Below are 55,072 nucleotides of genomic sequence, written 5' to 3'. Positions count from 1 at the left end.
CGGCGGGTCCCGCCGCGGGCGCGGCCGTCCCGGTTGCGGTCACCCCGCAGCGGTGTTGACCTCGGGGTGGGACCGTCGTTCAACCACAGCGGCCGGTCCCACCGGACACGATCGGTGGACGACGATGAACGACTCCCAGGACGTCGGCCCCCGGGCCCCCGAGCGGACCCCGGACGCACCCCCGGCGCCGGCAGCCCGCCGGTTCACCAGCTCCTACACGGCGCTGGCGCAGCACGTGCGCGAGGCGGGGCTGCTGGGCCGGCGACGCGGCTACTACTGGCGGCGCATCGCCGCGACCGTGCTGACGCTCGCCGCGCTCGCCGCGCTCGTCCAGGTCCTCGGGGACACGTGGTGGCAGTTGCTGCTCGCACCCCTGGTCGCGCTGACGCTGAGCCAGGTGGCCTTCCTGGGCCACGACGCCGCGCACCAGCAGATCTTCTCCTCCCCCCGCTGGAACGCCGTCGCCTCGCGCTGCCTGGCGAGCCTGCTGGCCGGGCTCAGCCACGGCTGGTGGAACGGCAAGCACAACGTCCACCACGCCGCGCCCAACCAGGTCGGTCGTGACACCGACATCGACTCCAAGCTCCTGGCCTTCCACCCCGGGGCGCTGGAGGGCAAGGGGCGGGTCCACCGCTGGTTCCTGACCCACCAGGGGTACTGGCTCCTGCCGCTGCTGCTGCTGGAGGGTTTCAACCTGCACTACGACAGCGCCTCGGCGGTGCTGCGCCGCGGCGCGCTCAAGCGCCGCCGCCTGGAGGTCCTGCTGCTGGCCGCCCGCTGGACGGCGTACGCCGCGGTGCTGCTGCTGGCGATGTCGCCGGGCAAGGCGGTGGCCTTCGCGGGTGTCGAGCTGGCGGTGTTCGGGGTCCTGCTGGGCGGGGCCTTCGTCCCCAACCACACGGGCATGCCGGTCCTGGCGCGCGGGGTGAAGCAGGACTTCCTGCGCCGGCAGGTGTCGTCCTCGCGCAACGTCGGCGGTGGGTGGCCGGTGGACTTCTTCATGGGCGGGCTGAACCGGCAGGTCGAGCACCACCTGTTCCCGAGCATGCCGCGCCCGAACCTGCGGCTGGTGCAGCCGCTGGTCCGCCGGCACTGCGCCGACCTGGGGCTGCCGTACACGGAGACGACCTTCACCGGCGCCTACGCCGCGGTCGTCACGCACCTGAACGGCGTGGGGCTGGCCGGGCGGCGGCAGCGGTCCTGCCCGCTGGCGCAGCAGTTCCGGGCCTGAACCTCCCCGCACCCCCGGAGGGGGCGGCGAGGTCGCAGCGGCTCCACCCAGGGCCCTCGATCGGGACGCACAGCCATCACTGATGACTGTGCGTCGACGGGAAGCGGCCGAACGGGGAAGAACGGGCGCGCGCGGGTGCGGGTGGTGCCGGGTCGGGGCACGGTGGAGCCACAGCAAGCGCAGGCGCCGCCTCCGTGGCCGTGCTCCGGTCGGTGTCCCTGCGAGGTCGTCGACAGGACGTGGAGTCCCCCTCTTGATCACCGTCGTCTGTTGCGTCCTCCTGGTCACCGCGGCGGTCCTCGCCGCGATCCACCTGGAGGCGCGCTGGCTCGTCCCCGGTCCCGCGGGCCGGATCGAGGACGCCGCTCCCCCGGTCCCCGTCCCCGTCGCCGGCACCGCCGACCGTGGCTGACCCTGCGGACCCTGCTGACCCTGCGGATCCCGACCCGGCGGCGCCCGGGACCGGCCCCGCCCAACCCCTGCGCCAGGTCCCCGCGTCCCGGGCCGCACGCCGGGCGGCGCTGCTCGCCGAGCGCGCGGTGGCCCGGCAGCGCCGGTCGCTGCGCGGCGTGACGGTCCGCCAGCTCCCCGTGGCCTCGCTCCCGGTGCTGCGCCGCGGACGGCGGGCCGACCCGCCCCGGGCCGACCCCGGCCGGTGACCCCGGGCGGTCAGGCCGGTGCGCGGGTGGTGCGACCGGCCGCCGCGGTGGCGCGCAGGACGGGACCCCACCGCTCGGCGTGGGCGGCCAGCGCCGGGGTGCGCTCCCCCTGCTCCTCGGCCTGCCGGTCGTTCAGGTACAGGCCCGGGGCCGGGCACGCGGCGCCCAGCTCGGCCAGCACGGGTTTGAGCAGGAGGTCGGGAGCCATCGCGTGCGCGGGCCCGGCGCCGAGCATCAGGGGCACGGCGGTGACCCCGCGCAGCCCCTCACCGCCGGCGAACTGGTCGAGGAACAGCTTCAGGACGCCGGTGTAGGTGGCCTTGTAGGTGGGGCTGGCCACCACGAGCAGGTCGGCGGCCGCGACGTCGGCCACGGCCCGCGCGACCGCGGCGTCACCCCAGCCCAGCAGCCCGGGACCGAGGGTGATCACGTCGACCACCACGTCGGGTTCGGCGCCGCCCAGCAGGCGGGCGCAGGCGCGGGCCGCGGCCAGGGTCCGCGAGGCGGGCCGGGGGTTGCCGACCACGACGGCGGTGCGCAGCCCCCCACCGCCGGTGACCGCGCTCACGCGCTCACCCGCGCCCGCAGCGCGCGGAAACCGGAACCGTGCCAGACCAGCGGTTCCCGGTGCGGTTCGGTGCCCAGGGCGTGCACCTGCAGCAGGGCGACGTCGTGGTCACCCGCGGGGAACTGCGAGTGCAGGCTGCACTCCAGCCAGGCGGGGGCGCCGTGCACGAAGTGCGCCCCCGACGCGGTGGTCGTGGTCTCGATGCCGGCGAAGCGGTCACCGGCCCGGGAGGCCATCTGCCGGGCCGCGACGTCGTGGGCCTCGCCGAGCACCGAGACGCCGATCCTGCCGCCGGCCCGGGCGGCGGCAGCCAGCCGGGGCCAGCTGGTGGAGGTGTGCTGCACGGCGACCAGCACGAGCGGCGGGGCGGCGGAGATGCCGACCTGGAAGGAGGAGGCGACCAGCACGACCGGCTCCCCCTCCACGACAGCGGACAGGGCGGCGACGCCGGAGGGGAAGAGCGCGAAGGTGGCGAACAGGGCCTTGGGGTCGTCGTCGTAGTCGATCAGCTCGGGCACGGGGACCGTCCTGCGGTGGGAGGGATGACTGCGATTGCACGACCAGCGTCGGGCACCCGTGTTGCGTCGTCGTTTCGCCGGTGTGACCAGTGCGCTGCACCGGGGACGGGAGGCGACCTATCCTCACCGGCATGGGCGACTCCACGGTCAACACCGCCGACGGCGGGCCCGTCACCGGCTACCACGTCGCCCGCGCGGCGGGGGTGTCGCAGTCGACGGTGTCCCGGGCGCTGCGCGGCGACGCCCGGGTCGTCCCCGAGACCCGGGAACTGGTGCTGCGGGTGGCCCGCGAGATGGGTTACGTCGTCAACGCCTCGGCCCGCAGCCTCATCACCCGGCGCACCTCCTCCGTCGCCATCGTCTCCGGGGACCTGCGCAACCCCTCCTACCCGGTGATCATCAGCACCCTGCAGCGGAGTTTCCACGCCCACGGGTACCGGGTGGTGCTGATGAGCGACCACGAGGAGCAGTCCGGGGAGTTCGAGCAGAACCTCGACGGCCTGCGCGGCGGGATCGTCGACGGCATCGTCTACGTCTCCGCGCGCACCAGTTCCCCCGTCGTGGCGGACCTGCTGGACGCCCGCATGCCGGTCGTGGTGCTCAACCGGGACGTCGACACCGCCCTGGGCGGACGGGTGGACCGGATGACCTCCGACAACGCCGAGGGCGGGCGGCTGGTGGCCCGGCACCTGCACGCCATCGGCGCGCGCCGGCCCGCGATGGTGGCCGGCCCCCGGGACAACCCGAGCCTGGCGCGCCGCGAACGGGGTTTCCGCGCGGAACTGTCGGCGCTGGGCCTGACGCTGCCGCGCGAGCGGGTGCGCCGGGGGCAGGTCGACCCGCGGACCGGGCTGGAGGGCGCGCTGAGCCTGCTGGGGGACGTGCCCGCCGGGCAGCGTCCCGACGCGGTGTTCTGCCAGACCGACTACATCGCCCTGGGGGTCCTGGACGCCGCCGGCCGGCTGGGGTTGTCGGTGCCCGGCGACGTCGCGGTGATCGGTTACAACGACCTGGACTGGGCGGGCTGGTCGATGATCGACCTCACCACCGTCCGGCAGCCGCTGGTGGAGATGGCGGAGGCGGCGGCCGCGGCGATGCTGGAGCGGATCGCCGATCCGGACCGGCCGCGCGTGCACCGGGTGTTCGGCGTGGAACTGGTGGAGCGGGGTTCCACCCGCCGCCGCGGGGCGTAACGCACTCTTAACCGCCGGAGAGCGGGGGCGTAACGGGCCCGGCCTAGGTTTTCCATGACTTCGAAGGCACGACCGTTCCCGGCGTTCCGCAGCCGGTGCCCCGCGGCCCCCGCCCGCCGTCGCACCCCGCTCCGCGCCGCCCCCACCGTCCTGGAGGCCCTTCCGTGCCCAGTGCCACCCCGACCCGTGAAACCCGGCGCAGCACCGCCCTGGCCGCCGCCCTGACCCTGGCCCTGGGCCTGGCGGCCTGCAGCGGCGGGTCCAGCGCCTCCACCGCCGGCGGGGAGGTCGACGCCGCCGGCGTCAGCGCCGCCGCCGCGGCCGTCGAGGCGGCCAGCGCCGACCCGACGTTCGAGCTCCAGGCCCCGGCCTTCCCGATGCGCGACATCGCCGGGAAGACGATCTTCAACATCCCGAACTCCTCGGCCGTGCCCTACGTGCAGGCCGTCGACGAGGAGAGCGCGGCCATCGCCGAGCGCTACGGGGCGACGTGGGTGGAGTACGCCAACCAGGGGACCCCGACCGAGCACAGCGCGGGGATCGACCAGGCCGTCAGCCAGGGCGCGGACGTCGTCGTCCTGGCGCAGGGCGTGAACGTCGACCTCATCGTCCCTGCGCTGCAACGGGCGAAGGCGGCCGGGATCCCCGTCGTCGTCACCCACACCCTGCAGACCGGCGACACCTTCAGCCCGCAGGCCGCCGACCTGGTGACCGCCCAGGTGACCGCGCCGTTCGACGAGGCCGCCGCGCTCATCGCGAACTGGGCGATCGCCGACTCCGAGGGCGAGGCGAACGCCGTCCTGCTCACCGCCGACGAGGTCCCGCCGTCGAAGGGGATGGTGGAGTCGATGCGCGCGACGTTCGAGCAGAACTGCCCCGCGTGCACCGTGAAGGTCGTCAACGTCCCCGTCACGGACTGGGCGACGAAGATCTCCGGCGAGGTGCAGACCGCGCTGCAGTCCGACCCCGGCGTCGGGTACGTCCTGCCGATCTACGACTCCATGGCCCTCTACGCGCAGCAGGGCGTCACCGCCGCCGGGAAGACGGGGCAGGTGCAGATGGCCTCCTTCAACGGGACCCCCGACGTGCTGAAGCTCATGCAGGACGGCGACGTCATGGCGATGGACGTCGGGGAGGACATCCGCTGGCTCGCGTGGTCCACGCTGGACCAGGTCGGGCGGGTCCTCACCGGCGCACCGCTGGTCGCCGACGGGGACCAGAAGACGCCGCTGAAGGTGTTCACCGACGAGAACGTCGACGCCACCGGGACCCCGCCCGTGGCCGGACAGGGTTACGGCGACGCCCACGTCGCGGGGTACGAGGCGCTCTGGGGCGCACCGTGAACTCCCCCGCCCTGCGGGTCGAGGCGCTGAGCAAGACGTTCGGCGCGCACCGCGCGCTGGACGGCGTCGCCCTGGAGGTCGGGGCCGGGGAGGTCCACGGCCTGCTGGGCGAGAACGGCTCGGGCAAGTCCACGCTCATCAAGGTCCTCACCGGCGTGCACCCGCCCGACCCCGGCGCCCGGCTGGAGGTGCACGGGCGCCCGGTCCCGCTGCCGCTGGCGCCCGGGGAGTTCCGCCGCCTGGGGATCAGCGTGGTCCACCAGGACCTGGGCCTGCTGCCGGAACTGTCCGTGGCGGAGAACATGCGCGTCGCCCAGGCGATCGCCGCCCGCCGCGCGGTGGTGTCGTGGCGGGCCGAGCGCCGCCGCGCCGCGCAGACGCTGGCCCGCTACGGCGTGGACCTCGACCCCGCCGCCCCGGTGGCGGGCTTGGGCGACACCGAGCGCGCCCTGGTGGCGATCCTGCGGGCCGTGGACGAGCTCGGCGACTCCCGGGCGCTGCTCATCCTCGACGAACCCACGGTGTTCCTGCCCCGCGAGGGCACCGACCTGCTCTTCCGCGTCGTGCACGAGCTCGTCGCCGACGGCCGGACCGGGGTCCTGCTGGTCTCCCACGACCTGCACGAGGTCCTGCAGCACACCGGCCGCGTCAGCGTCCTGCGCGACGGCCGGCTGGAGGCGACGGTGGACTCCGCCACCACGACACCGGCGCAGCTGGCCGAGCTGATCGTCGGTCCCGCCCTCGCCGCCGCGGCCGCGGCGCAGGCGGGGGCGGCCCGGCCGCCGTCGCCGGCGGGAGCGGTCGCGCGGGCCCGGGTCCGCGACCTGGGAGGCCCTCGCGTGCACGGCCTCTCCTTCGACGTCGGGCGCGGGGAGGTGCTCGGCCTGACCGGGCTGGCCGGTTCGGGCCACGAGGACGTCCTGCCGCTGCTGTACGGGGCCCGCCGGGCCGGCGGCGGCTCCCTCGACCTCGACGGCACGGCGCTGCCGGTGGCGTCGGCCACCCCGGCGTCCTCGCTGCGGCGCGGCGTCGTCTACGTGCCGGCCGACCGCCGCCGGGACGGCGGGGTGCTGGAGGAGAGCGTCGAGCGCAACGTGACGATGCCCGTCCTGACCGAGCTGGGTTCGCGCTGGCGGGTGCGCCCGCGCGCCCTGCGGGCCCGGGCCGCCGAGCTCGCCGAGCGGTTCGACGTCCGCCCCCGGGACCCGGGCGCGGTGTTCGGGACGCTCAGCGGCGGGAACCAGCAGAAGGCCGTGCTGGCCAAGTGGCTGCAGACCGGGCCGCGCCTGGTGCTGCTGGCCGAACCCACCCAGGGCGTCGACGTCGGCGCCCGCGCGCACATCTTCGGGGTGCTGCGCGAGGCCGCGCGGGAGGGGGCGGCGACGGTGCTGTGCAGCTCCGACTACGAGCAGCTGGCCACCGTCTGCGACCGGGTGCTCGTCCTGGCCCGCGGGCGGGTCGTCGCCGAGCTGACCGGCCCCGACCTCGACCCGGCGACGATCTCCGACCGCGTGCTGTCCAGCACCGCGCTGGTCCCCCGACAGCAGGTCCGCACCCCTCAGCCCCAGGAGAGCAGGTCATGACCCAGGAGACGACGCAGCACAGCACGCGGGACGCCGCGCAGGGCGGCCGGCGCGGCCGGACCGCCTCGACCCCGGGGTCCCCGGGCGCGGCGGGGCCGGCACCGCGCGCCAGGGCCCGCGGCCACGGCGAGCGGTTCGCGCTCATCGCCGCCTGGGCCCTGGTCGTCGTGGTGTTCTCGCTGCTGCGCCCGGACACGTACCCCACCGCGGGGAACCTGCAGAGCGTCCTGGGTTCGCAGGCGGTGCTGCTGATCCTGGCCCTGGGCGTGCTGCTGCCGCTGACGACCGGGGAGTTCGACCTGTCGATCGCCTCCACGCTCTCGCTGTCGGCGATGGTGACCGCCGTGCTGAACGTCCAGCAGGGCTGGGGCATCGCCGCGGCCGTGGCGGGCGGGATCGGCGCGGCCCTGCTCGTGGGGGTCGCGAACGCCGTCGGGGTCGTCCGCTTCGGCATCCCGTCGTTCATCGTGACCCTGGGCTCGGGCACGTTCGCGCTCGGCGTCGTGCAGTGGATCAGCGGCCAGTCGAGCGTGACGGGCATCGACCCCGCGCTGGTGTCGGCGACCGTGGGCAGCCGGTTCCTGGGGGTCCCGCTGCAGTTCTACGCCGCGCTGGCCGCCGCGGTGGTCCTGGCGCTGGTGCTGGAGTTCACCCCGCTGGGGCGCCGGCTGCTGTTCGTGGGCCGCAGCCCCCAGGTCGCGGCGCTGTCGGGTTTCGCGGTGGACCGGTTGCGGGCCGGGGCGTTCCTGGGGGCCTCGCTGATCGCGGGGCTGGCCGGGGTGGTGTACGCGGGGGCGCTGGGCGGGGCCGACCCCTCCTCGGGCCAGTCGTTCCTGCTGCCCGCGTTCGCCGCCGCCTACCTGGGCGCCACCGCGATCGTCCCGGGGCGTTTCAACCCGCTGGGCACGGTGGTGGCGGTGTACTTCCTGTCCTCCGGGGTCGTCGGCCTGCAGATGATGGGGGCCCAGAGCTTCGTGCAGCAGTTGTTCTACGGCGGCGCGCTCGTGGTGGCCGTGGGGCTGAGCCGCTACGTGCGGCACCGCTCCGGCGCCGCCGGCTGACCCCGCCCGCGCCGCAACGCGGTGTTCACACGATGGAGACAGCACCGCAACGGCACCTGAATACATTCGAAGTCACGCACCGCCGGACCCACCCCGACCGAGCACAGACCCAGGAGGAACCCGTGGACATCGGAGTGTTCATCCCGATCGCGAACAACGGCTGGCTCATCTCCAAGAGCTCCCCGCAGTACATGCCCACGTTCGAGCTGAACAAGCAGATCGTGCAGAAGGCCGAGGGCCACGGCCTCGACTTCGCGCTGTCGATGGTGAAGTTCCGCGGTTTCGGCGGCGACACCGAGTTCTGGGACCACGCCATGGAGTCCTTCACCCTCATGGCGGGCCTGGCCGCGGTCACCGAGAAGATCAAGCTCTACGCCTCCACCGCGATCCTCACCCTCCCGCCGGCCCTCGTGGCGCGCATGGCCTCCACGGTCGACTCGATCGCCCCCGGCCGGTTCGGCGTCAACATCGTGACCGGGTGGGCGCCCGGTGAGTACACCCAGATGGGGTTGTGGCCCGGCGACGAGCACTTCAAGAACCGCTACGCCCGCGCCGCCGAGTACGTCCAGGTCATGCGCGAGCTGTGGGCGGACGGCCGCAGCGACTTCAAGGGCGAGTTCTACTCCATGGACGACTGCGTCCTGTCCCCGCGGCCGACCGGCGGGCACATCGACATCGTCGCCGCCGGGCAGAGCGCGTCGGGCATGGCGTTCGCCGCCGAGCACGCCGACCACAACTTCCTCATGGGCACCGGGGTGAACACCCCCACCGCCCTGGCCGGCACCGGCGAGCGCCTCGTGGAGGCCGTGGACCGGACCGGCCGCGACGTAGGGGCGTTCGCGCTGTTCATGGTCATCGCCGACGAGACCGACGAACTGGCCCTGGCGAAGTGGCACGACTACCACGACAACGCCGACACCAGCGCCCTTGACTACCAGGCCGGCGAGGCCTCGGCGGACACCGCCGCCGACGACAGCTCCACCGCCCGGACGATCTCGCTGCCCGAGGGGGCGGTGAACTTCAACATGGGCACCCTCGTCGGGTCCTACGAGAGCGTCGCGCGGATGCTGGACGAACTGGCCGGGTTGCCGGGCGTCGAGGGCGTCATGCTCACCTTCGACGACTTCCTCCAGGGCCTGGACGACTTCGGCACCCGCATCCAGCCGCTCATGCGGTCGCGCAACCGCATCCCCGTGCAGGCCGGCGCCCCCGCCTGACCCCGGCGCACCGCGGCGACGCCGGGACCGGACCCGTCCCGGCGTCGCGGCCCGCGCACCGACGACCGAACAGCACCAGGAGGAGCAGAACGTGAGCGGTACGGACCCGGGCCCGCAGCGGCCCCTGCGGATCGGCGTCGTGCAGGCCGGGGAGTGCACCGAGGATCTCGCCGGGAACCTCGACGTCCTCGCCGGCCTGGTCCGCGAGGCCGCCGCCCCCGACGCCGACGGCCTGGCCCCGCAGCTGGTGCTGCTGCCCGAGCTCATCACCACCCCGTACTTCTGCACCTCCCGGGCCAGCGACCGCACCGGGTGGGCCCAGACCCTGCCCGGCCCGGCCACGGAGTTCTTCGGCGCGCTCGCCCGCGAGCTCGGCGTCGCGATCGTGTGGGGGATGTACGAGCGCACCGCCGCCGGTGTCCTGCACAACTCCGCGGTGGCGGTCGACGCGGCGGGGCGGTTGCTGCCCTGGCGCGACGCCGAGGGGCGCACCTACCCCGCGTACCGCAAGCTCGCCCTGCCCGCGAACCACGTCGGTGGCGTCGACGTGGACGAGAAGTACTTCTTCGCCCCGGGCCCGGCGCCCGTCGTGCTCGACCTGCTGGGCACCCGCTTCGCCTGCGTCATCTGCTACGACCGGTCCTTCCCCGAGCACTGGGCGCTGGCGCGGGCCCTGGGCGCCGAGGTCGTCCTGGCCGTCGTCAGCTCGCTGGGCGACCGGGAGACGCTGTTCACGACCGAGCTGTCGGTGCGGGCGATGGAGTCGCAGGTGCTCGTGGTCGCGGCGAACCGCGCCGGGACCGAGCACCTGAACGGGACGTCGGTGGACTACTTCGGCCGCTCCTGCGTGGTGGGCCCCACCGGCGCCGTGCTGGCCGAGGCGCCCCCGCACGCGGCCGGGCACGTGCTGCGCGTGGACGTCGACCTCGCCGACGTGGACCGCGCGCGGGCCGCGTTCCCCCTGGCCCGCGACCGGCGGGCCGACGTGGTGGACCTGCTGGCCCGCCTGACCCGCGGCGGGGTCCCCGCGTGAACGTCCCCGTGGCGACCGCCCACCGCGCGGCCCCCGCCGAGGCCCCCGCCGAGGCCCCCGCCGAGGTGGTCGCCGACCTGGCCCGCGCCGCGCTCGCCGACGCCGAGTACCAGGACCTGCTGGCCGGCGCCCGCACCCGGCTCCACCCCGCCTCACCCAGCGCCACCGGGCCCGAACCGGCCGCCGGCCAGGAGTTCCTGCGCCGCGCCGCGCGCGCGGCCGCCCGGGCCGGCACCCCGGGCCCCGCGGCGGCTGATCTGCTCCCCCGCAGCGGGTCCGGCGGCGTCCTGGACCTGCTCGCCGCCTACGCCGACGGGACGCTGGACCCGCTCGCGGTGCACGACGCCGCCGTCGCGGCCACCGGGCCCACCGGCCCGGCGCCCGCGGCGTTCACCGCCGCCGTCGCGGGCAGCCGCGCGGCCGCCGCCGAGAGCGCGCGCCGCTGGGCCACCGGGACCGCCCGCCCGCTGGAGGGGGTCCCGTTCGCGGTCAAGGAGATCGTCGACGTCGCCGGCACCCCCGTCACCTGCGGTTCCCTGCACACCGGCGACCGCGTCGCCACCGCCGACGCCACCGCCGTGGCCCGGCTGCGCGCCGCGGGGGCGGTGCCCGTCGCGATGACCGCGACCACCGAGTTCGCCTGCGGCCTGCCCACCGGCCGGCGCCACCCCGCGGTGCCGAACCCCTGGGGGCCCGGGCGCTGGACGGGCGGGTCCTCCACCGGTTCGGCCGCGGCCGTCGCGGCGCGCGCGGTGCCGCTGGCGCTGGGCACCGACACCGGCGGCTCGGTGCGGGTCCCGGCCTCGATCTGCGGGCTGACGGGACTGAAACCCACCCACGGCCTCGTGCCGCGCACCGGGGTGGCGACCCTGTCCTGGACGCTGGACCACGTGGGACCGCTGGCGCGCAGCGCGGCCGACCTCGCGGCGGTGCTGCACGTCCTGGCCGGTCCCGACGGCGCCGACCCCACGGCCGCCGAGCACGTGCCCGCGTGCGCCCCCGCGGACGTGGCGGCGCACGCCCGGCTGGGGGGCCGGCGCCTGGGCCGGGTGCGCGGCTGGTTCGAGCAGCGTTGCGACCCGGCCGTGGTCGCGGCCGTGGACGACGCGGCCGCCGTCCTGCGCGCCGCCGGCGCCGAGGTCGTCGACGTGGACCTGCCCGGCGCGGGCGAGGCGTACGCCGACGCCCTCGTCGTGCTGTCCAGCGAACTGCTCGCCACCCAGGAGGCCGCGCTGGCCCGGGTCGACCTGTTCGACGCCGGGACCCGCAAGCGGCTGGCCCGCGGGGCGGGGGCGAGCGCCGCGGACTACCTGCGCGCCCTGCGGTCGCGGGCCGCGGCGCAGCGCGCGGTACAGGCGGCGATGGACGCCGCCGGGGTGGACGCGCTGCTGACCCCCGGGGTCGGCGCCACCGCCCCCCGGCTGGACGACCTGACCGTCGACGTGGGCGGGCAGCGCGTCCCGCTGCAGGAGGTGCTGCCGCGCAACACGTCCCCGTTCAACCTGACCGGGTCGCCGGCGCTGGTGCTGCCCGCCGGGCGGGGCCGTGACGGGTTCCCGGTGGCGGTGCAGCTGGTGGGGCGCCCCTTCGACGACGCCCTGCTGCTGGGGCTGGGGGTGGCGTTCCAGCGCCTGACCGACCACCACCTCGCCGCGCCCCCCGCCGCGCCCCCCGCCGCGCCGGCCGACCGCTGACGTGGCCGGTGGTGCACCGTCGCGCTCGCCGTGGACGGTCTTCTCCGCGACCGGCTGCGGCGTGGTCGTGGTGTTCCTCAACGTCTCCGGGGTGAACGTCGCGCTGCCGACGATCACCCGGGAACTCGGCGCGAGCGCCGGGCAGGCGAGCTGGGTCCTGCTGTCGTACATGCTCGTCACGACCGCGCTGATCCTCGCGCTGGGCCGCCTCGCGGACATCCTGGGCCGCCGCCCGCTGTACCTGGCGGGTTTCGCGGTGTTCACCGCCGCGACGGTGGCGTGCGCGCTGAGCCCCTCGGCGGAGGTGCTCATCGCCGCCCGCACCGTGCAGGCCGTCGGGGCGGCCGCCCTCGTCACCAACACGACCCCGCTGCTCACCGACGTGTTCCCGGCGTCCTCGCTGGGACGCGCGCTGGGCCTGAACGCCACCGTCGCCGCGGTCAGCCAGGCGGCGGGCCCCCTGCTGGGCGGTGCCGCGACGGAACTGCTGGGCTGGCGCGGCACGTTCCTGCTGACGCTGCCGCTGTGCGCGGTGGGCCTGGTGTGGTCGCTGCTGGTGCTGCCCGCCGCGCGCCGGCCCCCCGGGCCCCGCCAGCCCTTCGACCTGGCCGGGGCGGGGCTGTCCGCGCTGGCGCTGACGGCGACCCTGCTGGCCCTGTCCCCCGACGCGCTGAGCGCGGTCGGCCTGCCCGGCGCCGGGGGCACCGTCGCGGTCGCCGCGCTCGCGGCGGTGGCGTGGGCCGCGTTCGCGGTGCTGCAGGCCCGCCGGCGGCACCCGCTGGTCGACCTGCGCCTGGTAGTCCACCGGGTGCGGGCGCCGCTGTACGCGGCGGTGCTGCTCAACGCCGCCGCGCAGTACTCCGTCGTCGTGCTCGCCTCGCTGGTGCTGCAGGCCGCCGGGCACCGCGACGCTCTGGCCGCCGGGCTGCTGGTCAGCCCGGTGGCGGTCGGCACGACGCTGGCCGCCGTCGCGGCCGGGCACCTCGTGGGCCGGGTCAGCGCCCGGCTGCTCACCACCGTCGGCAGCGCGCTCGTGCTGGGCGGGGTCGTCACCCTCGCCGTGGTGCTGCGCCCGGGCGGCCCCTACGGGCCGGTCGGGCCGGCGCTGGCCGCGGTCGGCATCGGCACCGGGCTGTTCATGACCCCCAGCACCAGCACCCTGATGCTCACCGTCGCCGCGGGTTCGCGGGGCGCGGCCAACGGGGTCCGCTCCGCCCTGCAGAACGTCGGGTACCTGCTCAGCACCGCGCTGGCGCTGGGGGTCGCCACGAGCGGGCTCGGCGCCGCGGACCGCGCCGCCGCGTACGCCGGCACCCTGACCGCCTCCGGGGCCGGCGGGACGGCCGCGTTCGCCAGCGGGGTGCGCACCGCGCTGGCCGTCCTCGCGGTGCTGGCCGCGCTCGCGCTGGTGGCCTGCTGGAGCCTGCCGCCGACCCGCGGCCGTCCCCCGGCCCCGCCCGCCGCTCCCCCGCCCCCGCGCCCCCGGTCCCCGCAGCGCGGGCCCGTCCCACCCCCTCCCGCCGAAGGAGCGACCGTGACCACCCACCCGACCAGCACGCAGCAGCGCGACTACGAAACCGCCGGGTACGGCCACCACCTGCGCCCGGGCGAGCGCCCGGCGCTGCTGCTCGTCGACCCGGCGCGCGCCTACACCGATCCCCGCTGCTCCCTGTACGCCGGGGTGGAGGAACCGGTGGCCGCGATGCGGGTCCTGCTCGGCGCGGCGCGCTCGGCGGGGATCCCGGTCGTCGTGACCCGCGTCGACATCCGGCCCGACGGGTCCGACGCCGGGGTGTTCTTCCGCAAGGTCCCCGCCCTGGCCGCGTTCACCACCGGCAGCCCCTTCGCCGCCTACGTGGACGGTCTCGAACCCCGGCCCGGCGAGCACGAGGTCGTCAAGCAGTACCCCAGCGCGTTCTTCGGCACCGGCCTCGCGGCGCACCTGGACGCCCTGGGGGTGGACACCCTGCTCATCGCCGGGCTGAGCACCTCCGGCTGCGTGCGCGCCAGCACCCTGGACGCCATGCAGCACGGTTTCGTCCCGGTCGTGGTCGCCGACGCCGTGGGCGACCGCGACGAGGCGATCCACCGGGCCAACCTGTTCGACATCGGTCACAAGATGGGCGAGGTGTGGTCGCTGGCGGCCGCCCTGGAGCACCTGGACGCGGTGGCGCGCCCCCGCGCGGGGACGGGCGAGGTGACGACGCGGTGACCACGACGCGGACGACGACGAGCACCGGGCCGGGTGCGCCCGGGACGCGGGGTTTCCCGGGCTCCCCGGGTTCCCCGCGACCGGCGGTCCCGCGACCGCGCGACACCGCCGCGGGCGTCGCGCTGGTCGTCTCCGGGGTCGTCGAGCACGGCGACGAGCGGGGCCGGCTGCTGGGTTTCCCCACCGCCAACGTCGCCGTCCCCGGGCACGGGCTGCGCGACGGGGTGTGGGCCGGCACCGTGCAGGTCGACCCCGGCGGCGGTGGCGCGCTGCACGTCGCCGCCGTCTCCGTGGGGCACCGCCCGACGTTCTACGGCAGGGACGGCCACCGGCTCCTGGAAGCCCACCTGCTGGACTTCACCGGCGACCTGTACGACCGCACCGTCGAGGTCCGGCTCCACGTCCGGCTGCGGCCGCAGCGCCGGTTCGACGGGACGGACGGGCTCGTCGCGCAGGTGCACCGCGACGTGGCCGGCACGCGCGCGTGGGCCGCCGGGGCCGGTCTCGGTCACCTGGTGGTCGGGTGTCGGCAGTAGGCGCGCGGACGTCCGGCCCTCCTGTCCGATCGCACGACGTCCAGCCGGGCCCCGGCGCGCTGTCGGGGGTCAGGTGAACCGGGCTCAGCACTCGGGTTCCGGTACCCGGCGAGATCGGCGGTTCCGCCGACCTGGCCGGGCGCGCTCACCGGGTCCAGTCCACCCCGAGCTCGGTGAACGTGCGGTGCGTCTCCAGGACCGCGGCCACGGCCTCCTCGACCCCGGGCAGCTCCAGGCGCCGGTCGCCGCCGGGCAGGTCGACGGCGCGCACCCGGACCGGGTCGACCGGGCGGGGTGCCGGGCCCCCGACGATGGCGTCCAGGACCCGGGTGAACGCCCCGGAACCCGCCAGCGGGGACAGCAGCGGGCGGCCGCTGGCGCGGTGCTCCAGCAGGTCGTCGAGCAGATCGGTGCGGTCGTGCCGGCTGACCAGCGGGGGCCGTCCGGGAACCTCCTCCACGACGACATCGAGGGTGTAGTAGAGGGTGATGCGGCCGCCGGTCCCCCGCGCGACGACGAAGGGCTCCCCGGCTTCGGACGCCGCGAGGGTGCCCGCCAGGACGAGACCGGGTGAGTCCCGCAGCCCGACCCGGACGGCCGTCGTGTCGTCGGTCTCGATGTCGTTGACGCGGTGCGGGTCCACCAGCACCGAGACGACGTCGTCGGCCCCGCGGCGGTCGGCGACCGCCAGCGCCGTCGCGACCGCGTGGGCCAGCGGGTTCGTCAGGACGCCGTCGGCGACGACGCGGTCCCCCAGCCGCCGCCGGCCCGCCCAGTCGGCGCGGGTGAAGTAGGACCGCGGTCGCTGCCAGCACCCGCCGGCCGCGTACCCGGTGACGCTGCCGATGCGGCCGGCCGCGATCCGGGCGCGGACGTGGGCGGGGGCGTCGGACCCCAGGCTCTGGAAACCCACCTGCACCTGACGGCCGCACTCCTCGGCGATCCGCTGGAGGGTCGTGAACTCCTCCAGCCCGGTGGTCGCGGGTTTCTCCAGCAGCACGTCGGACCCCGCGCGCAGCGCGGCGGCGGCCAGGTCGGCGTGGGTGTGCAGCGGGGTGGCCAGCGCGACCACGTCGGGGCGGTGGTGGGCCAGGAGGTCGGCGAGGTCCCGGTGCGCCGCGACGTCGCCGGGCATCCCGGGCGGCACCTCCCCGGCGGCGAGCCGGGGGTCGGCGGCGGCGGTCCAGCGCAGCCGCCCGGCGCGGTGGCGGGCGGTGAGGCGCTCGACGTACGTGCGGCCGAACCCGTGGACGCCGGCGAGCGCCACGGTGGGCACCGCGGTGGGCACGGCGCTCACGGGGTGTCCTGCCCGAGCAGGCGGGCGGCGGTGTCCCGGTGCTGGGGACCGCTGCGGTGGCCGTCGCCGACGAGGACGTCGAGGTGGACGTGCAGGGGTTCGCCGGGGCGCAGTTCCCGGCGCCGGTCGACGGCCCAGGCCGGGCCGAAACCCACCCACCCCTCGGTGCGGACGAACCAGGGCAGGGGTTCGGCGCGCTGGACGGCGAGGAGCCACACCCCTTCGGCGCTGAGGCTCAGCCAGGGCGAGGTGGAGCCGTGCGCGGTGGCGGTCCCCTCCCCCTCGGCGACGTGGACCTGCGCGGTGGCGAACGGGGTGCGCCACAGCCACCCGCCGTAGAACGCGCCGTCGCGGCCGTTGGTGGCGGGGCTGCCGACGCTCAGGGGCGCGAGCGCCTCGACGGTGGAGCGCCACCGCAGGAGCCAGCCCTCGGGGTCGGGTGTGGCGGTGGTGCGGCGCTGCTCGCGGATCTGGAGCCTCCCGTGCCGGTCGGTCCAGTCGACGGTGCCGCCGGGTGCGGCCAGGCGCTGCACGCCGTGGTTGCCGAGTTCCCGGGAGCCCTCGCCGCGGACGTACGTGCGCCCGCCCCAGTAGCTGGTGCCGTCGACGTCGGGGACGGCGATGCCGACGCCGTGGTGGTGCAGGTGGTCGTCGGGGCGGACGTCGGTGACGAGGCGGCCGCCGAGGGTGCGCACGGGGTGCAGGTGGGGGCGCGGGGAGAGCCGGCGTTCCATGCCGGTGCCGTCGTCGAGGACGGCGACGGTGCGGCCCTCGACCTCCAGGGTCCCGGCGATCACCGGTGGACCTCGGCGCCGACCCGGCGGAGCGCCCCGTCGCCGGTGGACGGGGGCGCGGTACCGGTCGTCATCGTCGGCTCCTGGCGGTGGGAAAGCGATTACCCAGACGGTAACGACGCACTTGCGCCGAGGCAAGAGCGGCTCGCCACCCACCCCGCGAGACCGCCACCGGTCTCAAGGAGCCGGGGCGGGCACCGCGGTCGCCGGTCCCGGTCGCGCCCACCGGGCGCGGTACCACCCGGCGACCACCAGGACCATGAGCGCGAGGTCGACCACGTCCCCGCCGTAGTACATCAACTGCGCCCCCCGCTCGGCGTCGGCGACCGCGACGCCCGCCGGCGGGTCGGCGTACAGGGACTTCGTCAGCACCGAGTGGACGGCGACGAAGACGACCAGCACCCCGAACCGCACCGGCAGCGACGCCCGGTGCGGGTCGGGGTCGCGGCCGGCCACCGAGGCGGTGAACAGGTACCCGGCGAGGAACAGGTGCGCGTGCACCAGGACGTGCACCGGCGCCGACGTGTGCGTCAGCGCGAACACGTCGGTGCGGTAGAGGACCCACAGCCCCCCGGCGTTCAGCACGGCGGCCACCACCGGGTGCGACACCACGCGGACCGGCGGCCACCGCAGCACCCGCGACAGGACCCGGGCGCGGCGGACCGGCAGGGCGCGCAGCGCCAGCGTCACCGGCGCCGCGAGCACCAGCAGCAGCGGCGCCACCATCGCCAGCGCCAGGTGGGCGCCCGCGTGGGCGGTGAAGCTGTGGTGCGCCGCGCGGGCCAGCGGGCCCACCGTCCCCGCGGCGACGCACAGCAGCCCGGCGCCCCAGCAGACCGTGCGGTGCACCGGCCAGCGGCCGCGGCCGCGGGACGCCCGCACCCCGGCCGCGTACCCGGCGGCGGCCAGCAGCAGCACTACCACGACGACGACCTCGAACCCGGTCGGCAGCACGGGCGCCCCGGCGAGTCCGGGGTGCGTCCCGGGGTGGGAGTGGTGACCGCTCACCGCGCGCCGCCGCGCGGACGGTTGCGCCGCAGCACCACGAGACCGACCGCGACCAGCAGCACCGCCGCGCCGTTCCACACCAGGTCGTAGGGCAGCAGGTCCACCCCGTACCGGATCTGGTGGATCCGCAGGAGCTTGTGGTCCACCACGCCGTCGAAGAGCTGGAAACCCCCGACCCCCGTGACGACCGCACCCACCCACCGCTTCCACGTCACCCCACCGGACGCGGCGGTGCGACGGCGGACGTCGGCCAGCAGGAACAACCCCCAGACGGTGATCCCCCACCCGGCCGCGTGGAAGAAACCGTCGGCGGTCAGCGCGACGGCCGGGGTGGAGCGGTCGTAGAAGTGGTGCCAGTGCAGCGCCAGGTGGAAGACGAACAGGTCGATCATCGAGGCCGCGATCCCGGCACCGAACAGGAGACCGGACAGCAGGGTCCGCCGGTCGGCCGACACCCGCCCCGCGCCGGGCGCGTCGTGACCTCGGGGGGACGGGGCGGGGGCATCGGTCACGAGCGGGGCTCCAGTCGTTCTCACCGGTCGACGGGCGGGTTCGGGGACCAGCATCCCGAGCGCCCCGGTCACCAGCACGCCGAAACCGGCGCGCGGGGATCGTGGCCGGCTCACGGGCCGGGCACAGGAAGGCCACAAGGTGCCGTCCCACCATCGAGGACATGACGGAGATCGGCACGACCCCCGCCCGCACCGGCCTGCGCCGGCTCACCGGCCGCACCACCTGGCTCGCCGCCGTGGTGCTCGCCGGGAGCCTGGCGTTCAGCGGGTGCAGCACCACCACGGACACCGCGACCGGCTCCACGGCCGCCAGCACCTCGACGTCGAGCACGGTCGTGGACGCCGCGGCGACCACGACCACCGACGCGACGACCACCGCCGGGACCATCAGCGACACCACCGCCGCGGCCGAGGCGTTCCTGGCGACCCTCAGCGACGAGCAGCGCGAGGCCGTCCTGTACGACTACGACGACGAGACCAAGACCACCTCCTGGTCGAACTTCCCCGTCACGTTCGTCGAACGGGCCGGCCTGAACCTCACCGACCTCACCGAGGAGCAGCAGACCGCCGCCCTCGCCGTCCTCGAGTCGCTCCTCAGCGAGGAGGCCTACGCGACCGTCACCGGGATCATGGGCGGCGACGAGTACCTGCACGAGAACTCCAGCTCCACCGAGGAGAGCCTCGGCCAGTACTACATCGCTTTCTTCGGCGAGCCCTCCACGACCAGCGCGTTCGAGGTGCAGTTCGGCGGGCACCACCTCGGCATCAACGCCACCCTCGACGGCGCCGCGAACGACATCACGTTCGCCCCCACCCACCTGGGCGTGCAGCCGGCCGTCTACACCGACGAGGACGGCGAGGAGGTGCAGCCCTTCGACGGCATCTACACCGACGCCTTCGCGTTCTTCGACAGCCTGACCGCCGAGCAGCAGGCCACCTTGACCTCCGGCGACGTGAGTTCCTGCGCCCCCGGCGACACGTGCGAGTTCTCCACCGGCGCCGGCCTCACCGGCGCCGACCTGACCGACGAGCAGAAGCAGCTGCTGCTCGAACTCATCGCGAACTGGGCCGGCATGGCCGACGCGGAGAGCACCGCCACGACCCTCGCCGAGATCGAGGCCACCCTCGACACCACGGTCGTGGCCTGGTCCGGCGAGACCACGTACGACATGAGCACCGGCGACGGCATCGACTTCTCGATCTCCGGGCCGGACGTGTACGTCTCGTTCCAGGCCCAGGGCGGGTCGGCCGGGGCCGACGTCGACGGCGTCAGCACCAGCGGGTGGGGCCACGTCCACACCGTCTACCGCGACCCGAGCGACGACTACGCCGGCAGCGTCACCCAGCAGGAGGCCACCGGCGGGATGGGCGGGGGGTTCCCCGACGGCGAGGCGCCCTCGGGAGGCACGCCGCCGGAGGGTGCCCCCGCGGCCGCCGCATGACCGTCGACGGGCCAGGTCGGCAGCGGGCCCAGGACACCGCGGTGCGTGGTCGGTTCTGATCGGCGGGTCCCGGTAGCCTCGCCCCCGGGTGCGGCGGTGGGGACCTGCGGCTCACGGGCCGGGCCGGGGTCACCCTGGTCTCGGTGGGGGTCTCCTCCCCGAGCCTGTCGAACCCGCCCGGACCGCTTCGTGGAGAACCTCGACCCGGCGCTGGACGCCGGCGCCGTCGAGGGTCCCGGGGCTCCGCCGAGACCGCCCGCGCACCGCCCGGTAGCGTCGGACCACGTCCCGAGCAGGCGCGGACGGGACCGACCGGACGAGGGAAGCCCCACTGACCATGACGCACGCCGCCACCGACATCGACCGGATCTACGAGGAGGTCACCCGGCGCAACCCGGGTGAGACGGAGTTCCACCAGGCCACCCGCGAGGTGCTGTACACGCTCGCCCCGGTGCTGGCCAAGCACCCCCACTACCTCGACGCGAAGATGATCGAGCGCATCTGCGAGCCGGAGCGGCAGATCATCTTCCGCGTCCCGTGGCAGGACGACCGCGGCGAGGTGCACGTCAACCGCGGGTTCCGGGTGGAGTTCAACTCCGCGCTGGGGCCGTACAAGGGCGGTCTGCGCTTCCACCCGTCGGTGAACCTGGGGATCGTGAAGTTCCTCGGTTTCGAGCAAGTCTTCAAGAACGCCCTGACGGGCATGCCGATCGGCGGCGGCAAGGGCGGGGCCGACTTCGATCCCAAGGGCCGCAGCGACGCGGAGGTCATGCGGTTCTGCCAGTCGTTCATGACCGAGCTGTACCGCCACCTCGGGGAGTACACCGACGTCCCGGCCGGGGACATCGGCGTCGGTGGCCGGGAGATCGGCTACATGTTCGGCCAGTACAAGCGCATCACGAACCGGTACGAGTCCGGGGTTCTCACCGGCAAGGGCCTGTCCTGGGGCGGCGCGCAGGTGCGCCCGGAGGCCACCGGTTACGGCCTGGTCTTCTTCGTCGAGGAGGTGCTGGCCGCCCGCGGCAGCTCCCTGGACGGCCGGCGCGTGGTGGCTTCCGGGTCGGGCAACGTCGCCGTCCACGCCATCGCCAAGGCGCAGCAGTGCGGCGCGCGGGTCGTGGCGTGCTCGGACTCCGGCGGGTACGTGGTCGACGAGTCCGGTCTCGACGTGGACCTGCTGCGGCAGGTCAAGGAGGTCGAGCGCGCCCGCCTCGGCGTCTACGCCGACCGGTCCCCCTCGGCCCGGTACGTCGGCGGCGGTTCGGTGTGGGACGTCCCGTGCGAGGTCGCCCTGCCGTGCGCGACCCAGAACGAGCTCGACGAGGCCGCGGCCACCACGCTGGTCCGCAACGGCTGCGTGCTGGTCGCCGAGGGCGCGAACATGCCGACGACGGCGGCCGCCGTGGAGGTCCTGCGGGCCGCCGGTGCCGCCTTCGGCCCGGGCAAGGCCGCGAACGCCGGCGGCGTGGCGACGTCGGCCCTGGAGATGCAGCAGAACGCCTCGCGCGACTCCTGGACGTTCGAGCGCTCGGAGGCGAAGCTCGCCGAGATCATGCGCGACATCCACGCCCGCTGCCACGAGGCCGCCGAGGAGTACGGCAGCCCCGGGGACTACGTCCTGGGCGCGAACTGCGCCGGGTTCGTGCGGGTGGCCGACGCCATGCACGACCTCGGCGTCGTCTGACGCGCCGCCCGCGGGCGTCACCGGACGGGGGCGGGTGCGTCCCGCCCCCGTCCGGCGCGCGTCAGACGCGGAATGCGCCCACGGCCTCGCGCAGCCGCCCGGACGCGTCGCGCAGGGCCGACACCGAGGTGCGCACCTGCTCCAGGCTGGAGCGGTCCGCGGCGCTGGCGCCGGCCACCGCCGAGAGCACCCCGGCGATCTCCTGCGTGCCGCCCGCCGCGCCGGCCACGGTGCGGGCCAGCTCGCCGGTCGTCGCGGTCTGCTCCTCCACCGCGGCGGCGATGGTGGCCTGGTGGTCGTCGATGCGGGCGATGATCTCGGCGATGCGGCCGATGGTGGCGGCCGCGTCCCCGCTGCCGCGCTCGATGGCGGCGACCTTGCCGGTGATGTCCTCGGTGGCGCGGGCGGTCTGCTGCGCCAGTTCCTTCACCTCACCGGCGACGACCGCGAAACCCTTGCCCATCTCCCCCGCGCGCGCCGCCTCGATCGTGGCGTTCAGCGCCAGCAGGTTCGTCTGCTCGGCGATCGCGGTGATGGTGCCCACGACGCTGGCGATGGCGCGGGTGGCCTGGCCCAGCTCGGCGACGGTGGCGCGGGTGCTCTCGGCCGCCTCGACGGCCTCGCGGGCCACCGACGCCGACTGCGCCATCCCGGAGGAGATCTCGTTGATCGCCGAACCCAGCTCGTCGGCGCCCGTGGCGATGGTGGCCACGTCCGCGGACACGACCTCGGCCGAGCGGGCGGCGCGGTCGGTGTCGCCGGTGGTGCGCTCGTTCGCGGCGGACAGGTCCTGCGCGCGGCCGGCCAGCTCGTCGGCCATCCCGGCGACCTCGCGGGCGATCGCGCCGACGTCGCCGACGGTGCGGCGGGTGGCGGAGACCGCCGCCTCCAGGGCCTGCGCCATGCCGCGGAACTCGTCGCGGCCGTCGACGACGGGCACGACGGTCAGGTCGCCCTCGGCGATGCGGTGCAGGTCGTCGACGCTGCGGCGCAGGGGGCCGACGATGCTGCGGGTGAGGACCACCAGCAGCAGCACCACGAGCGCCGCCGCGGCGACCAGCGTGGCCACGACGAGGTTCCGGCTGCGCGCGGCGGCCGCGTCGGCGTCGGCGGCGGCCGCGTCGGCGCGGGCCTCCACCGAGGCGGACAGCTCCTGGGTGGCGGTGAGCATGTCGGCGTAGGCGACGAAACCGACCTCCATGACCTCGGTCTCGGCGGCCACGACGTCCCCGGCGCGGTACAGGGCCACGGCCCGGTCGTCGGAGGTGAAGTAGTCCTGCCACAGCCCGGCGATCCGGTCGGCGAGGTCGCGCTCGGCGTCGGTCATCAGCTCGGTGGGGGCGGCCTCCAGCGCCTCGCGCAGGGCCGCCGAGGAGGTCAGGAACCCGGCGCGGTTGGCGGAGGAGTCCTCCACGGCCGCGGGCAGCCCGATGCGGCGCGCGTCCCAGGCGTAGGCGGCCTGCCAGCCGCTGACGTCGGCGTCGTAGAACCGCTGCTCGTCGACGAAGCGCAGCAGCTGGGTCATCTGCCGCTGCTCGGCCAGCGACTCCGACTGCCCGGCGATGCTGAACAGGGCCGTGGCGCCGGTGCCCACGAGCAGGGTGAGGACGCCCCCGAACCCGAGGGCGAGACGCGTGCCGACGCGGGCGCGGCGCAGCAGGGAGGACATGGGGGGACGACCTTCCGGGACTTCGCGGGTGGAGCGGGGCCTCCCCATCGGCAGGTCCGGTGCGGTTCTGAGCCCGCCTCCGGGGGCGTCACGCGTCGAGCAGGCGCAGCGTCGCCCGCACCGCGGCGTCGGCCGCGGCCGGTGAGCGCCGTCCCAGGCCGCAGGCGGTCGCGACGTCGACGCGCCGGCCCAGGGCCTCCTCGACCAGGGCGAGGACCCGCACCTGGTCCTCGGCGGCCTGTCCCTCGTGCGCCACGCCGGCGATCAGCTGCACCTGCTCGGGCAGGACTCCGCGCAGGGTCCGCAGCGGGGCGTAGGGGGCGGGGTCGGCGGGAGGTGTCCGGTCGCCGCCGGAGAACGGCAGATGCACGAACTCCAGGGTCCGTCCCGCGGGCCAGGCGCGGACGAGGGCGGCGGTCAGCTGGACCAGGGGGCCCGCGTCCGGCAGTTGCCGCAGCGCGCGGTGCCCCAGGTCACCCAGGCACAGGTGCACGCCGAACCGGGTCCCCGCCGGCGCCTCGGCGACCGGCCGGACGGCCAGCCGGGCGACCAGGCGCGCCGCGGCGGGTCGCAGCGGTCCGGGCGCGGCGGCGACCGCGACGAGTTCGGCGGGCAGTTCCAGCTGGAAGACGACCGACCGCCCGCCCGCGGCGACGGTCCGGGCGATCTCGCCGCCGAGGGCGCGGCGGACGACGGGGGCCGCGCGCGGGACGGCCGCCGGGCCGAAGGAGAACCACGCGAGGTCCAGGTGGCCCGGCAGCCCCACCTGCAGCGGCAGCGCGGGCGTCGCCGGGTGCTGCGAGTCCTGGAGGACCCGCAGTTCCTCCTCGGCGTGCTCGGCGATCCGCAGGTCCAGGTGCTCGGGGAGCAGGCGCCGGCCGCGGCGCCGCGCGAAGCGGTCGACGTCGTCGTAGCCCGACCAGTCCCCCGAGCGCGTGCGCCTGAGCTCCGGCCGGTGCGCCAGCCGCTGGACGACCGGCACGATCCAGCGCAACCGGTCCCCGGTCTCCCCGCCGGTGAGCCGACGCACCCGTCCGGCGAGCTCGTCCACCTGCCAGGTCAGCGCGTCGGCGGCGGTCGGGAACTGCGGCAGGGTCCCCACCAGGTGCATGCGCCGCGGCGGGGGGACCGACCCGTCGGCCGCGTTCGGCGGTGCTTCCACGACAACCCCTTACGTGTGTAAGCTAACGGCTGATAACTGAGTCTGCCGGAGCCGGCTGTCCCGGTCGGCGGCGACAGCCACGACGAGGAGGACTCTCCATGCCCGGCACCGTCACCACCACCCCCCGCTCCCGCCCCCACCTCGCCGGGACCGCGCACCGCCCCGGGCCGCTGGCGACCACCGTGGCCGCCTGGTCCTCCGCGGTGCTGCTCGCCGGCGGGTTCGCCCTGGTCTCCACCCTGCCCACCGCCGTCGTCGCCGTCGGGGCCTGGCGGAACCCCCGACTCGGCCCGGTCCGGACCTGGGCCACGGCGCTCGCCACCGGTCAGGTGACCCTGCTGCTGGTGTGGCTGACCGCCGCCGACCCCGCCCCCAGCCTGAGCAAGAGCCTGGACCCGGTCGTCGTGGCCGCGATGACCGCCGTGGCCGTCGGCACGGCCGCCGCCTGCCACCTGCAGCGCCGGCGCCTCAGGGACGCTGGGCGCTCGGGCGCACGACGACCTCGTTGACGTCGACGTCGCCCGGTTCGCCGACCGCGTAGGCCACGGCCCGCCCGATCGCCGAGGGCGCGATGGCGCTGCGCCGGTACTCCACCATCCCGGCGCCGGCCACGGGGTCGGTGATGTGCGAGGCCAGTTCGCTCTGCACCACCCCGGGGGAGACGGTCGTGGCCCGCACCGTCGGCGGCAGGTCCTGGCGCAACCCCTCCATCAGCGCCCACACCGCGTACTTGGTGGCGCAGTACACCGCGGCGGTGGGCACGACCTCGTGCGCCCCGATGGACGCGGTGGTCACGAAGTGCCCGGACCCCTGGCGCAGGAAGTGCGGCAGGGCCGCGGCGATCCCGTGCAGGACGCCCTTGACGTTGACGTCCACCATGCGGTCCCACTCCTGCGCCAGCAGCGAGGTCATCGGGGACAGCAGCATGACGCCGGAGTTGGCGACGAGGACGTCGAGGCGCCCGTGCCGGGCGACGACCTCGTCGACGACCCGCACGCAGGACCCGGCGTCGGTGACGTCCAGGGCCGCGGTCGAGGCGCTCCCCCCGGCGCGGGTGATGTCGGCCGCGACCTGCTCGAGGCGGTCCTCGCGGCGGGCGGCGAGGACGACGTGGTGCCCGGCGCCGGCCAGTTCCCGGGCGACGGCCTCGCCGATGCCGCTGGAGGCACCGGTGACGAGCACGATCTTGCGTTCGGTGGTGTCGATGCGTTCGGTCATGACCACGACGGTGCCCGCGCGGCCGGGGCGGGGGGAGACCGCGGTGAGGGTGGTAGTGCCACGACCACCCTCACCGGCGCACCGCGGACTACGGTGGAACGGTGAGCAGCCTCGGGGAGTACCTGCGCGCACGCCGCGGCGAACTGTCCCCCGCGGCCGCCGGCCTGCCGGCCGGGTCGCGCCGGCGGGTGCCGGGCCTGCGCCGCAGCGAGGTCGCGCTGCTGGCGGACATCAGCGTGGAGTACTACGTCCGGCTGGAACAGGGCCGCGAGCGCAACCCCTCGCCGGCCGTGCTCGACGCCCTGGTCCACGCGCTGCACCTGTCCCGCGACGGCGCTGAGCACCTGTACCGGCTGGCGGGCCTGGCCCCCGCTCCCGGCGCCGTCGGTCCCGAACGGGTCGACCCGCAGCTGGCGCAGTTGCTGGGCGCCTGGACGGCGACCCCGGCGATGGTCCTGGGCCGGGCCCTGGACGTGCTGGTGGCCAACCCCCTGGCCGAGGAGTTGTTCGGGACCTTCCCGACCACCCGCAACCTCGTGGAACTCGTGTTCCGCGACCCGTCGGCGCGTTCGCTGTACCCCGAGCGCGACGTCGTGGCGCGCGACACCGTGGCCGCGCTGCGCCTGGCCGAGGGGGCGCACCCCGGCGACGCGCGCATCCGCGAGGTCCGCGAGGGGCTGGGCGACGACCCGGGGTTCACCCGGCTGTGGGAGCGGCACGACGCGCGCGGCAAGACCGCCGAGCGCAAGCGGTTCGCCCACCCCCAGGCCGGTGAGATGACCCTGCAGGTGCAGACGTTCGACGTCCGCGGGTCGGCGGGTCAGCAACTGGTGGTCTACCACGCCCCGGCGGGGTCCCCGGCGGCGGACGGCCTGGCGCTGCTGGGGATCCTGGCCGCGCAGCGCGCGGCCGCCCGGGACCCGCGGGGCACGCGCTCGGGGTAGGACGACCGCCCGTCCCGGACGATCCCCACAGTTCCACCGGGTTTCACAGGGTTTCGGCCAGGAACTCCCGCACCGACGCCGCGACCTCGTCGAGGTGGGACTCCAGCAGGAAGTGCCCGCCCGGCAGCAGTTCCACGCGGGCGTCCGGCAGGTCGGTGCGGAAGGCCCGGGCCCCTTCGGGGCCGAAGATCTCGTCGCGCTCGCCCCAGACCGCCAGCAGCGGCACGGGGTGGTCCCGGAACGCGGCGTGCAGGCGGGGGTAGAGCTCCCGGTTGCGCGGGTAGTCGCGGTACAGGGCGAGCTGCACCCGGTCCATCCCCGGGCGGCTGATCTGCGCGACGTCGCGGGTCCAGGTGTCGGGGTCGACCACGCCAGGGTCGTCCAGGCCGTGCACGTACTGCCAGCGGACGAGCTCGGTGGTGAGGGTGGAGCGCACCACGGACTCGTCGTCGGGGTTCCCGTCGACGGCCCAGCGCCACAGCGGGGCCCAGAACGCGTCGACGAAACCCTCCTCGTATCCGTTGCCGTTCTGGGTGACGACCGCGGTGACGCGGCCGGGGTCGCGCAGGAACAGCCGCCAGCCCACCGGCGCCCCGTAGTCCTGCACGTACACCGCGAACCGCTGCACCCCCAGCTCGCGCAGGAGGCCCTCGACGACGTCGGTGAGGTGGTCGAACGTGTACTCGAACTCCTCGACGCCCGGTGCGGCCGAGTGCCCGAAACCGACGTAGTCGGGGGCGATGACCCGGTAGCGGTCGGCCAGGCGCGGGATGAGCCGACGGAACATCGACGACGACGTCGGGAAACCGTGCAGCAGCAGGACGACCGGCGCGTCGGCCGGGCCGGCTTCGCGGTGGAACACCTCCAGCCCGTCGACGAGGGTCGTGCGGTGGTGGATGACGGTCATGCCGGTTCCTCCAAGGGTCTAACGGTCAAGGTGGGTTTGAGCGTTAGACGGTCTACCCGAGTTTTCTAACGCCCGCAAGCATCGTGAGCGTTAGTCGTCGTGCTACGGTCGGATCGTGCCGGCGCCCGAACCCACCTCCCCCGCCGAACCGCTGCCGGTGCGCCTGGTGAACACCCTGTGGTCGCAGCGCGGCGCCCTCCGGGACGACCTCGAGGCACCGCAGCGGGCGGTGGAGTGGCTGCACGACAACGGGTTCCCCGTCACCGGCGTCGACCCCCAGGGGGTCGACGCCCTCGTGCGGCTGCGCACGGCCCTGCGGACGGTCGCCGCCCACCTGACCGGCGACACCCGGGAACCCGCGCCCGGGAGCACCCCCGGCCCGGCCACCGACGACCGGGTGCGCGGTGACGTCGAAGCGGCCGTGGCGCTGATCGACCAGCTCTCGCGCTCCGCCCCGGCCCGCCACCTGGTCCTCGCCGAGGGCCGCCTGACGTGGAGCGCTCCCCCCGCCGCGACGACCGTCGACGACGCACTGTCCACCCTCGCCGCCGCGGCGGCGACCTTCTTCACCGGCCTCGACGCCGAGCGCCTGCGGGCCTGCCACGGCCCGCGGTGCATCGTGTACTTCACCCAGGACCACGTCCGCCGGCAGTGGTGCTCGCCGGGCTGCGGGAACCGCGCCCGCGCGGCCCGGCACTACCGCCGGCACCAGGGCGACACCGCTGTCCCCTGAATTCGGTCGGGCCGGGAGTGAACGCGAGCGCCGAGACGTCGGGGCGATCCCCGCGCGGCCGGGGCCTCGATCACGGAGGCGGTGCGGGCCAGGTCGGCCGCCGCGCTGGCAGGACCGCAAACACCCGGCACGAGCGGGTGACGGGCAGGTGCGGTGGACCGCTCACCAGGTTTCCGTGACCTTGCGCAACCCGCGCGGGGCGTCGGGGTCCAGCCCCCGCGCCACCGCCATCTCCAGCACGAGGCGTTGCAGCGGAACGATCTGCACGACGGGCGCGAGGTCCTCCGCCATCCCGGACGGCAGGCCCAGGCGCACCGTCGCGTCCTCGGCCACCCCCGCCGGGGCCACTGCGCACATGTCCGCACCCCGTTCACGCAGAGCCTCCAGCACCGGCGCCACGGCCTCCCCACCCCGTCCCTGCGCCACCACCGCGATCACGGGGCGATCGGCGTCGACCATCGCCAGCGGCCCGTGCATCAGGTCCGCGGCCGAGAACGCCTGCGCGGACAGGTAGGAGGTTTCCATTAGCTTCAGCGCGCCCTCGCGCGCCGTGGGGTAGGAGTACCCGCGCGCGGTCAGCACGACGCGGTCCACGAATCGGTAGCGGGCCGCGACCTCGCCCACGTCGGGCGCGTCCACGGCCTGCGCCAGCCACCCCGGCACCGCCGAGGCCGGGGCGAGGTCACCCCCGCACCAGCTGGTCACCAGCAGCCACAGCGTGAGCAGCTGCGCGGTGTAGCTCTTCGTCGCCGCCACCGCCAGTTCCGGGCCGGCGTGGACGTCGAGGTGGTGCTCGGCGGCCAGGGCCAGCGGCGAGGCGGGGTCGTTCGTGACCGCCAGGGTCATCGCCCCGGCCCGGCGCGCCACCGCGGTGGACTCCACCAGGTCCGGGGACCCACCGGACTGGCTGATGCTGATCCACAGGACGCCACGCAGGTCGGGGGCGGCGTCGTAGACGGTGAGGGTTGAAGTGGAGCTCAGGCCGCAGGGCAGGCCGAGGGCGACCTCGATCAGGTACTTGGCGTAAAGGGCGGCGTGGTCGCTGGTGCCGCGCGCGGTCAGCAGCACCGCGCGCGGGGCGGCTTCCCGGATCAGCGCCGCGAGCCGGGTCACCTCGCTGCCGGCGGCGGTGGCGGTGGTGAGGATCCGCTCGGCCACCGCCGGCTGCTCGGCGATCTCGGAACGGACGAGGTACCCGGGGCCGGCAGTCCCCGGGACGGCGGGGGGATCCCCCAGGGGTCCTCCGAGGGCGTCGGTCGGACAGCTCGTGGCGGTGCTCGTCGGGGTGCTCATGGTTCCTGTTGTTCAATCCGGAGGGCGTGGGCGAACCACGACGTGATGGTGGACGGGTGGGTGATGGCGGTTCCCACGCACACCGAGTGGGCGCCGAGGGCCAGCGCCTCGGCGGCGTGGGCGGGGGTGTGGACCCGCCCCTCCACCACGACGGGGCGGCGCACGGCCGCGACGACGTCGCGCACCAGGTCCAGGTCCGGCCCCTCGGTGCGGGGGCGCTCACCGGTGTAGCCGGCCAGGGTGGTGCCGAGGATGTCCGCACCGGCCTGCTCGGCGGCCAGGGCGTCGGGCAGGGAGCCGCAGTCGGCCATCACCAGCACCCCGGGGAACTCGTCGTGGATGGCGCCGATCACTTCGCCCAGCGACCTGCCGTCCGGGCGCGGGCGACGGGTGCCGTCGACGGCGACGACGTCGGCGCCGGTGCGCGCGACGGCCCGGGCGTGCCCGAGGGTGGGGGTGATGAACACCGGGTCGTCCCCGGCCTTGACCAGGCCGATGAGGGGGACGTCCACGCAGGCGCGGATCGCGGTGAGGTCGTCGAGCCCCTGCGCGCGGATGGCCTGCGCTCCCCCGCTCACGCAGGCTCGGGCGACCTGGCTCATGGTGCGCGGATCGCGCATGGCCTCACCGGGGTAGGCCTGGCAGGAGACGGTGAGCCCACTGCGGACGAGTTCACCGTGCAGGGTCCGTACCGGCGGGCCGGACGAGACCGGGGCGAGGGCACCGAGGGTGTCGTGGGGGTCGTGGGAGTCGTGGGAGTCGTGGATGGGGTTCATGCCAGCACCTGCCGGGCCGCGCCGAGGAGGGCGGCGTCGGCGCCGAGAGCGGCCGGGAGGATCTCGACCCCAGCCAGAGGCGGGATGAGTTCCTCGCGCAGGGTCTCTTCCACCGCCTGCCACCAGGCGGGTCCGGCGGCGGAAAAACCCCCGCCGAGCACGATGACCTCGGGGTCGAGGACGGTGACCTGCCCGGCGAGGGCCCGTCCCAGGGCGCGGCCGGCTTCGCGCAGCAAGCGCGCGGCCAGCGCTTCGCCGGCGGCTGCGCGCTCGGCGACCTCGCGGGCATCGACCCGGGTGCCGGACTCGTGCCAGTAGCGTCTCGCCACGGCGGGGCCGGAGGCGATGGCTTCGAGGTGGCCCCGGCGCCCGCACCCGCAACGTAGGTATTGCGCGCCGGGAGTGGGGACGTGACCGATCTCGCCGGCGGCGGCGTGGGCGCCGCGGTGCACGAGACCGTTCAGCACCAGCGCCGCCCCCACCCCGGTACCGACCGCGACGACGAGGGCGGGGTCCTTGCCCCTCGCGGCGCCCTGCCAGGCCTCTCCGGCGGCGTGGGCGTCGACGTCGTTCTGCACCACGACCCGTGCACCGGGTCCCTGCGGTCCCCACCGGTGCTGCAGGCGCGTGCTGAGCTCGGTGGGGACATCGGTGCCGGCCCACCCGGGAAGGGCGTCGGTGGCGGAGAGGATGACGCCAGTAGTGTTCACCGCTCCCGCAGTGCCCACACCCACCGCCGACACCGCGGCGCCGGCCTCCCGCGGCAGGCCGGCGATGGCTTCGACGACGGCGTCCAGGACGCCACCCGGTCCCTGGGCTGTCGGGGTCGGAACGGTGACGCGGGCGGTGACGGCACCAGCGGGACTCACGAGGGCTGCGGTGGTCTTGGTGCCCCCGAGGTCGACGGCGATGACCGTCTCCCCCGCACGGCGCTCGACCGCCGTCAGCTCGCTACCGGTCTGCTCAGCCGCCGGTGACGGAGGGCCCGGGTGGATCGACGGCAGCATCAGACGCCGGCACCTTCGGGGGCGAGCGCACGCCACTGCCGCACGACCGCGGCGACCGCCTGCTGGTCGGCGAGGTCCAGGGCGCGCACCGGTGCCGCCATGGCCGCCGAGGGGAGCAGGCCGAGTTCGACCATGGCCGTCTTGAAGGCCCCGACCCCGCGGGCGTCGGCGGAACGGGCCCCGACGGCGAACACGATCTCGAACAGCTGCGCCAGCTGCTCCTGCTCCACCACGGCCCGCTCGACGTCCCCGGCGCGGGCGGCGTCGTAGAGACGCACGTACCCGCCGGCGTCGACGTTCCCCAGTCCCGGGACCAGGCCGTCGGCGCCGAGCAGCAGCATCGCGTCGCACATCAGCTCGTGACCGGTGAACAGCGCCAGCGGTGAACCGGCTTCACGGTTGGCGCGTAGCAGGCGGCGGAAACTCACGTCGTCGCCGGAGGAGTCCTTCACACCGGCCAGCACGCCCTCCAGGGCGAGGTTGACGAGGGTGTCCAGGCCGGGGCGGCCGTGGGCACGCACGGGCACGTCGTAGGCCAGGACGGGGACCTCCACCGCGGAACGGACGTGGCGGAAGTGGTCGGCGACCTCGCCGGCGTCGTTCAGCGCGTACAGCGGGGTGGTGACGACGACCGCGTCCACCCCGGCTCCCTGCGCGGTGCGGGCCTGCTCGGCCACGCGGGCGGCGGTGAGGTCGATGCAGCCGCCCAGCACCGGGACCCGCCCGGCGACGGCCTCGACCACGGTCTCCAGCACGAGCCGGCGCTGGGTGTCGGTGAGGTAGGCGACCTCACCGGTGGAACCCAGGGGGAACACCCCGTGCACGCCTTCGGCGAGCAGGTGCTCGACGAGGGTGCGCAGGGTGGCGGTGTCGACGTCGCCGTCGGTGGTGAAGGGGGTGACCACCGGGGGGACGACCCCGTGCAGACGGGTAGGGAGGTTCGTCGTCGGGGAGTCGGTCGAGGAGTTCACAGCAGGGACCTTCCAGCGGGGAGCAGGGTGGGGGTGGCGGCCAAGAGGGTGCGCGTGTAGGGGTCACGCGGGTCGGTGAAGACGTCCTCGGTAGGGCCGAACTCGAGGATGCGACCGGCGTTCATGACCGCGACGCGGTCGGCGACGTTGCGGACGGTGTTGATGTCGTGGGAGATGAAGACCATGCCCAGCCCGAGGCGTTCCTTGAGGTCGGCGAGCAGGTTGAGGACCTGGGCTCGCACCGACACGTCCAGGGCGGAGGTCGGTTCGTCGGCGACGACGACCTCGGGGTCCAGGGCCAGGGCGCGGGCGATGGCCACCCGCTGACGCTGACCACCAGAGATCTGGCGGGGGAAGACGTCCAGGGCGGAGGCCGGGAGCCCGACGAGGTCGAGCAGTTCCCGCACCCGGGCCTCGCGCTGGGCGGGGTTCTGCTTGCCGTGGACGATGAGCGGGCCGGCGAGGGCGTCGCGCACGCTCATGCGCGGGTTCAGCGCGGTGGAGGGATCCTGGAAGACGACCGAGACGCTGCGTCCCAACCGGCGCCGGTCCGCCGCGGTGGACCGCAGGGCCTTGCCCTGGAAGAGGACCTGCCCCCGGGTGGGGCGCTGCAGGCCGATGAGAACACGAGCGAGGGTGGACTTGCCGCACCCGGATTCGCCGACGATGCCGATGGTCTGCCCGCGCCGGACGCTGAGGGAGACCCCGTTCACCGCCCGGACCAGGTCGGGTCGGAAGAGGGACCCGGTGCGGGCGCGGTGCACCACGTGCACGTCGCGCAGCTCCAGCGTCGGTGCGGACCCCTGCGCGGGTTCGGGGGCGGATTCGGGGGCGGATCGCAGGGATCGCTCGTTCATCGTCCGGCCTCCACGCCGTCGCGCTGGGTGTCCAGTTCGGGGTGGGTGGCGTACCAGTGGCTGGTGCCGGCCACCTGCCGCATCACCGCCCGTCGGTCGCGGCCGACGTCCGGGCGGGTGGAGCGGGGCGAGAAGCGGTCACCCGCGACGAAGTCGGACGGGGCGGGCACCACCCCGGGCACCTGGTGCAAGCGGGCCGCGCCCATCTCCATCGACAGCACCGCTCCGAGCAGGCCGCGGGTGTACTCGTGGCGCGGGTCGCCCAGGAGTTCACCGGTGGGGCCGGACTCGACGACCTGCCCGGCGTACATGACGGTCACGTGGTGGGCGAGCTCGGCGACCAGGGCCAGGTCGTGACTGACGAAGACCATCGCGAAACCCAGTTCCTCACGCAGCTCTTCCAGCAGCTGCACGACCTGGCGCTGCACGGTGACGTCGAGGGCCGTGGTCGGCTCGTCGGCCATCACCAGGGAGGGGTCACGGGACAGGGCCATCGCGATGAGCACGCGCTGGCGCTGACCGCCGGAGAGCTCGTGCGGGTAGCTCTTCAGAGTGCGCGCGGGATCCAGCCCCACCATCTCCAGCAGCTCGGTAGCGCTGCGCCTACCGCCGCGGCGGATCAGCTGGTTCAGCTGCGACCGGATGAGCATGGCCGGGTTCAGCGAGCTGAGCGCGTCCTGGTACACCATGGCGATCTCATGCCCACGCAAGGCGTTGCGCTCACGGGCCGGCACGCTCAGCAGGTCACGGCCGTCGAAGAGGATCTGCCCGCGCAACTGCGCGGTGGGCGGCAGCAGCCCCATCACGGCCATGGAGGTGATCGACTTCCCGCACCCGGATTCCCCCACCAGGCCCATCGTCTCCCCCGCGCGGACCGAGAAGGAGACGTCGTCGACGATGTCGACCTCACCGTGGGCGCCGGGGAAGGCGATGGAGAGGTTGCGCACGTCCAGCAGCGGCGGCGCGGAGCTGAAGGAGAGGTGGCGGTCGCTGCGGTCGCGCTCGGCGATGCTCAGGCGTTGCAGGCTCTCGGTGAGAGCCCGCTGGGCGCGTTCCTCGCGCTGGGCAGACTCGGCCAACTCGACGAGGGAGAGGGATTTCGCCTCGTCCGCCACCGCGGCGGGGGCGACAGCGGAGGTGACGGCAGGCGTCGAGATCGCGTCGATGACGGAAGTGTCGGCGATCTTGACGCGACGACGGGCGCGGGGGCTGACCAGCGCGTCGGTCATGCCTTCGGAGAGCACGTTGAGAGCCAGGACGGTCAGCAGGATGAGCAGACCGGGGAAGAAGGTGACCCACCAGTAGCCCGAGAGCAGCAGGGACTTGCCGCCGGAGAGGATGTTGCCCCAGGAGGGGTCCGGGGGTCGGACGCCGGCGTTGATGAAGGACAGCGAGGCCTCGAAGACGATGGCGTCGGCGACCAGGACGGTGGCGAAGACGAGGATCGGTGCGGCGCAGTTGCGGACCACGTCGCGCACCAGGATCCACGGCGTGCTGGCGCCCATCACCTTCGAGGCGGCGACGTAGTCCTCGCCCATCTGGGCCAGGACGCTGGCGCGCACGATGCGGGTCAGCTGCGGCACGTACAGGAAGGCGAGGGCGCCGATGAGCACCGGCAGGGTGCTGCCGAAGACGGCGATGAGGACCGCGGCCAGGGCGATGCCGGGGAAGGACATGACCACGTCGAGGATGCGCATGAGCACCTCGGCGACCCAGCGGCGCGCGGTGGCGGCGATGGAACCGAGGACGGCGGCCACCAGCAACGCCACCACGGTGGCACCGAGGCCGATCAGCAGGGAGGAACGGGCACCGAAGGCGACGCGGGCGAAGACGTCACGCCCGATGTCGTCGGTGCCGAACCAGTGCGCCGCTCCCGGTGCCTGCACCGGGGTTCCGCTGGCAAGGGGGTCCTGGGCGATCAGCGGAGCGGTGATGGCCATGAGGACCACCAGCCCCAGCAGCCCGAGGGCGATGCGGGAGGTGACCGGCAGGGCGCGCAGGCGGGCCCAGTGCTGTCGGTCGTCGGCCTGGGTGACGGCGGGGCTGCTGAGACGTTCTGCGAGTGCGCGTCGCACCTCACACGCTCCTGATCCGGGGGTTGACCAGCACGTAGAGCAGGTCGACCACGATGTTGACGATGATGAAGGCCAGGGCGACGGTGATGGTGACGCCCTGGACGAGGCCGACGTCGTTGCGGGTGACGCCGTCGAGGATGAGCTGCCCCATGGCCTGAATGTTGAAAATGATCTCGATGATCACCGCGCCGCCGATGAGGTAGCCCACCCGCAGGCCGAGCACGGTGATGGGGGTGATGAGCGCGTTGCGCAGAACGTTGCGCCCGATGACGACGTGACGTGGGATGCCTGCTCCGATCGCGGTACGCACGTAGTCGCGGTCCAGTTCCTCCACCATCGCGGTGCGCACCACCCGGGTGAGGGATCCGCTGACGGGGATGGCCAGGGCCAACGCGGGCAGGAAGACGCTGTTGGCCCAGATGGCGGGTGAATCGCTGAAGGGGATCCAGGTGCTCACCAGGGCGGGGAAGAGCCCGGCACCGCCGGGGATGTCGCCCAGCCACTGGATCAGCAGCAGCGCCAGCCAGAAGGAAGGGGTGGCCAGGGAGGCGATGGAAACCACCCGCACGACCTGGTCGGGCCAGCGATCGCGGAACAACGCGCCCACGATGCCCAGCACCAGAGCCACCACGACCCCGATGGCCAGGCCGAGGAAGGTCAGCTGCAAGGTGATGGGGAAGGCAGCGGCGACACGGTCCAGGACGGGGACGTTGCCGCTGGAGACCCCGAGGTCGGCGTGCAGGAGCCCACCGAGGAAGTCGACGTAGCGGCTCAGCAGCGGGTCGTCGAGGTCGTTGGCCTCCCGGTAGGCCGCGAGCGCGTCTGGGGAGGCTGACTCCCCCAAGGCCAGGCGGGCGGGGTCGACCGGGGAGAACGACATCACGAAGAACACCAGGAAGGTGACACCGAGGAGCATGATCGGCAACGCCACCAGTCGGCGCCCGATCAGGCGGGACAACAAGATCACAGGAGTTCTCTCTTCTTCACCACAGCAACCTCATCACTACGGGTCCTCGCCACGACAGCGGTCCGGGGTCGTCCTTGTCGCCAGAGTTTTGTTCAGGCGCGCTGGGCGCAGGCGTCCACCGGGCCTGGACCTCGCGGCGCTGCGCCTCAGCTTCAACCCCGGACTTCGACCGTGACCTCAGTTGGTGGAGGCGACGTCGAGGAAGCTCAGCCCAGTGAGCGGGATGGGCTCGAACCCGTCGAGGGTGTCGGCGTTCCACGCGGTGGGGGTCTTTCGGTGGAAGAGCGGGTAGAGCGGCACCTCTTCGCTGAGGAGGTCAAAGGCCTGCCCCCAGGTCGCGAGCTGCTGCTCCCCGCTCTGCTGAGCAGCTTCGTCGAGCAACTGCTGGACCTGCTGCTGGGCGGGCTGCCCCTTCCAGTGCATGCGCAGGTCGGTCCAGGTGTCGGGGGTGTACCACCAGCGCATCAGCAGGTCGGCGTCGTAGCCGAAGACCGAGGGGTCACCGGGGGCGATGACGATGTCGTAGTCGTCGGGTTTGCCGTCGATGGTGTTGTAGACGTCGGCGGACTTCTTCTGGGTGAATTCCACGGCCAGACCGGCCGCCTCGAGGTTCTGCTTGATGATCGGGGTGCACTTGGCGACCCAGTCGTGGTCGGTGCACAGCAGGCGCACGCTCTTCAACCCGGTTTCGCCCAGCAGCCGGGCCGCCTCGTTACCGTCGCCGCCGTAGACGACGGATGCCTGGCGGTAGGCGGGGTGGTCCTCGGGGACGAAGCAGGTGGCCGGGGTGGCGTTGCCGAGCAGAGCGGTGGCGATGACGCCCTCGACGTCGATGGCGTGCAGGACCGCCTGGCGGTTCCGCACGTCGGCGAAGGGGGCCGAGCCGCAGTTGAACATGGCGAACAGCAGACCGAAGCCCTGCACCGATTCGACGGTGGCTTCGCGTTCGATGGAGGCGATGGAGAGGTAGGGCACGGAGTCGATGGCCTGCACCGCACCGGAGGTCAAGGCGTTGGTGCGCGTGGACTCATCGGGCAGGATGCGCCACTGCATGGCAGCGGCGAGCGCCGGGCGGGAGCCGGTGTAGGCCTCGAAGCGTTCGAAGGCGATGGTCTTCGACGCTGCGCCGTTGTCGGTCATCCTGTAGGGGCCGGTGCCGACGGGCAGGGCGTCGAAGGCCTTCGGGTCGGCGGTCACGGCGGCGCGCGGGACGATCTTCACCACGGCCAGGCGCTCGGCGACGAGGGAGAAGGGGTAGGCGAGTTTCACCGTGACGGTGGTGTCGTCCTTCGCGGTGACCGCCTGCACGAAGGGGATGAACCCGGCGTAGAGGGACTTGTTCGCCGGGTCCAGGACGCGCTCGAAGCTGAAGACGACGTCGTCGGCCGTGACGGGCGTGCCGTCGTGGAAGACGGCTCCCTCGCGCAGCGTCACCTCGTAGGTGGTGTCGTCGAGCGCGGTGGGCAGTTCCGCGGCCAGGGCGGGGTAGACCTCGCGCTCGGCGGCCGGGGAGATCTCGGTGAGACCTTCCAAGGTGTGCCAGTTGGCGGCGACCGTGAGGGCTGCGCTGGTGGTCATGGGGTCGTAGCCGTTGGTGCCGAGCTCGTAGGAGATGCCGGCGACGATGGTGCCGTTCTCGTTCACCGCCGCCGCGGTCTCCGCCTCACCAGCGCCCTCGCTGCGGTTGTTGGGGTTCTCCTCACCGGCGCAGGCAGCCAGCGAGGCGGTGAACGCGGCGGCACCGACACCACCGGTCAAGGTCATGAACTTCCGGCGCGTGGGACGGGAGGGCTTTTCGGCGGGACTGTGCGGCATTGCGACGAGTCTCCTCGAGGTAGGACATCTGATGTCTGATTTGTGATGGTAGGGAGTCACCCGGATGGCGTCAAGGCCGCCTCGAAACTGAGGAGCACCCCGCCATGTCGAGGGTTCCCCGATGTCACCGCGTCGGGTTCGGGCACCCTCGCCCTTGCGTGGGCGACACCCTGAGCGACCTCGAAGCGGTCAGCAGGCTCACCGGCGCGCGTTCCCCCAGCGCGGGACGACCGCGATCGACGGTCAGCCGCTGAGCACGCCCGGCGTGGCGTCGAAACTTTTCCCGCACCTGCGCTGCCCGCACTCGCTCCAGCCCGGAACGCCGGGCCGAGTCGCGCGCGAGCCGACGGGAATCGGGTTCGCCGGTGGGAGTTCGAGGCCGGCGACGGGTGGTCCGTCAGCGCCCGGCGGGTGCAGCGGACGACGTCCCCCGGCAGCCCTGGCGACCGAGGACGAGGAGGGGAACCATCAGAGCGGCGAGGCTCCGAGTGCGCGCACGAGCGGCTCGTAGTGGCGACGGACAGCCTCTCGGTAAGACCCCGGGTCCGCCGCCTCGACCGCCCGGAGCATCTCGCGGTGCGCGGCGGCGGTCTGCGCCAGGTCGTCGGGCAGGGCGACCTTCAGCCGGGGCACGACAGCGGTGTGCACGTCCCAGAAAGCGCCCACGAGGGGAGCGATGATCGAGTTGGTCATCCGGGCCAGCAGTGCGGTGTGGAACTGCCGGTCCTGCGCCGCGAAGCCCTCTCCCCGCCGGCTCGCCTCCTCCATCTCCTCCACCAACTGCCACAGCTCGGGGTTGGTGGTTCCCCCGACCGCTTCGGCCAGCTTCTCGGCCATGGCCAGGTCGAGGGCCTGGCGGATCTCGATGACCTCGCGCAGCGCGCGCAGGTCATCACCCGGCTGCAGGACCCCGCGGAAGACGAGCGTCTCCACCAGGGCGTCGAGCGACATCTGCCCGACGTACGTGCCGTGCCCGTGGCGGACCTCGACGATACCCAGGGTCGTCAAGGTGCGCACGGCCTCGCGGACGCTGGACCGGGAGACGCCGAGGAAGTCGCACAGCTCGGCTTCGGTGGGCAAGGGATCGCCCGGGTGCAGGTTGCGGGTGAGGATGTACTCCTTGATCTGGCTGGCCGTCTCCGAGCTTCGAGACCTGGCCGGACGGGCAGCACGGAACAGCACATGATCTTGCCTGGGAGAGCGTGCCGCGTCGATCATGTACTGGTCCCTTGCGTCTCGATCAGCGAGCGTGCCTCTACATCTGACGTCATACATCCTAGCGGGCACGGGCCCTTCCCTCGACCTGCTACAGGTGGCGTCTCGCGAGCCGCTTTCGACTGACCGGGCGAAACCCCGATCGACGGTCCAGTACTCGCGCCAACGTCACAGCCGGGCCTCAGGCGCTCCTCGGGATCCACCCTGGAGATACGGGCGTAAGCATACGCACCGAGGATCGTGCGTAGAGTCCCCTCGTGCCCCAGCCGCAGACCTCCGAACCCCGTACGCGCAACCCCCGGGGCGAGGGTTCCCGCCTGCGGGCCGACATCGTCGCCGCGGCCACGTCCCTGCTGGAGGAGGGCTCGGCCGCCTCGGTGACCCTGCGCGCGGTCGCCCGCGGTGCAGGCATCTCCGCACCATCCATCTACCGCCACTTCGACAGCGTCGACGCCATCCTGCGCGCGGTCGTGGACGAGGCCTTCGCCGAACTGGAACTCCTGCTGCGCGGGCAGGACCCCGACGCAGGCGAGGTCGACCCCCTCACGCACCTGGTCGGCGTGTGCCGGCGCTACCTCGACTTCGCCGCACGACGGCCCCAGCGGTACCGGCTGATGTTCGGCGGCGCCTGGAACGCGGCGGACGTCCCGCCCGGGAACGAGGCCGAACTCGCCGCGCGCGCCGACATCGGGCAGAACGCCTTCGCGGTCCTCGTGGAGGCCCTCCAGCGCTGCATCGACGCGGGAACCTCCGCCAGCACGGACGCCGTCGCCGACGCGGCGGCGCTGTGGGTGGGGCTGCACGGGCGCGCCGAGCTGCGCCAGACGACCTCGTTGTTCCCGTGGCCCGCCGACATCGACGCGCGGCTGATCGGCACCCTGGCCCACGTGCAGGTCAGCGGCGAGGCGGCGCGGGTCCTCGCGGGAGCCGCCGAGGCGGGGTGACCCCTCTCCCGCCGGGCGTTCCCCGCAGAGGTTTACACCCGTTTGCTTACTGGTGTAGCGTCAAGGACGTGGGTGCTCCCCGGCCCGTTCCTCGGCTCCACGCCGGGCACCGGAGCGACCCGCAGCAGCCTGAACGCGCCGCCGACGCCCGGAGCCACGGGGACGTCGACGTCCCCCGCGCCTCCACCCACCCGGGAGATGAAGAACATGACCGCTGGAGCCCACTCCCCGACGGGCCGTCGACGTTCCTGGTGGTTCCTGTGGGGACTCCTGACGCTGGGCGCGTTCGGCGTCGCAGCCGTCTTCGTCCCGCCCTACCTGGTCGGCGGCACGACCGTCCCCGGCCTGGACCGCACCACCCCCGGCTACTACACCAGCCTGGTCATCCACGCGGTACCGGCCGGTACCGCCCTGGTCATCGGTCCCCTGCAGTTCGTCCCGCAGTGGCGCCGACGGTTCCCCCGCCTGCACCGGGTCCTGGGGCGCACCTACCTGGTCGCCGTCGTCGGCGCCTCCCTGGCGGCCGTGTACGCCTCCGCGGTCACCAAGAGCGGGTTCCCGCTCCAGGTCGCCTTCTTCACCCTGATCGCCGCGTGGCTGTACACGGCGGCGATGGCGTACCGCACGATCCGCCGGGGCGAGGTGCAGCTGCACCGAATCTGGATGATCCGGAACTACTCGCTGACCTTCGCGGCCGTGACCCTGCGCGTGTACCAGCTGCCGCTGCTCGCGCTCATGGACTCCGTCGACTGGCTGACCTACCAGGACGTGTACACCGTGAGCGCCTGGATGTCCCTGCTGGGCAACGTGCTCGTCACGGAGTTCTTCATCGTCCAGCGTTCCCTCACGAGGCTCGCCGGATCGCGGCCCTCCCCCGCGGGGATCGCACGGACCCCGACGACGGCAGCGTGACGGCGGGAGTTCCCGAGGGATCGTGCGCCTCGTTCCCGCTGCCCAGCAGTGAGATCCAGGGGTCAGCGGAGTCGGCTGGCGCTCCCGTCCCCGGGGGCGCCCAGCCGGTCCGTCAGCCAGGAGTCAGCTGGTGGAGGTGGGTGAGCACGGTCCCCCCTCACGACGAGAAGCGTTCCGCCAGACCTCGGACCCGCACGGCGATGTCGTCACGGACCAGACGCATCCGCTCCACGCCCTCGATCCCGCGCCGGGACGGCTCGTCGGTCTCCCAGACCTCGACGGGGGTGCCGTCGACGGGCTCGACCTGCGCCTCGCGACCGAGCACGACGACGAGGTCGGCCGCGCGGACGAGGTCGTCGGTCAGCTGCTTCGGGCGCTCGGCGCTGATGTCCACGCCGACTTCGGCCAGGCTCTCGACCGACAGGGCGTTGAGCCCGTCACCGGCCCGGGTTCCGGCGGAGTCGACGGTGACGGCGTCCCCGGCGGCCTGACGCATGAGGCCGGCGGCCATCTGCGACTTCCCACCGTTCTTGACGCACACGAAGAGGATGCGGGGTTCGGGCACGACGATCTCCTGGGGTGACGGGTTCGGGGCGGGGCGGGTGTCAGCGGGCCGGTGGGGCCGCGGCACCCGCGACGGGGCTGCGGCGCTCGATGAGGACGGTGTCGCGCCACCGGCCGGCGAGCGGGCCGTGGGTCATGCGGGCGATGCGTTCCCGGCGTCCGACCTCGCGGAACCCGACCGCCCGGTGCAGGGCCGCGCTGGCGAGGTTCTCGGGGAACAGCGAGGCCTGGAGGGTCCAGATGCCGCCGTCCTCGGTGGAGGTGACCAGCTCGTCGAGCAGTCGTCGCCCGACGCCGCGCCCCCGGGCGCCGGGGGCGACGTAGACGGAGTGCTCGACGACGCCGGCGTAGACGGCGCGGGGTGAGGTGGGCGAGACCGCGACCCAGCCGAGCAGGGCGCCGTGCTCGTCGCGGGCGACGAACCGGTGGTCGGGGTGCCTGCCGGCGTCGAAGGCGGCCCAGGTGGCCGGGGCGTCGGCGTCGAAGGTCGCGTGGCCGGTGGCGATGCCGGCGGCGTGGACGGCGCGGACCTCGGGCCAGTCCGCTCCGGTGAGCGGGGAGACGGCGATGCCGTGCGGGCCGTGGGGAGGTGGTGTCGTCACGGCGGCGGTCAGCAGGTGGAGGCGCTGGTGCGGCCGGACGGTGCGGTGAGGACGGCCGCGACGGCGTTCATCGCCTCCGCGACGAGGGTGTAGTACGCCCACACCCCGCGCTTCTCGCGGGTGAGCAGGCCGGCGTCGACGAGGACCTTGAGGTGGTGGGAGACGGTGGGCTGGCTCAGGCCCAGCGGCTCGATGAGGTCGCAGACGCACGCTTCGCCGCCGTCGTGGGAGGCGACCAGGGACAGCAGGCGCAGGCGGGCGGGGTCCGCGAGCGCCTTCAGGGTCCGCGCGAGGGTGGTGGCGGCCTCGGCGCTGAGGGGTTCGCGGGCCAGCGGGGCGCAGCAGTCGGCGGGGTCCGCGTCGGGGCGGACGGCAGGCCGGGCAGCGTCGCGCGTCGTCGGGGTGAGCGTGGCCACGGCCCCATGGTGCCGCAGACATCGAGACCTGTCGATATTGACAGGCATCGATGTCTGCTGACAGGGTCGCATCGATGACGATCGATGGGAGGACCTGCTCGTGAGCGACGTCGTCGCGGAGGGACGCCGGGCCGGCGCCGACGCCCCGGTCCTGGCCCGGCTCTCGGTGCTGGACCGCTTCCTGCCGGTGTGGATCGTCGCGGCCATGGCCACCGGACTGCTGCTGGGCCGGCTGGTCCCCGGGCTGGACGAGGCGCTGGGCGCGGTGGAGATCGGCTCGGTCAGCGTGCCCGTCGCCGTCGGGTTGCTGCTGATGATGTACCCGGTGCTGGCGAAGGTCCGCTACTCCGAGACCGGCCGCATCGCCGCCGACCGACGCCTCATGGTCAGTTCCCTGGTGCTGAACTGGCTCGTCGGACCGGCGCTGATGTTCGCCCTGGCCTGGCTGCTGCTGCCGGACCAGCCGGAGTTCCGCACGGGCCTGGTCGTCGTCGGCCTGGCCCGCTGCATCGCCATGGTGCTGATCTGGAACGACCTGTCCTGCGGGGACCGCGAGGCCGCCGCGGTGCTGGTGGCGGTGAACTCCGTCTTCCAGATCCTGGCGTTCGCCGCCCTCGGCTGGTTCTACCTGCAGGTCCTGCCCGGCTGGCTGGGCCTGCCCACGACCAGCGCGGACTTCTCCGTCGGCGCGATCGTCGTCTCGGTCCTGGTGTTCCTGGGCGTCCCCCTGCTCGCCGGGTTCCTGACCCGCACGCTGGGCGAACGGGCCAGGGGCCGCGCCTGGTACGAGGACCGCTTCCTGCCGAGGATCGGCCCGGTCGCGCTGTACGGCCTGCTGTTCACCATCGTCCTGCTCTTCGCCCTGCAGGGGGACGCGATCACCTCCCGGCCCGGCGACGTGGCCCGCATCGCGCTGCCCCTGCTGGCCTACTTCGTCGTCATGTTCGCCGGGTCCTTCGTGCTGGGGCGGGCGATCGGCCTGGGCTACGCGAAGACGTCCACGCTGTCCTTCACCGCGACGGGCAACAACTTCGAACTCGCCATCGCGGTGGCCATCGGCACCTTCGGCGTCACGTCCGGGCAGGCCCTGGCCGGGGTCGTCGGCCCGCTGATCGAGGTGCCCGTCCTCGTCGCGCTCGTCCACGTCGCGCTGTGGGCGGGGCGGCGTTTCTTTCCCGGCGACCCCACGGTGCCCGCGAGCGCCGCCGCCTCGTCCCGCCGTTGACCTCCCTCCCCCGAAGGAGAACCGACCGTGTCCACTCCCCCCGCCGCCACCGACCGCGGTGACCTGCCGGTCGTCGTGATCGGCGCCGGGCCGGTCGGCCTGGCCGCTGCCGCGCACCTGCTGGAACGTGGCCTCGACCCGCTGGTGCTGGAGGCCGGCGACCAGGTCGGGTCCGCGGTGCGGGCCTGGTCCCACGTCCGGCTGTTCTCCCCGTGGCGGTACGACCTCGACGCCGCGGCGGTCCGACTGCTGGAGGCGACCGGCTGGACGAGCCCGGACCCGGCGGGGCTGCCCACCGGCGGTGACCTCGTCACGCGGTACCTCGCGCCGCTGGCCGCCGTCCCCGCCCTGGCACCGCGGATCCGGACCGGCCGGCGCGTCGTCGCCGTCAGCCGGGTCGGGATGGACGCGACGCACAGCCACGGCCGCAGCGACCGGCCGTTCCTCGTCCGGACCCAGGGCCCCGACGGCGCGTTCGTCGACCACCGGGCGCGCGCGGTCATCGACGCCTCCGGCACGTGGGGGCGGTCGAACCCCCTGGGTGCCGCCGGGCTGCCCACGATCGGGGAGACCGAGGCCGGCGACCACCTCAGCGGTCCCCTGCCCGACGTCCTCGGCGCGGACCGGGCACGGTTCGCCGGTCGCCGGGTCCTGGTCGTCGGGGCCGGGCACTCCGCGACGAACACGCTGCTGGACCTCGTCGCCCTGGCCGGGCAGGAACCCGGCACCGTCATCACGTGGGCCGTCCGCGGCGCCTCGGCGGCCCGCGCGTTCGGCGGCGGGGACCGTGACGGCCTCCCCGCGCGCGGCGCCCTCGGCTCCCGACTGCGCGCCGCCGTCGACGCCGGCCGGGTGGAACTGCTGACCGGGGTGACGATCACCGCCGTCGAGGCGTCCGGTGAGGCGTCCGGTGACACGTCCGGGGACGCGCTGACCGTCACCACCTCCTCCCCGGCCGGGGACCGCCGGCTGCCCGTCGACGTGGTCGTTCCCGCGACGGGTTTCCGGCCCGACCTGGCGATGCTGCGCGAAGTGCGCCTCGACCTCGCCCCGGGCGTCGAGGCCCCCCGCCGCCTCGCCCCGCTCATCGACCCCGAGTTCCACTCCTGCGGGACCGTCCCGGCGCACGGGGCGGACGTGCTGGCCCACCCCGAACCCGGTTTCTTCATCGCCGGGATGAAGTCCTACGGACGCGCGCCGACGTTCCTGCTCGCCACCGGCTACGAACAGGTGCGCTCCATCGCCGCCGCCCTGGCCGGGGACGCCGCTGCCGCCGCCGACGTGCGGCTCGACCTGCCCGAGACCGGGGTCTGCTCCTCCACTCCCCCCGCGGACACGAGCGGCGGGACCCTCGACCTCGACGGCACCGCGAGCGCCGGGTGTTGCGGTGGGCCGGTCACCGCGGAACCGGCGACCCTCGGGTTCCCCACCGGCCTGGCCCACGGGCGCGCCGGTGAACGCGCGGCGCGCCGCTGACGGTCCCGGTCCACCCGTGCGGGGCCGGGACGGCCGGGCTCGGTGGAGGCACCTCCCGCCGCGCCGCCGCCTTCAGATCGAGCGAGTCTCGCCGGCGCGGTCGCGGTACGCGGCGCGCACGTCCCCCGCCGCCGCGGCGCGCACCCGCTCGGCGAGGTCGTGCACCTGCTCGGTGTCCGCCTCGACCATCGTCTCGGGCACCTCCGCCAGGATCAGCCGCACCTGGCGTTCCACCTCCTGCAGGTGCCCCGAGTCGCGGGTGGCCGCGGCCACGTCGCGCAGCATGCGCAGCAGCGCGGCCAGCACCGTGGGCTCGCCCTGCCCGTAGCGGCGCACCTGCCCGCACACCAGGTCCAGGTAGTAGCGCAGGTCGCGGTCAGGCACGACGGCCCGCGCGGTGCCCTCCTCGTCCTCGTGCACGGTCGGCCCGAGCCACTTGCCCGTCAGCCGCACCAGCAGGTCGGCGGTGTGCCCGATGCAGTGCGCGGCCGTGACGGGGTCGTTGATGCCGGGTGAGAGGGCCTTGACGGCGATGTCGGTGAGCTGGCGGAAGCCGAAGGCGGCGTCCTGCTCGACGGTGCGTTCGTACCCGCACACGACCGCCCGGCGCACCCGCTCAGCCAGCTCCCCGTGGCCGTGCTCGTCCAGGTCCGGCGCCCACACCGTCGCCAGCGGGGTGCCGGTGACCACGTGGTCCCCGGGGCGGGTGTCGATCCAGACGAACGCACCGTGCTCGCGCGCGCCGCGCACGAGAGCGGCGACGTCCACCGTGCGCACGAACCCGCTGCCCGTGGCGGGGACCCCCGTCCCGGCGGCCCAGTCCGGGTCCGACCTGTCCGGGCGGCGCGGCTCCGGTTCCCCCAGGGAGGGGTAGAAGGTGTCGATCGCCCTCGCCGCCTCGTCGTGGACGCTCAGCATCATCGTGTCCACCCGCAGCAGCCGGGTGAGGTGGCTGATGAACCCCAGCACCGCCGCCATCGAGGCGATGCCCAGCACGAACGCCACCAGCAGCGCCGCCGCCGGTGGGGGCCGGTCCGGGCGCAGCCCGCGCAGCACCGTCAGGGAGAAGGCGAACGTGGCGATCAGGACCGCCAGGACGGCCTTGGTCCAGGGGTCGCGCATGAAGTCGCGCAACAGGCGCGGGGAGAACTGCTGCGACGCCAGCTGCAGGGCCACGACGGTGAGGGAGAAGGTCAGCGTGATGACGCTGATGGAGGCGGCCGCGATCGCCTGCAGCATCGTGGAGGCCGCGTCGTTCCCACCGGGCCAGGCCAGCCGGGACACCGTGGAACTCTCCTCCGGGCGCACCTGGGCCAGGACCAGGGCCGCCGCCAGAGCCACCGCGCCGGCCACGCCGGGCCACAGCCAGACCACCGCCTGGGACCGCTCGACGTGCCGGGTGCTGCTGGTTCTCCTGCCCACGTCTCTCCCCTACCCGGGGAGGGACGGAAGATCCCCCGCACCTGCCACCTGATCGTGCAGCGGATCCGCCGTCGGTCTCGGGCGCACCCCAGGTGCTGCGGCGGGCGGCGTGCAGGTCCCGGTGGACGGGACCGCGTTGCTGAGGGGCTGGCGCGCTCACCACAGAGGGTGCCGTCAGCCGCTGCGGCACCGGGAAGGTGCCTCTGAGGACGCATTAACGCAGGTCAGGGAGTGTGGCCCCCCAGTGGCTTGAACACTGAACCCGCGGATTAAAGGAGCGGGAGGGCCGTCCGCCGGGGTCCGCGGAGGGCGGCTAACCTGCGATGACGGTGCGTCGGCGTGCGGGTGAGGCGGGGCGGCTGCCGTCGTGTTGCCGTCGCAGTTGCCGTCAGCGAGGACCTGTGACGATCACCGACACAGGCGAAAGCCATCACTCGATGGCCACGTCCACTGCTTGCCGGCTCTTCGTGCCGAAGCTTCGCAGGTACGTCCACAGCGACTCGCCTTCCTTATTGCCGCCTCCAGCTCCATCCGTGAGTCCCTGGTCGTCCGAGTCCGTTGTCACTCCGATGGACACTTGCCGGTGCGTCAACGACCGCAGCTTGAGATGCTCTCCAGTACGTGCGGTGGGGCCCGCATCGGCGCTGTTCCCGGCCTGAGACTGACCGTCACGTACCGCTCAGAGCTTTGCTGAGCCCCCTACCGGCATGCCCCGGTGGGTCATCCGCTCGAGCAGCCTCACACAGGGCCCACACCTACGACCGACACGATGGATGTGTTAGACAGTTAACCAGTTTGCGAGACCCGCCGACGGAAGCGAATCATGCCCAATCATCGACACCTGATTGATCAGGTCGCCCGCTTGACAGAGATTGCCACCGACTCTCCGCACCTGGCGCATCAAGAAAGCAAGACAGCATCCCTGGCACATCAAAAACAGATGGTCGGCGGTATTCCTGAGAGTGAGCTGACTACTCTTGGGAAGGGGATAGCCGTGGCAGCCAATTTGGATCCCAGCAAAGAAGTGTTCGTCCGCCAAGGGCCAGGGAGCAGGGGAACCTGGCCCTTGGCGACACTAGCGCACCGAGTCCTGGCGCGAGCACGCGTCGACGGCCCCGAGAAGGCGCTGGAAGACTTCATCGAAGCCCTGGCCGTAAATCGCACAGAAGTAATGCAAGTAGCTCCTATCTGGGGTCTTCGCTTCAAAGATGTCATTCAAATCGATCAGGATCTTTTTCTCTACCCGTGGGGGAAACTGCCGCGCTCATCGGTGAGTGAAACCGTCGACAATTGGCATCAAAAGGTAAGGCCTAGTGCGGCGATCGTGCGCAAGATATCTATCGGCCCAGTAGTGTCCCAAGATGAGAGTTTTGGAGGACGCAACAGGACGCCCGATAGGACGCCTATAGAATCTGCCGTCCTGTGCTGCACTCTGGTGACCGACAAGGCAGTTGCCATCGTGGCCGAGTGGTATCAAGGTGGAGAGGATGACCTCTTGGTGCCCGACGTGATAGGGGGGTACAGCTTCCCCGCCATGGTTCATGACCATCAATTTGAAGTGACGGATGATCCAGTAGAAGAGCAAGCAATTCAGCCGCTCATCAAGGGATACTTCAACTTGAAAGGAAAGGCCAACAAGCGCGCCTCGATCGCCCTGAGGAGGGTGAATGAGTCGAAGTCGCGAACCTTAACAGAAGATGTTGCTCTCGATCTCGGGATTGCCCTGGAGGCACTCCTCTTCCCCCAGCAAGAGGGGGAAATCTCTTACAAGCTGCGTATGCGAGGCGCTTTTCTTGCCTCAAACGATCCTACCCGCAGAAAAGAAGTATATAACCTTCTAAACTCATTTTACGGATTGCGCAGCAAGTCAGCCCATGGCGATCTTATTGAACAATCCGACGCATCCGACAAGCTCCGCCTCACTCGGGACCTTGTGATTGAACTGACCAAAAAAGTGATCCTGCACGGGTCGTTTCCCGACGAAAGCTACACCGATGCGTTTCTTGGGGTGAAACCGCTCGATATTTCCTCATAGTCACCCAGACGCCCTACGTCCTTCTGTCCCCAGAAACCTGAAGAGGACGCCGCGACCAGAGAGGATGCAGCGAAGAGCACCGATCAATTCGACTCAGGTGAAGCGAACAGACCAGACGTGAAAAATCCATTCATCCTCTACCTTCTTTAAGACGAACTCAATTTCTGCGGGAAACCAGGAAAATTCAGATCAGTCTGACTCCAGAGAGTCCTGCACATCGTTCCACCACTGAACTTCAATACGCGCGTCGACGTAAACTGAGGCCACAGCCTGGGCGATGAGTCCATCAGGCGCAACGTCCACGCTCTGCACCGACAAGACCTCACGGACTTGCTCAATAGTGGCCTGAGCAGGGGCAATTGGGTGAAAAGAATAACCGAACGTTTCGCGCAGACCCGACACATCGAACCCAGCTGTCAAGATTGTCACGCCTAGTCCGTCAGCACTTGGACTTCCAGGGAGGTCGCGCAGAACCTCGGTGATCTCCTCGACCTAAAGCTCAGGCGCGGCGACCATGCCATACAGTGCCGTCTGCAGAGCAACCCAGGCACCAATGATGGTCAGGTTCGTTCCATTAAAATGTTCACACGCATCTCTACCGGAGCTCCAAAGAGCGACTCGATCAAGGTCGCCGCCGGCGGCCGCTTCGACGAGACGGAAGGACGCCGAGTCTGATGCTCCCGTCTTGACCGCACCCTTGGTTCTATCGCTCTTAGTGCGCCCCGCCTTCAACCCCAGCACCTGGTCCCGGATCGCACTGATCGCCGCCTCCGGAAATGCTTACAGGTGAAGAATGTTAGCGCCAGCTTTTAAGAGTTTTCCCTCGAAAATTGCGACCACTTCTTCGACGTCCTGAAGAAACGTAGGCAGCTCGGGGACGACTTGGGATAGCAGCTCCGTCACTGCGACCTGTCGCATAGCCGTCTTGACCTGAGACCAGGCTGAGACCGTGCGAGCGTGTGCATGTTCAGCCCATTCCCAAAGCACGGGCTCAGGGACCCAGACCTCCATATCGTCGCACCCTTTAGCGCGCACTAGTTCAAAAGTTCACGGATACGTTCAAGATCAAGTTGACCATGTGGCATGGCGTTTGCATCGACAGCTATAGCCAACATCGCTTCAGGCAACACCGGTACCGACATGCTTAGACTCTATTGGCTTACGAGCCCCATCCCGCAACAATGCAAAAAGCCAAGGGCGTAAGCCATCGGCAATCCCGGTCCGTCCGCGAGCATCTCACAGTGGCCTGGGCAAACGTGCGCGTGGGCGCCGATGGTGGTCATTGAGGCGGTGCGCAGATGCGCGGTGGCTGGGTTAGCTGCACCCAAATCGTGCGCGCATCTGTGCAGCGCAGCCGGGGTCCAGGGGCGGGAGCCCCTGGTACTACTTGGCCGGTGGGCGTCTTTTCTCTCCGGAGGTTGTGGCGGCAACACGTCACAATGCTGCTAGGCGCAGCGCGCGAGCCGCGCAAGCACGGCCGTCAGGCCGCGCGCAGGGTGGTGAGCAATGCTGCGTCCAGCGGCGGGCGGGCTTCGCCCGCCGCCTTGACGGAGTAGAGAAAGTTCTCACAGCAGTGCTGCGGGGCGCTCAGTAGGACTCGAGCCAGATGCGCTCCTCGAAGGCGCCACGCTCAGCGCGCTTGTGTTGAGCTGCTTGAGCAATGGTGCCGAGGTCGACACCCAGCCGGTCGGCTAGAGCCGCGAGGACCTCGTAGACGTCGGCGGCTTCGGCGAGGAGCTCGCCGGAGCTGCTGGCGTTGCGGAGCTCCTGCGCCTCCTCGACGAGCTTGTCGCGTAAGGCGGTGTCGTACTCAGCCTCGTCGAGCACACGAGTGACAGGTTCGGCGCCTCGGGCGCGGATGAGCTCGGGGATGCGGTCGCGGACGAGCTTGCCCACTGGCCTCTCACTTCCTGGCGTGTCGGTCCTGCTTGGCATGCTGGGTGGGTGGAGTTCTATCGGAGTGAGCCGACAGCGCAGTCGTCATGGCGTCTAGCGGTGCTGATGGGCGCCAATTCGCGCACCTACAAGTTCGCCCTCGGTGAGGCGCTGCTGCAGGCCGCCGGTGAGGGACGCGACGACCTCACCGTGGCGGAGCTGGCCGCCCCGTACGCGATGGCACTGGTGCGTCGGGCTCAGCGCTACCCGCAAGTCTCGGCCAAGCAGGAGCTCGCGGCCTCGGACTTCCTCAGCATCGCCGTCGAGGAAGCCGAGGCGAGCCTGGCGGCCGGGCAGCCCACGCAGCGGCTGCTCGAAGCTGCGGTCACGTCGATGCCGGCGATGGTCATGCAGAAGTTCCACAACCTGCGCGACAACGGGTCGGCGAGCAGCACCGTGGGGCACACCTTCTACGAGGTGCGCGGGCGCGGCAAGGACCGTCGGGTGCACCTGACGCCGGAGCTGCGCCAGGTCGCCGCCGGCGCCGCGGTGCTGAGCGACGAACTGGACGCCCGCTGGTCCATCGTGGAGACCTCCTTCGACGCCGGTATTGGCACGTCCTTGCTGCGCAGTGGTGTGGTGCTGTCCGCGGACGGGGAGGCGCTGCAGGCACCGATCATCCGCCGCGCGCACGTGGCCTCCGCGCGGCATGCGCTCGTGGGCTTTCAACACGGCCGTTGCTTCTACTGCCACCAGACGCTGACCACTCTGAAGCGTGACGTCCACGTGGACCACGTCTTCCCGTACTCGTGGATGAGGACCGGGTCCTGGCGTGGGCCGGACCTCAACGCGGTGTGGAACCTCGTCGTGGCGTGCGCGGGGTGCAACCTGGCCAAGAGCAACCGTCGTCCCACCGAGACGGAGGTGCAGGCTCTCGACGCCCGCAACGAAGCGATCATGGCTTCGCCGCACCCGCTCAAGAGGAGCCTGCAGCTCACCATGCGCGCTCCTGGCCGTGCGGAGGCCAAGACCGCCGAGCAGCGCAGGTCCTTCCTGCGTGACGTGGTGCACCTGACGACCGAGGGGCACGCCGGCACAGCCTGGGCCGTGACCTCCTGAGATCGGTGACATCAACGCGGCAGAACCGGCAATGACCGAGCCAGCTCCCTCTGCCGAGCTCGCGCCTGACTCAGCTGGGCGTAGAAGCTGCCGTGGGCGTTCTGCAAGAGGTTGAGCGGCAGGTCCACGCCCTCGATGAGCTTCGTCTCCGTCAGCCACGGTCGTGGGTCTTCGACCCAACAGACCCGGGCGTGTGCGGCCATCCACTCGTTGAGCACCGCCTCGCCGTCGCTGAACGTCAGCCGGTTGCCGGTGCTGCCGACGCGGCGCAGACCGATGCCGAGCTCGTCGGCCAGGAGGACGCCGAGCGTCAACCGCAGCGTGGAGCCGTAGGCGTTGCCGCGGTAGTGGTACCGCACCCGGCTACGCAACGTCTGCTTGCTCACCGGGCCGCCGTTGGCGGGTGGCCGCTTGGGTGAGATGCCGACGTACAGCAGCGCCATCCCATCGACCTGGTGGCACCCGTCGACCGGCACGACGGATGGGGCGGTGTCGAAGTACCAGGCGTACACACCGTTCGCCGCCGGGACAGGGGTAGGACGTGCGAGCACCTCCGCCCGCGTCCAGAGCCGGTCGGGGCTGAGGAGACTGGCGCTCATCCCAGCATCGTGGCCGATGCTGTGGTTCCCGTGCTCGCTGACCGGGACTGACGACGTCGTGCCTCAAGATCCGCTGACGCCCTGCTCACCCAGCGCCCTGGCTCTCGGCTCACCTCGTCGATCTCCATCCCCTTCGTCGGACGAAGTGGACTCTTCCGACGTCAGTGGACGAGGAGCCTGACGACCAGCGCATCGAGCATCGACGTCTCGACGTGCCGCTGGACGGCGTTCTCACGGGGCGCCGTTCTCTCGGAACGAGACGGCGGGACTCCTGGTCGAAGCCGGAGGACGTAGACCCACGTTGCCGTCGCGTGCTGCCGTCGAGTCAGACCAGCGGTGCCGTGGAGCCGGCGTCGGTGCAGGTCAGGGAGGTGGGCCCCCAGGGGATCGAACCCTGAACCCGCGGATTAAAAGTCCGCTGCTCTGCCGATTGAGCTAGAGGCCCCGGACCCGGAGGTCCGGCGTCATCATCGCAGACGCCCCTGGCCCCCTCCACTCCCCCTCAGCGGGCCCGGGTGCTCCCCCGCACGACGAGCCGGGGCGCGACGACGACCTCGCGGCGCGCCTCGCCGGTGCCTTCGACGCGGGCTTCGGCCTGCTCGACGGCGTGCCGGGCGAGGGCGGCGGCGTCCTGGCCGACGGTCGTGAGCGACACGGTGGGCAGGGCGGCGACGGAGCTGTCGTCGAAGCCGACGACGGACACGTCGCCGGGGACGGCGAGGCCGCGGGCGCGGAGGGTGTGCATGAGGGCGGCGGCGGTCTCGTCGTTGAAGGCGAGGACGGCGTCGGGCGGGTCGGTGGCGAGGGCGTCGGCGGCGGTGTCGCCGGTGACCAGCTCGGGGTGCAGGCCGGCGGCGGTGACGGCGGCGCGGTAGCCGGCGCGGCGTTCGGCGGCGCCGGGGGCGCGGCCGCCGTGCAGGTGCACGATGCGGCGGTGGCCGAGGCCGGCGAGGTGGTCGACGGCGGTGCGGGCGGCGGCGTCGTCGTCGGTGCGGACGACGGCGACGGTGCTGCTGCGGACGGCGCGGGCGAGGACGACGACGGGGACGCGGGCGGCGAGGTCGGTGAGGTCGGCGGTGGGCAGGGCGGGGCCGAGCAGGAGGAGGGCTTCGGCGCGCTGGTCGAGCAGGGCGCGGACGGCCCGGGCCTCGTCGCGGGTGCGGCCGCGGGGTTCGAGGGCGATCCGCCAGGGGCCGGCGCCGACGGTGGCGTACAGCGCTTCGAGCAGGTCGCCGTGGAACGGCTCGTGCAGGCCGTGGACGACGCCGAGGGTGCGGCTGCGGCCGGAGCCGAGGAGCCGGGCCCGCTGGTCGGGGTGGTAGTCGAGCTCGGCGGCGGCGCGCAGGACGCGTTCGCGGTTGGCGGGGCTGGCTCCGGGGACGCCGCGCATCACGATGGACACGAGGGCGCGGGACACCCCGGCCCGGGCGGCCACGTCGGCCATCGTCACCTGCTCCACGCGCCCCTCCCCGGGTCCGCGCTCACCCTAACGGGCCGCTTGACGGGACGCCGCGACCACGCGAGCCTAGAGCGGTCTAGCCCTAGAGCGCTCTAGGGACACCCACGGAGAGGCGATCGCATGTCCGCAGTCCAGCCCGTCGGAGTCGGCCTCATCGGCGCCGGCCGCATCGGCAGTTCGCACGCCCACCTCCTCGCCACCCGCGTCCCCGGCGCCCGCCTCGCCGCCGTCGCCGACCCCCGCCCGGGCGCGGCGGACGCCCTGGCCTCCCCGCTCGGCGCGACCGGGTACGCCGAGGTCGCGGACCTGCTCGCCGACCCGGGCGTCGACGCCGTCGTCGTCACCGCCACCACCGAGGCCCACGCCGACCTCGTCGAGCAGGCCGCCCGCGCCGGCAAGGGCGTGTTCTGCGAGAAACCCGCCGGGCTGTCCCTGGCCGAGGTCGACCGCGGCATCGCCGCCACCGCCGCCGCGGGCGTCGCGTTCCAGGTCGGTTTCAACCGCCGCTTCGCCCCCGAGTTCGCCGCCGCCCGCGCCGCCGTCGAGGACGGCCGCGTCGGCACCCCGTACCTGCTGCGGTCCCTGACCCGCGACCCCGGCCTGCCCGACTACGGCCGGGTCCCGGCCTGGGCGGTCTTCCTGCTCACCCTGATCCACGACTTCGACACGCTGCTGTGGCTGAACCCCGGCGCCGAACCGGTCTCGGTGTACGCCGTCGCCGACGCGCTCGTCGCGCCGGAGTTCAAGGACGCCGGCCTGCTCGACACGGCCGTCGTCACCGTCCGCTTCGACAACGGCGCCCTCGCCACCGCCGAGGCGAACTTCTCCGCCAGCTACGGCTACGACGTGCGCGGGGAGGTGTTCGGCTCCGCGGGCCGCCTCGAGATCGGCGGGCAGCCGCGCCACGCCCTCGCCGTCTCCGATGCCGGCGGCCGCCACACCGACACCCCCCGCGGCGACGTCGAGCTGTTCGGCGACGCCTACGCCGGTGAGCTCGCGGAGTTCGCCGCCGCCGTGCGCGAGGGCCGGGAACCGGCCGTCACGGGCCACGACGCGCGCCGGGCGCTGTCGATCGCGTTGTCCTGCATCGCCTCCGTCCGCTCCGGCGGGCCGGTCGATCCCCGGGTGGCCGCCGCGACCGTCGACGGGCGCGTCCGGTGAACCTGTCCGTGTGCGCCGAGACGGTGTTCCTCGACCTCCCCCTCGCCGAGCGCGTCGCGGTCCTGCACG

51 protein-coding genes, 1 tRNA gene and 1 pseudogene (1 of these 53 cut by a window edge) are annotated in these 55,072 nt (G+C 73.3%); 25 read left to right on the top strand and 28 right to left on the bottom strand.

Annotation, left to right across the window (positions count from 1 at the left end; all coding sequences use genetic code 11):
• Positions 1-124: 124 nt before the first annotated feature.
• Together ACRYM6_RS11455 and ACRYM6_RS11450 are read left to right on the top strand one after the other, a co-directional pair.
• On the top strand, positions 125-1,231 hold the full coding sequence (locus tag ACRYM6_RS11455; protein WP_432542998.1) for a fatty acid desaturase family protein: 1,107 nt from the start codon (positions 125-127) through the stop codon (positions 1,229-1,231).
• A 253-nt stretch (positions 1,232-1,484) separates the two neighbouring features.
• Entirely contained in the window at positions 1,485-1,643 is a 159-nt protein-coding gene (locus ACRYM6_RS11450; protein WP_432542997.1) for a hypothetical protein, read from the top strand.
• Between the two features lie 257 nt (positions 1,644-1,900).
• Here the strand turns inward: ACRYM6_RS11450 and ACRYM6_RS11445 are convergent, their stop codons facing one another.
• Positions 1,901-2,431: an NADPH-dependent FMN reductase gene (locus ACRYM6_RS11445; protein WP_432543001.1), complete on the bottom strand. Its 531-nt coding sequence runs from the start codon at positions 2,429-2,431 to the stop codon at positions 1,901-1,903.
• 23 nt (positions 2,432-2,454) lie between these two features.
• The gene (locus tag ACRYM6_RS11440; protein WP_432542996.1) at positions 2,455-2,976 is read right to left on the bottom strand and encodes a flavin reductase family protein; all 522 of its coding nucleotides are present in this window, start codon (positions 2,974-2,976) and stop codon (positions 2,455-2,457) included.
• 131 nt (positions 2,977-3,107) lie between these two features.
• Between ACRYM6_RS11440 and ACRYM6_RS11435 the strand changes: the two genes are divergently transcribed.
• The 10 genes and pseudogenes from ACRYM6_RS11435 (at position 3,108) to ACRYM6_RS11390 (ending at position 14,848) form a co-directional block, all read left to right on the top strand.
• On the top strand, positions 3,108-4,169 hold the full coding sequence (locus ACRYM6_RS11435) for a LacI family DNA-binding transcriptional regulator (protein WP_432542995.1): 1,062 nt from the start codon (positions 3,108-3,110) through the stop codon (positions 4,167-4,169).
• A 164-nt stretch (positions 4,170-4,333) separates the two neighbouring features.
• Positions 4,334-5,512 (top strand): sugar ABC transporter substrate-binding protein, encoded by a 1,179-nt coding sequence (locus ACRYM6_RS11430; RefSeq protein ID WP_432542994.1) that lies wholly within the window; start codon positions 4,334-4,336, stop codon positions 5,510-5,512.
• Positions 5,509-7,095 carry a sugar ABC transporter ATP-binding protein gene (locus ACRYM6_RS11425; RefSeq protein WP_432542993.1) on the top strand — a complete coding sequence of 529 codons (1,587 nt, stop codon included), beginning with the start codon at positions 5,509-5,511 and terminating at the stop codon, positions 7,093-7,095. The genes ACRYM6_RS11430 and ACRYM6_RS11425 overlap by 4 nt, the downstream gene beginning before the upstream one ends.
• Positions 7,092-8,156 carry an ABC transporter permease gene (locus ACRYM6_RS11420; RefSeq protein ID WP_432542992.1) on the top strand — a complete coding sequence of 355 codons (1,065 nt, stop codon included), beginning with the start codon at positions 7,092-7,094 and terminating at the stop codon, positions 8,154-8,156. Before ACRYM6_RS11425 ends, ACRYM6_RS11420 begins: the two co-directional genes overlap by 4 nt.
• A gap of 122 nt (positions 8,157-8,278) precedes the next feature.
• Positions 8,279-9,373 (top strand): pyrimidine utilization protein A, encoded by a 1,095-nt coding sequence (rutA, locus tag ACRYM6_RS11415; protein WP_432542991.1) that lies wholly within the window; start codon positions 8,279-8,281, stop codon positions 9,371-9,373.
• 91 nt (positions 9,374-9,464) lie between these two features.
• Positions 9,465-10,406, top strand: coding sequence for a carbon-nitrogen hydrolase family protein (locus ACRYM6_RS11410; protein WP_432542990.1), 942 nt, complete (start codon positions 9,465-9,467; stop codon positions 10,404-10,406).
• On the top strand, positions 10,403-12,100 hold the full coding sequence (locus ACRYM6_RS11405) for an amidase (RefSeq protein ID WP_432542989.1): 1,698 nt from the start codon (positions 10,403-10,405) through the stop codon (positions 12,098-12,100). Before ACRYM6_RS11410 ends, ACRYM6_RS11405 begins: the two co-directional genes overlap by 4 nt.
• A 1-nt stretch (position 12,101) precedes the next feature.
• A pseudogene (locus ACRYM6_RS11400) lies at positions 12,102-13,331 on the top strand (MFS transporter); the annotation flags it as partial.
• Between the two features lie 303 nt (positions 13,332-13,634).
• Positions 13,635-14,312 (top strand): isochorismatase family protein, encoded by a 678-nt coding sequence (locus ACRYM6_RS11395; RefSeq protein ID WP_432543000.1) that lies wholly within the window; start codon positions 13,635-13,637, stop codon positions 14,310-14,312.
• On the top strand, positions 14,309-14,848 hold the full coding sequence (locus ACRYM6_RS11390) for a riboflavin kinase (RefSeq protein WP_432542988.1): 540 nt from the start codon (positions 14,309-14,311) through the stop codon (positions 14,846-14,848). The genes ACRYM6_RS11395 and ACRYM6_RS11390 overlap by 4 nt, the downstream gene beginning before the upstream one ends.
• A gap of 145 nt (positions 14,849-14,993) precedes the next feature.
• Here the strand turns inward: ACRYM6_RS11390 and ACRYM6_RS11385 are convergent, their stop codons facing one another.
• From ACRYM6_RS11385 to ACRYM6_RS11370, 4 genes are all read right to left on the bottom strand, one after another.
• Entirely contained in the window at positions 14,994-16,145 is a 1,152-nt protein-coding gene (locus ACRYM6_RS11385; protein ID WP_432542987.1) for a Gfo/Idh/MocA family protein, read from the bottom strand.
• Entirely contained in the window at positions 16,142-16,942 is an 801-nt protein-coding gene (locus tag ACRYM6_RS11380; RefSeq protein ID WP_432542986.1) for a DUF6807 family protein, read from the bottom strand. Before ACRYM6_RS11380 ends, ACRYM6_RS11385 begins: the two co-directional genes overlap by 4 nt.
• Positions 16,943-17,116: 174 nt before the next feature.
• Positions 17,117-17,893: a cytochrome c oxidase assembly protein gene (locus ACRYM6_RS11375; protein WP_432542985.1), complete on the bottom strand. Its 777-nt coding sequence runs from the start codon at positions 17,891-17,893 to the stop codon at positions 17,117-17,119.
• Positions 17,894-17,943: 50 nt separating this feature from the next.
• Positions 17,944-18,459, bottom strand: a complete 516-nt coding sequence (locus ACRYM6_RS11370) for a DUF2243 domain-containing protein (protein WP_432542984.1) — start codon at positions 18,457-18,459, stop codon at positions 17,944-17,946.
• A 161-nt stretch (positions 18,460-18,620) separates the two neighbouring features.
• On the opposite strand from ACRYM6_RS11370, the gene ACRYM6_RS11365 reads away from it, so the two are divergent.
• Positions 18,621-19,901: a DUF3500 domain-containing protein gene (locus ACRYM6_RS11365; RefSeq protein WP_432542983.1), complete on the top strand. Its 1,281-nt coding sequence runs from the start codon at positions 18,621-18,623 to the stop codon at positions 19,899-19,901.
• 337 nt (positions 19,902-20,238) lie between these two features.
• On the top strand, positions 20,239-21,585 hold the full coding sequence (gene gdhA, locus ACRYM6_RS11360; RefSeq protein ID WP_432542982.1) for an NADP-specific glutamate dehydrogenase: 1,347 nt from the start codon (positions 20,239-20,241) through the stop codon (positions 21,583-21,585).
• Positions 21,586-21,646: 61 nt separating this feature from the next.
• Here the strand turns inward: gdhA and ACRYM6_RS11355 are convergent, their stop codons facing one another.
• A complete protein-coding gene (locus ACRYM6_RS11355) occupies positions 21,647-23,254 on the bottom strand; it encodes a methyl-accepting chemotaxis protein (protein ID WP_432542981.1) in 1,608 nt (535 codons plus the stop codon).
• Positions 23,255-23,342: 88 nt separating this feature from the next.
• Entirely contained in the window at positions 23,343-24,416 is a 1,074-nt protein-coding gene (locus tag ACRYM6_RS11350) for a hypothetical protein (protein ID WP_432542980.1), read from the bottom strand.
• A gap of 98 nt (positions 24,417-24,514) precedes the next feature.
• On the opposite strand from ACRYM6_RS11350, the gene ACRYM6_RS11345 reads away from it, so the two are divergent.
• On the top strand, positions 24,515-24,925 hold the full coding sequence (locus ACRYM6_RS11345) for a hypothetical protein (protein WP_432542979.1): 411 nt from the start codon (positions 24,515-24,517) through the stop codon (positions 24,923-24,925).
• Here ACRYM6_RS11345 and ACRYM6_RS11340 read toward each other — a convergent pair.
• The gene (locus ACRYM6_RS11340) at positions 24,885-25,634 is read right to left on the bottom strand and encodes an SDR family oxidoreductase (RefSeq protein WP_432542978.1); all 750 of its coding nucleotides are present in this window, start codon (positions 25,632-25,634) and stop codon (positions 24,885-24,887) included. The genes ACRYM6_RS11345 and ACRYM6_RS11340 overlap by 41 nt on opposite strands.
• 101 nt (positions 25,635-25,735) lie before the next feature.
• Here ACRYM6_RS11340 and ACRYM6_RS11335 point away from each other — a divergent pair, with 101 nt between their 5' ends.
• On the top strand, positions 25,736-26,578 hold the full coding sequence (locus ACRYM6_RS11335) for a helix-turn-helix domain-containing protein (RefSeq protein WP_432542977.1): 843 nt from the start codon (positions 25,736-25,738) through the stop codon (positions 26,576-26,578).
• A 43-nt stretch (positions 26,579-26,621) separates the two neighbouring features.
• Here ACRYM6_RS11335 and ACRYM6_RS11330 read toward each other — a convergent pair whose 3' ends face one another.
• Complete coding sequence (locus ACRYM6_RS11330) at positions 26,622-27,485, bottom strand: alpha/beta fold hydrolase (protein WP_432542976.1); 864 nt, start codon at positions 27,483-27,485, stop codon at positions 26,622-26,624.
• A gap of 115 nt (positions 27,486-27,600) precedes the next feature.
• Between ACRYM6_RS11330 and ACRYM6_RS11325 the strand changes: the two genes are divergently transcribed.
• Entirely contained in the window at positions 27,601-28,218 is a 618-nt protein-coding gene (locus ACRYM6_RS11325; protein ID WP_432542975.1) for an ABATE domain-containing protein, read from the top strand.
• A 162-nt stretch (positions 28,219-28,380) separates the two neighbouring features.
• Here ACRYM6_RS11325 and ACRYM6_RS11320 read toward each other — a convergent pair whose 3' ends face one another.
• The 9 genes from ACRYM6_RS11320 to ACRYM6_RS11280 form a co-directional block, all read right to left on the bottom strand.
• The gene (locus ACRYM6_RS11320) at positions 28,381-29,511 is read right to left on the bottom strand and encodes an SIS domain-containing protein (RefSeq protein ID WP_432542974.1); all 1,131 of its coding nucleotides are present in this window, start codon (positions 29,509-29,511) and stop codon (positions 28,381-28,383) included.
• The gene (locus ACRYM6_RS11315; RefSeq protein WP_432542973.1) at positions 29,508-30,287 is read right to left on the bottom strand and encodes an N-acetylmannosamine-6-phosphate 2-epimerase; all 780 of its coding nucleotides are present in this window, start codon (positions 30,285-30,287) and stop codon (positions 29,508-29,510) included. Before ACRYM6_RS11315 ends, ACRYM6_RS11320 begins: the two co-directional genes overlap by 4 nt.
• Positions 30,284-31,294: an ROK family protein gene (locus ACRYM6_RS11310; RefSeq protein ID WP_432542972.1), complete on the bottom strand. Its 1,011-nt coding sequence runs from the start codon at positions 31,292-31,294 to the stop codon at positions 30,284-30,286. Before ACRYM6_RS11310 ends, ACRYM6_RS11315 begins: the two co-directional genes overlap by 4 nt.
• A complete protein-coding gene (locus ACRYM6_RS11305; protein ID WP_432542971.1) occupies positions 31,294-32,265 on the bottom strand; it encodes a dihydrodipicolinate synthase family protein in 972 nt (323 codons plus the stop codon). Before ACRYM6_RS11305 ends, ACRYM6_RS11310 begins: the two co-directional genes overlap by 1 nt.
• Positions 32,262-33,122, bottom strand: a complete 861-nt coding sequence (locus ACRYM6_RS11300) for an ABC transporter ATP-binding protein (RefSeq protein ID WP_432542970.1) — start codon at positions 33,120-33,122, stop codon at positions 32,262-32,264. Before ACRYM6_RS11300 ends, ACRYM6_RS11305 begins: the two co-directional genes overlap by 4 nt.
• On the bottom strand, positions 33,119-35,197 hold the full coding sequence (locus tag ACRYM6_RS11295; RefSeq protein WP_432542969.1) for a dipeptide/oligopeptide/nickel ABC transporter permease/ATP-binding protein: 2,079 nt from the start codon (positions 35,195-35,197) through the stop codon (positions 33,119-33,121). The genes ACRYM6_RS11300 and ACRYM6_RS11295 overlap by 4 nt, the downstream gene beginning before the upstream one ends.
• 1 nt (position 35,198) lies before the next feature.
• The gene (locus ACRYM6_RS11290; RefSeq protein ID WP_432542968.1) at positions 35,199-36,164 is read right to left on the bottom strand and encodes an ABC transporter permease; all 966 of its coding nucleotides are present in this window, start codon (positions 36,162-36,164) and stop codon (positions 35,199-35,201) included.
• Between the two features lie 177 nt (positions 36,165-36,341).
• Complete coding sequence (locus tag ACRYM6_RS11285; RefSeq protein ID WP_432542967.1) at positions 36,342-37,928, bottom strand: ABC transporter substrate-binding protein; 1,587 nt, start codon at positions 37,926-37,928, stop codon at positions 36,342-36,344.
• A 519-nt stretch (positions 37,929-38,447) separates the two neighbouring features.
• Entirely contained in the window at positions 38,448-39,197 is a 750-nt protein-coding gene (locus ACRYM6_RS11280) for a FadR/GntR family transcriptional regulator (protein ID WP_432542966.1), read from the bottom strand.
• Between the two features lie 254 nt (positions 39,198-39,451).
• On the opposite strand from ACRYM6_RS11280, the gene ACRYM6_RS11275 reads away from it, so the two are divergent.
• Together ACRYM6_RS11275 and ACRYM6_RS11270 are read left to right on the top strand one after the other, a co-directional pair.
• Positions 39,452-40,138, top strand: coding sequence for a TetR/AcrR family transcriptional regulator (locus tag ACRYM6_RS11275; RefSeq protein WP_432542965.1), 687 nt, complete (start codon positions 39,452-39,454; stop codon positions 40,136-40,138).
• 207 nt (positions 40,139-40,345) lie between these two features.
• Positions 40,346-41,050 (top strand): DUF2306 domain-containing protein, encoded by a 705-nt coding sequence (locus ACRYM6_RS11270; RefSeq protein WP_432542964.1) that lies wholly within the window; start codon positions 40,346-40,348, stop codon positions 41,048-41,050.
• Positions 41,051-41,207: 157 nt separating this feature from the next.
• On the opposite strand, the gene ACRYM6_RS11265 is transcribed toward ACRYM6_RS11270, so the two are convergent.
• From ACRYM6_RS11265 to ACRYM6_RS11255, 3 genes are read right to left on the bottom strand one after another with little or no spacing between them, the layout of a single operon-like run.
• Entirely contained in the window at positions 41,208-41,615 is a 408-nt protein-coding gene (locus tag ACRYM6_RS11265) for an arsenate-mycothiol transferase ArsC (protein WP_432542963.1), read from the bottom strand.
• A 40-nt stretch (positions 41,616-41,655) separates the two neighbouring features.
• Entirely contained in the window at positions 41,656-42,216 is a 561-nt protein-coding gene (locus ACRYM6_RS11260; protein WP_432542962.1) for a GNAT family N-acetyltransferase, read from the bottom strand.
• 8 nt (positions 42,217-42,224) lie between these two features.
• A complete protein-coding gene (locus tag ACRYM6_RS11255) occupies positions 42,225-42,632 on the bottom strand; it encodes an ArsR/SmtB family transcription factor (protein WP_432542961.1) in 408 nt (135 codons plus the stop codon).
• Positions 42,633-42,732: 100 nt separating this feature from the next.
• On the opposite strand from ACRYM6_RS11255, the gene arsB reads away from it, so the two are divergent.
• Positions 42,733-43,857: an ACR3 family arsenite efflux transporter gene (arsB, locus tag ACRYM6_RS11250; protein WP_432542960.1), complete on the top strand. Its 1,125-nt coding sequence runs from the start codon at positions 42,733-42,735 to the stop codon at positions 43,855-43,857.
• Between the two features lie 27 nt (positions 43,858-43,884).
• Positions 43,885-45,333: an FAD-dependent oxidoreductase gene (locus ACRYM6_RS11245; RefSeq protein WP_432542959.1), complete on the top strand. Its 1,449-nt coding sequence runs from the start codon at positions 43,885-43,887 to the stop codon at positions 45,331-45,333.
• Between the two features lie 72 nt (positions 45,334-45,405).
• Here the strand turns inward: ACRYM6_RS11245 and ACRYM6_RS11240 are convergent, their stop codons facing one another.
• Positions 45,406-46,755, bottom strand: a complete 1,350-nt coding sequence (locus tag ACRYM6_RS11240) for a DUF2254 domain-containing protein (RefSeq protein WP_432542958.1) — start codon at positions 46,753-46,755, stop codon at positions 45,406-45,408.
• A gap of 823 nt (positions 46,756-47,578) precedes the next feature.
• On the opposite strand from ACRYM6_RS11240, the gene ACRYM6_RS11235 reads away from it, so the two are divergent.
• Positions 47,579-48,790, top strand: a complete 1,212-nt coding sequence (locus ACRYM6_RS11235; protein ID WP_432542957.1) for a hypothetical protein — start codon at positions 47,579-47,581, stop codon at positions 48,788-48,790.
• A 189-nt stretch (positions 48,791-48,979) separates the two neighbouring features.
• On the opposite strand, the gene ACRYM6_RS11230 is transcribed toward ACRYM6_RS11235, so the two are convergent.
• Both ACRYM6_RS11230 and ACRYM6_RS11225 read right to left on the bottom strand, forming a co-directional pair.
• The gene (locus ACRYM6_RS11230) at positions 48,980-49,219 is read right to left on the bottom strand and encodes a hypothetical protein (protein ID WP_432542956.1); all 240 of its coding nucleotides are present in this window, start codon (positions 49,217-49,219) and stop codon (positions 48,980-48,982) included.
• A 1,158-nt stretch (positions 49,220-50,377) separates the two neighbouring features.
• Positions 50,378-50,686, bottom strand: a complete 309-nt coding sequence (locus ACRYM6_RS11225) for a pyrophosphohydrolase domain-containing protein (protein WP_432542955.1) — start codon at positions 50,684-50,686, stop codon at positions 50,378-50,380.
• Positions 50,687-50,734: 48 nt separating this feature from the next.
• On the opposite strand from ACRYM6_RS11225, the gene ACRYM6_RS11220 reads away from it, so the two are divergent.
• Positions 50,735-51,784, top strand: coding sequence for an HNH endonuclease (locus ACRYM6_RS11220; RefSeq protein ID WP_432542954.1), 1,050 nt, complete (start codon positions 50,735-50,737; stop codon positions 51,782-51,784).
• Between the two features lie 11 nt (positions 51,785-51,795).
• Here ACRYM6_RS11220 and ACRYM6_RS11215 read toward each other — a convergent pair whose 3' ends face one another.
• From ACRYM6_RS11215 to ACRYM6_RS11205, 3 genes are all read right to left on the bottom strand, one after another.
• Positions 51,796-52,383 carry a GIY-YIG nuclease family protein gene (locus ACRYM6_RS11215; protein WP_432542953.1) on the bottom strand — a complete coding sequence of 196 codons (588 nt, stop codon included), beginning with the start codon at positions 52,381-52,383 and terminating at the stop codon, positions 51,796-51,798.
• A 372-nt stretch (positions 52,384-52,755) separates the two neighbouring features.
• Positions 52,756-52,828: transfer RNA gene (locus ACRYM6_RS11210), tRNA-Lys, on the bottom strand.
• A 57-nt stretch (positions 52,829-52,885) separates the two neighbouring features.
• The gene (locus ACRYM6_RS11205) at positions 52,886-53,842 is read right to left on the bottom strand and encodes a LacI family DNA-binding transcriptional regulator (protein WP_432542952.1); all 957 of its coding nucleotides are present in this window, start codon (positions 53,840-53,842) and stop codon (positions 52,886-52,888) included.
• A gap of 120 nt (positions 53,843-53,962) precedes the next feature.
• Between ACRYM6_RS11205 and ACRYM6_RS11200 the strand changes: the two genes are divergently transcribed.
• Both ACRYM6_RS11200 and ACRYM6_RS11195 read left to right on the top strand, forming a co-directional pair.
• Positions 53,963-55,003 carry a Gfo/Idh/MocA family oxidoreductase gene (locus ACRYM6_RS11200; protein ID WP_432542951.1) on the top strand — a complete coding sequence of 347 codons (1,041 nt, stop codon included), beginning with the start codon at positions 53,963-53,965 and terminating at the stop codon, positions 55,001-55,003.
• Positions 55,000-55,072, top strand: partial view of a TIM barrel protein gene (locus tag ACRYM6_RS11195; RefSeq protein ID WP_432542950.1) — the 5' portion only. Its footprint extends 698 nt past the window's final position; the window shows 73 of its 771 coding nt (coding positions 1-73); the start codon lies at positions 55,000-55,002; its stop codon lies off the right edge, out of view. Before ACRYM6_RS11200 ends, ACRYM6_RS11195 begins: the two co-directional genes overlap by 4 nt.

The organism is Kineococcus rugosus, assembly GCF_050871975.1.
In the GTDB taxonomy this organism is placed as follows: Bacteria; Actinomycetota; Actinomycetes; order Actinomycetales; family Kineococcaceae; genus Kineococcus.
Note: the sequence above shows the minus strand (reverse complement) of the source record. Positions and strands in the feature narration are given on the sequence as shown.

What these genes read in the sequence shown, in the direction of transcription:
- ACRYM6_RS11435 (WP_432542995.1), top strand. Translation starts at nt 3,108, where the DNA reads ATGGGCGACTCCACGGTCAACACCGCCGACGGCGGGCCCGTCACCGGC.
- ACRYM6_RS11315 (WP_432542973.1), bottom strand. Translation starts at nt 30,287, where the DNA reads ATGAACCCCATCCACGACTCCCACGACTCCCACGACCCCCACGACACC.
- ACRYM6_RS11285 (WP_432542967.1), bottom strand. Translation starts at nt 37,928, where the DNA reads ATGACCTTGACCGGTGGTGTCGGTGCCGCCGCGTTCACCGCCTCGCTG.
- ACRYM6_RS11300 (WP_432542970.1), bottom strand. Translation starts at nt 33,122, where the DNA reads ATGAACGAGCGATCCCTGCGATCCGCCCCCGAATCCGCCCCCGAACCC.
- ACRYM6_RS11320 (WP_432542974.1), bottom strand. Translation starts at nt 29,511, where the DNA reads ATGAGCACCCCGACGAGCACCGCCACGAGCTGTCCGACCGACGCCCTC.
- ACRYM6_RS11330 (WP_432542976.1), bottom strand. Translation starts at nt 27,485, where the DNA reads ATGACCGTCATCCACCACCGCACGACCCTCGTCGACGGGCTGGAGGTG.
- ACRYM6_RS11235 (WP_432542957.1), top strand. Translation starts at nt 47,579, where the DNA reads ATGCCCAATCATCGACACCTGATTGATCAGGTCGCCCGCTTGACAGAG.
- ACRYM6_RS11345 (WP_432542979.1), top strand. Translation starts at nt 24,515, where the DNA reads ATGCCCGGCACCGTCACCACCACCCCCCGCTCCCGCCCCCACCTCGCC.
- gdhA (WP_432542982.1), top strand. Translation starts at nt 20,239, where the DNA reads ATGACGCACGCCGCCACCGACATCGACCGGATCTACGAGGAGGTCACC.
- ACRYM6_RS11310 (WP_432542972.1), bottom strand. Translation starts at nt 31,294, where the DNA reads ATGCTGCCGTCGATCCACCCGGGCCCTCCGTCACCGGCGGCTGAGCAG.
- ACRYM6_RS11340 (WP_432542978.1), bottom strand. Translation starts at nt 25,634, where the DNA reads ATGACCGAACGCATCGACACCACCGAACGCAAGATCGTGCTCGTCACC.
- ACRYM6_RS11270 (WP_432542964.1), top strand. Translation starts at nt 40,346, where the DNA reads ATGACCGCTGGAGCCCACTCCCCGACGGGCCGTCGACGTTCCTGGTGG.
- ACRYM6_RS11215 (WP_432542953.1), bottom strand. Translation starts at nt 52,383, where the DNA reads ATGAGCGCCAGTCTCCTCAGCCCCGACCGGCTCTGGACGCGGGCGGAG.
- ACRYM6_RS11365 (WP_432542983.1), top strand. Translation starts at nt 18,621, where the DNA reads ATGACGGAGATCGGCACGACCCCCGCCCGCACCGGCCTGCGCCGGCTC.
- ACRYM6_RS11355 (WP_432542981.1), bottom strand. Translation starts at nt 23,254, where the DNA reads ATGTCCTCCCTGCTGCGCCGCGCCCGCGTCGGCACGCGTCTCGCCCTC.
- ACRYM6_RS11455 (WP_432542998.1), top strand. Translation starts at nt 125, where the DNA reads ATGAACGACTCCCAGGACGTCGGCCCCCGGGCCCCCGAGCGGACCCCG.
- ACRYM6_RS11200 (WP_432542951.1), top strand. Translation starts at nt 53,963, where the DNA reads ATGTCCGCAGTCCAGCCCGTCGGAGTCGGCCTCATCGGCGCCGGCCGC.
- ACRYM6_RS11420 (WP_432542992.1), top strand. Translation starts at nt 7,092, where the DNA reads ATGACCCAGGAGACGACGCAGCACAGCACGCGGGACGCCGCGCAGGGC.
- ACRYM6_RS11280 (WP_432542966.1), bottom strand. Translation starts at nt 39,197, where the DNA reads ATGATCGACGCGGCACGCTCTCCCAGGCAAGATCATGTGCTGTTCCGT.